General features: G+C 69.9%; 47 protein-coding genes, 1 tRNA gene and 1 riboswitch (1 of these 49 running past the window's edge). Of the genes, 19 read left to right on the top strand and 29 right to left on the bottom strand.

Going from position 1 to position 57,671, the window contains the following annotated elements; translation table 11 throughout:
• Both ADL12_RS28215 and ADL12_RS28210 read left to right on the top strand, forming a co-directional pair.
• Positions 1-456, top strand: the final stretch of a protein-coding gene (locus ADL12_RS28215; RefSeq protein WP_062706653.1) for an ABC transporter substrate-binding protein. The gene continues 477 nt to the left of window position 1, outside the view; the window shows 456 of its 933 coding nt (coding positions 478-933); its start codon lies beyond the left edge, outside the window; its stop codon occupies positions 454-456.
• A gap of 91 nt (positions 457-547) precedes the next feature.
• Positions 548-979 carry a hypothetical protein gene (locus ADL12_RS28210; RefSeq protein WP_062706651.1) on the top strand — a complete coding sequence of 144 codons (432 nt, stop codon included), beginning with the start codon at positions 548-550 and terminating at the stop codon, positions 977-979.
• 346 nt (positions 980-1,325) lie between these two features.
• Here the strand turns inward: ADL12_RS28210 and ADL12_RS28205 are convergent, their stop codons facing one another.
• A complete protein-coding gene (locus tag ADL12_RS28205; protein ID WP_062706649.1) occupies positions 1,326-2,714 on the bottom strand; it encodes a cystathionine beta-synthase in 1,389 nt (462 codons plus the stop codon).
• A gap of 159 nt (positions 2,715-2,873) precedes the next feature.
• Here ADL12_RS28205 and ADL12_RS28200 point away from each other — a divergent pair, with 159 nt between their 5' ends.
• From ADL12_RS28200 to ADL12_RS28190, 3 genes are all read left to right on the top strand, one after another.
• Positions 2,874-3,899: an SGNH/GDSL hydrolase family protein gene (locus ADL12_RS28200; protein ID WP_079052321.1), complete on the top strand. Its 1,026-nt coding sequence runs from the start codon at positions 2,874-2,876 to the stop codon at positions 3,897-3,899.
• 298 nt (positions 3,900-4,197) lie between these two features.
• Positions 4,198-5,418: an acetyl-CoA C-acetyltransferase gene (locus ADL12_RS28195; RefSeq protein ID WP_062706645.1), complete on the top strand. Its 1,221-nt coding sequence runs from the start codon at positions 4,198-4,200 to the stop codon at positions 5,416-5,418.
• A 315-nt stretch (positions 5,419-5,733) separates the two neighbouring features.
• Complete coding sequence (locus ADL12_RS28190) at positions 5,734-6,546, top strand: hypothetical protein (protein WP_208614634.1); 813 nt, start codon at positions 5,734-5,736, stop codon at positions 6,544-6,546.
• 42 nt (positions 6,547-6,588) lie between these two features.
• Here ADL12_RS28190 and ADL12_RS28185 read toward each other — a convergent pair whose 3' ends face one another.
• A complete protein-coding gene (locus tag ADL12_RS28185; RefSeq protein WP_062706641.1) occupies positions 6,589-6,900 on the bottom strand; it encodes a hypothetical protein in 312 nt (103 codons plus the stop codon).
• Positions 6,901-7,004: 104 nt separating this feature from the next.
• Here ADL12_RS28185 and ADL12_RS28180 point away from each other — a divergent pair, with 104 nt between their 5' ends.
• Positions 7,005-7,199, top strand: a complete 195-nt coding sequence (locus ADL12_RS28180; protein WP_062706639.1) for a DUF4287 domain-containing protein — start codon at positions 7,005-7,007, stop codon at positions 7,197-7,199.
• Between the two features lie 242 nt (positions 7,200-7,441).
• Here the strand turns inward: ADL12_RS28180 and ADL12_RS28175 are convergent, their stop codons facing one another.
• From ADL12_RS28175 to ADL12_RS28165, 3 genes are all read right to left on the bottom strand, one after another.
• Positions 7,442-8,353: a Bax inhibitor-1/YccA family protein gene (locus ADL12_RS28175; RefSeq protein ID WP_062706637.1), complete on the bottom strand. Its 912-nt coding sequence runs from the start codon at positions 8,351-8,353 to the stop codon at positions 7,442-7,444.
• Between the two features lie 214 nt (positions 8,354-8,567).
• Positions 8,568-9,743, bottom strand: coding sequence for a 4-hydroxybenzoate 3-monooxygenase (locus ADL12_RS28170; protein WP_062706635.1), 1,176 nt, complete (start codon positions 9,741-9,743; stop codon positions 8,568-8,570).
• A gap of 158 nt (positions 9,744-9,901) precedes the next feature.
• Positions 9,902-9,985, bottom strand: a tRNA-Leu gene (locus ADL12_RS28165).
• A 393-nt stretch (positions 9,986-10,378) separates the two neighbouring features.
• On the opposite strand from ADL12_RS28165, the gene ADL12_RS28160 reads away from it, so the two are divergent.
• Positions 10,379-11,149 carry an ABC transporter ATP-binding protein gene (locus tag ADL12_RS28160; protein WP_062706633.1) on the top strand — a complete coding sequence of 257 codons (771 nt, stop codon included), beginning with the start codon at positions 10,379-10,381 and terminating at the stop codon, positions 11,147-11,149.
• Positions 11,149-13,683 (top strand): ABC transporter permease, encoded by a 2,535-nt coding sequence (locus ADL12_RS28155; RefSeq protein WP_062706631.1) that lies wholly within the window; start codon positions 11,149-11,151, stop codon positions 13,681-13,683. Before ADL12_RS28160 ends, ADL12_RS28155 begins: the two co-directional genes overlap by 1 nt.
• A gap of 214 nt (positions 13,684-13,897) precedes the next feature.
• Here the strand turns inward: ADL12_RS28155 and ADL12_RS28150 are convergent, their stop codons facing one another.
• Together ADL12_RS28150 and ADL12_RS28145 are read right to left on the bottom strand one after the other, a co-directional pair.
• On the bottom strand, positions 13,898-15,196 hold the full coding sequence (locus ADL12_RS28150) for a class I SAM-dependent methyltransferase (RefSeq protein WP_062706629.1): 1,299 nt from the start codon (positions 15,194-15,196) through the stop codon (positions 13,898-13,900).
• 188 nt (positions 15,197-15,384) lie between these two features.
• The gene (locus tag ADL12_RS28145; RefSeq protein WP_062706627.1) at positions 15,385-16,767 is read right to left on the bottom strand and encodes an NAD(P)/FAD-dependent oxidoreductase; all 1,383 of its coding nucleotides are present in this window, start codon (positions 16,765-16,767) and stop codon (positions 15,385-15,387) included.
• Positions 16,768-17,316: 549 nt separating this feature from the next.
• Between ADL12_RS28145 and ADL12_RS54290 the strand changes: the two genes are divergently transcribed.
• Positions 17,317-17,571: a hypothetical protein gene (locus tag ADL12_RS54290; protein WP_159053324.1), complete on the top strand. Its 255-nt coding sequence runs from the start codon at positions 17,317-17,319 to the stop codon at positions 17,569-17,571.
• A gap of 81 nt (positions 17,572-17,652) precedes the next feature.
• On the opposite strand, the gene ADL12_RS28140 is transcribed toward ADL12_RS54290, so the two are convergent.
• The 14 genes from ADL12_RS28140 to ADL12_RS28075 all read right to left on the bottom strand — a co-directional run bounded on the left by ADL12_RS28140 (position 17,653) and on the right by ADL12_RS28075 (position 33,483).
• Positions 17,653-18,624: a Ppx/GppA phosphatase family protein gene (locus ADL12_RS28140; RefSeq protein WP_062706625.1), complete on the bottom strand. Its 972-nt coding sequence runs from the start codon at positions 18,622-18,624 to the stop codon at positions 17,653-17,655.
• A 166-nt stretch (positions 18,625-18,790) separates the two neighbouring features.
• The gene (locus tag ADL12_RS28135) at positions 18,791-19,312 is read right to left on the bottom strand and encodes a DUF501 domain-containing protein (RefSeq protein ID WP_062706623.1); all 522 of its coding nucleotides are present in this window, start codon (positions 19,310-19,312) and stop codon (positions 18,791-18,793) included.
• A 49-nt stretch (positions 19,313-19,361) separates the two neighbouring features.
• The gene (locus ADL12_RS28130) at positions 19,362-19,838 is read right to left on the bottom strand and encodes an FtsB family cell division protein (RefSeq protein ID WP_062706621.1); all 477 of its coding nucleotides are present in this window, start codon (positions 19,836-19,838) and stop codon (positions 19,362-19,364) included.
• A 120-nt stretch (positions 19,839-19,958) separates the two neighbouring features.
• Positions 19,959-21,248, bottom strand: a complete 1,290-nt coding sequence (gene eno / locus ADL12_RS28125) for a phosphopyruvate hydratase (RefSeq protein WP_107120047.1) — start codon at positions 21,246-21,248, stop codon at positions 19,959-19,961.
• Between the two features lie 319 nt (positions 21,249-21,567).
• Positions 21,568-22,263 carry a LysM peptidoglycan-binding domain-containing protein gene (locus tag ADL12_RS28120; protein WP_062706617.1) on the bottom strand — a complete coding sequence of 232 codons (696 nt, stop codon included), beginning with the start codon at positions 22,261-22,263 and terminating at the stop codon, positions 21,568-21,570.
• Positions 22,264-22,267: 4 nt separating this feature from the next.
• A riboswitch (cyclic di-AMP (ydaO/yuaA leader) is annotated at positions 22,268-22,437 on the bottom strand.
• Between the two features lie 205 nt (positions 22,438-22,642).
• Positions 22,643-23,650: a LysM peptidoglycan-binding domain-containing protein gene (locus ADL12_RS28115; protein ID WP_062706615.1), complete on the bottom strand. Its 1,008-nt coding sequence runs from the start codon at positions 23,648-23,650 to the stop codon at positions 22,643-22,645.
• Between the two features lie 208 nt (positions 23,651-23,858).
• Positions 23,859-25,169, bottom strand: a complete 1,311-nt coding sequence (locus tag ADL12_RS28110; RefSeq protein WP_062706613.1) for a cytochrome P450 family protein — start codon at positions 25,167-25,169, stop codon at positions 23,859-23,861.
• On the bottom strand, positions 25,166-27,484 hold the full coding sequence (locus ADL12_RS28105) for a tetratricopeptide repeat protein (protein ID WP_159053323.1): 2,319 nt from the start codon (positions 27,482-27,484) through the stop codon (positions 25,166-25,168). The genes ADL12_RS28110 and ADL12_RS28105 overlap by 4 nt, the downstream gene beginning before the upstream one ends.
• Positions 27,485-27,526: 42 nt before the next feature.
• Complete coding sequence (locus ADL12_RS28100; protein ID WP_062706739.1) at positions 27,527-28,504, bottom strand: nucleoside triphosphate pyrophosphohydrolase; 978 nt, start codon at positions 28,502-28,504, stop codon at positions 27,527-27,529.
• Positions 28,505-28,622: 118 nt separating this feature from the next.
• Positions 28,623-29,267, bottom strand: coding sequence for a SurA N-terminal domain-containing protein (locus tag ADL12_RS28095; protein WP_062706609.1), 645 nt, complete (start codon positions 29,265-29,267; stop codon positions 28,623-28,625).
• Positions 29,268-29,521: 254 nt separating this feature from the next.
• Complete coding sequence (locus ADL12_RS28090) at positions 29,522-31,015, bottom strand: serine/threonine-protein kinase (RefSeq protein WP_279617174.1); 1,494 nt, start codon at positions 31,013-31,015, stop codon at positions 29,522-29,524.
• 38 nt (positions 31,016-31,053) lie between these two features.
• Positions 31,054-31,698 (bottom strand): hypothetical protein, encoded by a 645-nt coding sequence (locus ADL12_RS28085; RefSeq protein ID WP_062706605.1) that lies wholly within the window; start codon positions 31,696-31,698, stop codon positions 31,054-31,056.
• A gap of 190 nt (positions 31,699-31,888) precedes the next feature.
• Complete coding sequence (locus tag ADL12_RS28080) at positions 31,889-32,632, bottom strand: GNAT family N-acetyltransferase (RefSeq protein ID WP_062706603.1); 744 nt, start codon at positions 32,630-32,632, stop codon at positions 31,889-31,891.
• A gap of 83 nt (positions 32,633-32,715) precedes the next feature.
• Positions 32,716-33,483 carry an HNH endonuclease family protein gene (locus ADL12_RS28075; RefSeq protein ID WP_062706601.1) on the bottom strand — a complete coding sequence of 256 codons (768 nt, stop codon included), beginning with the start codon at positions 33,481-33,483 and terminating at the stop codon, positions 32,716-32,718.
• A 192-nt stretch (positions 33,484-33,675) separates the two neighbouring features.
• Between ADL12_RS28075 and ADL12_RS28070 the strand changes: the two genes are divergently transcribed.
• Positions 33,676-33,858 (top strand): Rv0909 family putative TA system antitoxin, encoded by a 183-nt coding sequence (locus ADL12_RS28070; RefSeq protein ID WP_062706600.1) that lies wholly within the window; start codon positions 33,676-33,678, stop codon positions 33,856-33,858.
• A 319-nt stretch (positions 33,859-34,177) separates the two neighbouring features.
• On the opposite strand, the gene ADL12_RS28065 is transcribed toward ADL12_RS28070, so the two are convergent.
• A complete protein-coding gene (locus tag ADL12_RS28065) occupies positions 34,178-35,062 on the bottom strand; it encodes an SCO6745 family protein (protein ID WP_062706598.1) in 885 nt (294 codons plus the stop codon).
• A gap of 143 nt (positions 35,063-35,205) precedes the next feature.
• Between ADL12_RS28065 and ADL12_RS28060 the strand changes: the two genes are divergently transcribed.
• Together ADL12_RS28060 and ADL12_RS28055 are read left to right on the top strand one after the other, a co-directional pair.
• Positions 35,206-35,808, top strand: a complete 603-nt coding sequence (locus tag ADL12_RS28060; protein ID WP_062706596.1) for a TetR/AcrR family transcriptional regulator — start codon at positions 35,206-35,208, stop codon at positions 35,806-35,808.
• 47 nt (positions 35,809-35,855) lie between these two features.
• Positions 35,856-36,320, top strand: coding sequence for an SgcJ/EcaC family oxidoreductase (locus ADL12_RS28055; RefSeq protein ID WP_079052329.1), 465 nt, complete (start codon positions 35,856-35,858; stop codon positions 36,318-36,320).
• Between the two features lie 27 nt (positions 36,321-36,347).
• On the opposite strand, the gene mfd is transcribed toward ADL12_RS28055, so the two are convergent.
• Positions 36,348-39,902, bottom strand: a complete 3,555-nt coding sequence (gene mfd, locus ADL12_RS28050; RefSeq protein WP_062706594.1) for a transcription-repair coupling factor — start codon at positions 39,900-39,902, stop codon at positions 36,348-36,350.
• Between the two features lie 393 nt (positions 39,903-40,295).
• Between mfd and ADL12_RS28045 the strand changes: the two genes are divergently transcribed.
• Positions 40,296-41,774 (top strand): DUF2079 domain-containing protein, encoded by a 1,479-nt coding sequence (locus ADL12_RS28045; RefSeq protein ID WP_062706593.1) that lies wholly within the window; start codon positions 40,296-40,298, stop codon positions 41,772-41,774.
• Positions 41,775-41,861: 87 nt separating this feature from the next.
• Here the strand turns inward: ADL12_RS28045 and ADL12_RS28040 are convergent, their stop codons facing one another.
• A complete protein-coding gene (locus ADL12_RS28040) occupies positions 41,862-44,441 on the bottom strand; it encodes an ABC transporter permease (protein WP_062706591.1) in 2,580 nt (859 codons plus the stop codon).
• Positions 44,438-45,226 carry an ABC transporter ATP-binding protein gene (locus ADL12_RS28035; RefSeq protein ID WP_062706589.1) on the bottom strand — a complete coding sequence of 263 codons (789 nt, stop codon included), beginning with the start codon at positions 45,224-45,226 and terminating at the stop codon, positions 44,438-44,440. Before ADL12_RS28035 ends, ADL12_RS28040 begins: the two co-directional genes overlap by 4 nt.
• A 442-nt stretch (positions 45,227-45,668) precedes the next feature.
• On the opposite strand from ADL12_RS28035, the gene ADL12_RS28030 reads away from it, so the two are divergent.
• Complete coding sequence (locus tag ADL12_RS28030) at positions 45,669-47,228, top strand: MFS transporter (protein WP_062706587.1); 1,560 nt, start codon at positions 45,669-45,671, stop codon at positions 47,226-47,228.
• 37 nt (positions 47,229-47,265) lie between these two features.
• Here ADL12_RS28030 and ADL12_RS28025 read toward each other — a convergent pair whose 3' ends face one another.
• Entirely contained in the window at positions 47,266-48,069 is an 804-nt protein-coding gene (locus ADL12_RS28025; protein ID WP_244188081.1) for an alpha/beta hydrolase family protein, read from the bottom strand.
• A 50-nt stretch (positions 48,070-48,119) separates the two neighbouring features.
• Between ADL12_RS28025 and ADL12_RS28020 the strand changes: the two genes are divergently transcribed.
• The 5 genes from ADL12_RS28020 to ADL12_RS28000 all read left to right on the top strand — a co-directional run bounded on the left by ADL12_RS28020 (position 48,120) and on the right by ADL12_RS28000 (position 53,537).
• The gene (locus ADL12_RS28020) at positions 48,120-48,623 is read left to right on the top strand and encodes a transposase (protein WP_244188080.1); all 504 of its coding nucleotides are present in this window, start codon (positions 48,120-48,122) and stop codon (positions 48,621-48,623) included.
• Positions 48,624-48,933: 310 nt separating this feature from the next.
• Complete coding sequence (locus tag ADL12_RS28015) at positions 48,934-49,422, top strand: GNAT family N-acetyltransferase (RefSeq protein ID WP_062706585.1); 489 nt, start codon at positions 48,934-48,936, stop codon at positions 49,420-49,422.
• Positions 49,423-49,703: 281 nt separating this feature from the next.
• Positions 49,704-49,961: a Scr1 family TA system antitoxin-like transcriptional regulator gene (locus ADL12_RS57820; RefSeq protein WP_159053322.1), complete on the top strand. Its 258-nt coding sequence runs from the start codon at positions 49,704-49,706 to the stop codon at positions 49,959-49,961.
• A gap of 25 nt (positions 49,962-49,986) precedes the next feature.
• On the top strand, positions 49,987-50,610 hold the full coding sequence (locus ADL12_RS57815) for a DUF397 domain-containing protein (protein ID WP_279617173.1): 624 nt from the start codon (positions 49,987-49,989) through the stop codon (positions 50,608-50,610).
• A gap of 101 nt (positions 50,611-50,711) precedes the next feature.
• Entirely contained in the window at positions 50,712-53,537 is a 2,826-nt protein-coding gene (locus tag ADL12_RS28000) for a SpoIIE family protein phosphatase (protein ID WP_244188079.1), read from the top strand.
• 1 nt (position 53,538) lies between these two features.
• On the opposite strand, the gene ADL12_RS27995 is transcribed toward ADL12_RS28000, so the two are convergent.
• From ADL12_RS27995 to ADL12_RS27985, 3 genes are read right to left on the bottom strand one after another with little or no spacing between them, the layout of a single operon-like run.
• Positions 53,539-55,935: a xanthine dehydrogenase family protein molybdopterin-binding subunit gene (locus ADL12_RS27995; RefSeq protein ID WP_062706577.1), complete on the bottom strand. Its 2,397-nt coding sequence runs from the start codon at positions 55,933-55,935 to the stop codon at positions 53,539-53,541.
• A 5-nt stretch (positions 55,936-55,940) separates the two neighbouring features.
• Positions 55,941-56,456 carry a (2Fe-2S)-binding protein gene (locus ADL12_RS27990; protein WP_079052319.1) on the bottom strand — a complete coding sequence of 172 codons (516 nt, stop codon included), beginning with the start codon at positions 56,454-56,456 and terminating at the stop codon, positions 55,941-55,943.
• Positions 56,453-57,337: an FAD binding domain-containing protein gene (locus tag ADL12_RS27985; protein WP_062706575.1), complete on the bottom strand. Its 885-nt coding sequence runs from the start codon at positions 57,335-57,337 to the stop codon at positions 56,453-56,455. Before ADL12_RS27985 ends, ADL12_RS27990 begins: the two co-directional genes overlap by 4 nt.
• Positions 57,338-57,671: the final 334 nt, after the last annotated feature.

The raw sequence follows: 57,671 nt of genomic DNA, 5'->3' as shown, positions 1-57,671 counted from the left end.
ACCTCCCTCGCCGACCTGAAGAAGCAGAACGGCAAGCTGGTCATCGGCGCAGCGCCCGAGGTGAAGAAGCGGGAGGTGGGGGCGGTCGGCCTGAAGGACGTGTACGGGGTGGAGTTCAAGGAGTTCAAGTCCCTCGACTCCTCGGGTCCGCTGGTCAAGGGCGCCCTGAAGAAGGGCGACGTGGACGTGGCGAACCTGTTCACCACGGACACCGACATCCAGGCCAACAACTGGGTGGTGCTGTCGGACCCCAAGAACCTCATCCCCGGCCAGCACGTCGTCCCCCTCATCGCCGACCGCAAGGCCGACTCCACGGTCCGCAAGGCCCTCGCCCGCCTCGGCAACACCCTGACCACCGCCCAGCTCACCGAGCTGAACCGGCAGGTGGACAAGGACAAGAAGGACCCGGAGGACGTGGCGAACGCCTACGCCGAGGAGCACGGGTTGGTGAAGTGACGGCGCCCTGCCGTGTACCCCCAGTCCAACAGGGGGGCTAACCCCAGTGCGGCGCTCGCCCGCGCTGCCTACCGTGAGTCGTATGACCGGAATGGACGCGCGGGACACCGAGCTCAAGAAGGAACTCAACGCCACCCTGCAAGCGCGCAGGGAGTTGGGCGAGGAGTACGAGTCCGCGCTGGTCGACTCGTTCATGGAGAAGGTCGACCAGCGCATCGACGGGGCGGTCGAGCGCCGTCTGCGGCGGCAGCTGGCGGAGCAGCAGATGGTGACGGCCCGGGGCACCAGGTCACCGAAGTCCACGGACTCCTTCGGCGAGCGCTTCGGCTTCGGCATCGTCTCGCTGGTCCTGGCGATCCCGCTGTCGGGGATCGGCGCCGGCACAGCCCACCTCCCCGGCCTGCTGGTCACGTGGATCGGCATCGTCGGCGTGAACGTCGTGCAGGCGGTGCGGACGAATCCCGGGCTCTTCCGGGGCCTGCGCCGCAAGCCGGCCGGGGACGAGGACCGCTGGGAGGACTGAGCCGAGAGGCGGCCCAAAAAAATATCCGCGGGGACCGCCGCACCCCCGTTACCGGGGGGCGGGACGACGGCGGTCCCCGCGAGGGACGCGGGCCGGGTCAGGCCGGGCTTACGCGTCCTAGGCGTCCATGGAGGTCCGGGAGCCGCTCCGGAGGTCCTTGGCGCCGTTCGGCGTCGGCCGGGGCGGGGAGCCGCTCCCGCCCTGCCGACACCCACTAATGTGCCGGACCCGTGTTAAGCCGGTGCTGCGCGGACGTGACGCGCTCGTACCAGTTCCGCGACGGCCCGGGCGGCCCCGGTCACCGCAAGTTCGCCGCGGACAGGGTCCGTTCACCGCAGGTTTGCCGCTACTTCCCGCCCTTGGCGAGGAAGGCCAGCAGGTCCTGCCGGCTGATCACACCGGTCGGCTTGCCCTCGACGAGGACGATCGCCGCGTCGGCCGCGCCCAGTACGGACATCAGGTCGCCGACCGGTTCACCGGAGCCGACCTGCGGCAGCGGGGACGACATGTGCTTCTCCAGCGGGTCGTCGAGCGAGGCCCGCTTGGTGAACAGCGCGTCGAGCAGCTCCCGTTCGACCACGGACCCGACGACCTCCGCCGCCATGACGTCCGGGTGGCCGGCGCCCGGCTTCACGATCGGCATCTGCGAGACGCCGTACTCGCGCAGCACCTCGATGGCCTGACCGACCGTCTCGTCCGGGTGCATGTGGACGAGGGAGGGGATGGCGCCGTGCTCCTTGTCGTTGAGGACGTCGCTGACGCGCGCGCTCGGGCCCTCGTCCTCGAGGAAGCCGTAGTCGGCCATCCACTCGTCGTTGAAGATCTTGCTGAGGTAGCCGCGCCCGCTGTCGGGCAGCAGCACCACCACCACATCGTCCGGCCCGAGCCGCTCGGCGACCCGCAGCGCCGCCACGACCGCCATGCCGCAGGAGCCGCCGACGAGCAGGCCCTCCTCACGGGCCAGGCGCCGGGTCATCTGGAAGGAGTCCTTGTCGGACACGGCGACGATCTCGTCGGCGACGGTCCGGTCGTAGGCGGTCGGCCAGAAGTCCTCACCGACGCCCTCGACGAGATACGGCCGCCCGGATCCGCCGGAGTACACGGAGCCCTCGGGGTCGGCGCCGACGACCTGCACCTTGCCGTCGCTGACGTCCTTCAGATAGCGGCCGGTACCGGAGATCGTCCCGCCGGTCCCCACGCCCGCCACGAAGTGGGTGATCTTCCCCTCGGTCTGCTCCCACAGCTCGGGGCCGGTGGAGTGGTAGTGGGAGAGCGGGTTGTTGGGGTTGGAGTACTGGTCGGGCTTCCAGGCGCCCGGCGTCTCCCGCACCAGCCGGTCCGACACGTTGTAGTAGGAGTCCGGGTGCTCGGGATCGACGGCGGTCGGGCACACGACCACCTCGGCGCCGTACGCCCGCAGCACATTGATCTTGTCGGTGCTGACCTTGTCGGGGCACACGAAGATGCACTTGTACCCCTTCTGCTGGGCCACGATGGCAAGCCCGACACCGGTGTTGCCGCTGGTCGGCTCCACAATGGTCCCGCCGGGCTTGAGCGCACCGCTCTCCTCCGCGGCCTCGATCATGCGCAGGGCGATGCGGTCCTTCACGGAGCCGCCCGGGTTGAAGTACTCCACCTTGGCCAGGACGGTCGCCCGGATGCCCTTGGTCACGTTGTTGAGCCTCACCAGCGGGGTGTTGCCGACGAGGCTGATCATCGAGTCGTGGAAATGCACCGTTGTCTCCGGATGCTGAAAAAGAGGTGGTCGTCGTGGTTCCGCCAGCCTATGGCCTGCGGAGGGCTCGTAGAGGTCGTTCACTCGCCGTTGGGATTGGGCCACGGTCCGTGCGGGGCAAGCAGTGGGTGTACGGCTATGAGGAGGTGGCGGCGACGCATGACGAGCATGTCGAGGGCGAGGGTGGCCCGGCGGATCGCGGCAGGCGCTGCGTACGGCGGAGGCGGGATCGGTCTGGCCGGCGCGGCGGCCGTCGGTCTCCTCCTCGCCGAGGTGCGGCTGGCAAGGCGCCATGTGGGCAACGGCACCGACAACCACGTACCGAACGCCGACGGCCGCTACGGCCACCTGTACGACAACCCCGGTGAAGCGCCGCTGCGCCTGACGATCCTGGGCGACTCGACGGCCGCGGGCCAGGGCGTTCACCGGGCAGGTCAAACCCCGGGCGCGCTGCTGGCCTCCGGCCTGTCGGCGGTGGCGGAACGCCCGGTGCTGCTGCGCAACGTGGCCCTGCCGGGCGCCCGCTCGGACGACCTGGACCGCCAGGTGGCCCTGGTCCTCGCCGACCCCGCCCTGCTGCCCGACATCTGCGTGATCATGATCGGCGCCAACGACGTCACGAACCGCATGCCGGCGACGCGCTCGGTCCGCCACCTGTCCTCGGCGGTACGGCGGCTGCGCACGGCCGGCGCGGAAGTGGTGGTCGGCACCTGCCCCGACCTCGGCACGATCGAACCCGTCCAGCAGCCCTTGCGCTGGCTTGCCCGACGGGCCTCCCGCCAGCTGGCGGCCGCCCAGACGATCGGCGTCGTCGAACAGGGCGGCCGCACGGTGTCGCTGGGCGACCTGCTGGGCCCCGAGTTCGCGGCGAACCCGCGGGAACTCTTCGGCCCCGACAACTACCACCCCTCGGCGGAGGGCTACGCCACGGCGGCGATGGCGGTCCTGCCGACGGTCTGCGCGGCCCTCGGCCTGTGGCCGGCGGAAGAGGAACGCCCCGACGTCACCCGCCGCGAAGGCTTCCTCCCGGTGGCCCGCGCGGCGGCCGAGGCCGCGTCGGAGGCGGGCACGGAGGTCACGGCAGCGATGCCGACGGGCCCGAAGGGACCGTGGGTGCTACTGAAGCGCCGCCGTCGCCGCCGCGTCCCCGAACCGGACCGAGCCCCGGTGACGCCGTCCCCGTGAAGGCCTCCGGGCATCGCTTTCTCAGCGCCGGTCGGCATCATCCAGCCCGTCCGGCGTTTGAGGACGAGGCCCGTTCAGGGCCGAAGCGGGGGTCTGAGGGCCGCAGGCCCCCAGGAGCCGGGGTCGAAGGGGCAGCGCCCCTTCAGGATGGGACGCGTAGGGGCGGCGGGGGCGAGAAAAGCAAGCGCTTAGAAAACTGCGGCCAGGGTCACACCGCACTACCCGTGACCCTGGACGTACGTACGGGTAACTTCCCAAGCAGCCCTGCCCATCCCCACGTACCGCCCATGGAGCCGTGATGCCCGAAGCCGTGATCGTCTCGACTGCCCGCTCCCCCATCGGCCGCGCCTTCAAGGGCTCCCTGAAAGACCTGCGCCCCGACGACCTCACCGCCACGATCATCCAGGCGGCCCTCGCCAAGGTCCCCGAGCTGGACCCGCGCGACATCGACGACCTGATGCTGGGCTGCGGCCTCCCCGGCGGCGAACAGGGCAACAACCTCGGCCGCATCGTCGCCGTACAGATGGGGATGGACCACCTCCCGGGCTGCACCATCACCCGGTACTGCTCCTCGTCCCTCCAGACGAGCCGCATGGCCCTGCACGCCATCAAGGCCGGCGAGGGCGACGTCTTCATCTCGGCCGGCGTCGAGATGGTCTCCCGCTTCGCCAAGGGCAACTCCGACAGCCTCCCGGACACGCACAACCCGCTGTTCGCCGAGGCCGAGGCCCGCACGGCCGCCGTGGCCCAGCAGGAGGGCACGACCTGGCACGACCCGCGCGAGGACGGCCTCGTGCCGGACGCCTACATCGCGATGGGCCAGACCGCCGAGAACCTGGCCCGCGTCAAGGGCGTCACCCGCCAGGACATGGACGAGTTCGGCGTCCGCTCGCAGAACCTCGCCGAGGAAGCCATCAAGAACGGCTTCTGGGAGCGCGAGATCACCCCGGTCACCACCCCGGACGGCACGGTCGTCTCCAAGGACGACGGCCCCCGCCCCGGCGTCACCCTGGAGGGCGTCACGGGCCTGAAGCCGGTCTTCCGCCCCGACGGCCTGGTCACCGCCGCCAACTGCTGCCCGCTCAACGACGGCGCCGCAGCGGTCGTCATCATGAGCGACACCAAGGCCCGCGAGCTCGGCCTCACCCCGCTCGCCCGCATCGTCTCCACCGGCGTCTCCGGCCTCTCCCCGGAGATCATGGGCCTCGGCCCGGTGGAGGCGAGCAACCAGGCCCTGCGCCGCGCCGGCCTGACCATCGACGACATCGACCTGGTCGAGATCAACGAGGCGTTCGCCGCCCAGGTGATCCCCTCCTACCGCGACCTGGGTATCGACCTCGACAAGCTGAACGTCAACGGCGGCGCCATCGCCGTCGGCCACCCCTTCGGCATGACGGGCGCCCGCATCACCGGCACGCTCATCAACTCCCTCCAGTTCCACGACAAGCAGTTCGGCCTGGAGACGATGTGCGTCGGCGGCGGCCAGGGCATGGCGATGGTCATCGAGCGCCTGAGCTGAACCAAGCTGAACCAATCCGAACCACCACCCACGAGCCCCTAGGTAGTCAACTCACCACCCAGCGTGAGCCTTCGGCCCAGAACCCGGGAAACTCCAAGGTTCTGGGCCGTTTTGTGATCCAATCTCCCCCAGGATGTGACCTATCTCCCTTCGCAGAGGGATTTACGCAGGTCAGAGCCGCTTCACCATGAAACACAGGACCCAAAAGCCTGCCCGTTTCGTGACGTTACGCACTGACAGCTGGATAGTCCGCCCTTCAAGCTGATGTAGGAAGTCGGGGGTCGACTTTGAACCGGGAGTACGTCAGTGAGCGCCATGCCGATCGCTTTGCTGCTCACCACGGCCGCCACCGGCGCCGTGGGCGTCGCCGTCCTGCGCACCCTCATGGTGTTGCGCCGACAGGTCGCGGCCCTGCACACCGAGCTCGCACAGACCAACGCGGCTGCAGCCCGCGGTCTCGTTCCGCCCGCCCGCATCTCCGCCGACACCGATGAGATACGCGCCGCGGTGGCCGATGCGCTCGCCGAGGAACGCGAGCGGGAGCTGGCCGAGGCGCGCGCCTTCTGGGCCGCCCAGGAGGCCCGTGACGCCTCCGACGCGCCCACGCTGCTCGGCCTGTCCGACAGCGAGCTGTTCCTGCCCCGTCAGGCCGATTTCTCGGGCCTGGAGCACTTGGAGCCGGTGAGCGAGACGACCGCGGACGCCGACGAGTTCTCCCCCAAGGACTTCATGCAGGGGGGCACCGCCGGTGACTCCCCGGAGCTGGCCGCGGCCCGCCGCCGCCACCCCTCCCACCCGGACTTCGTCCCGGTCTCCTCACCTGCGGTGAACGACCATGAGCGTACGGTGTCCACCCTTGAGGAACTGGCCGCCTGCGCCACCGAACTGACCGACGTCCGCCCCGGCCCGCTCGGCACTCTCGACGTCTACGTCTTCGCCGACGGCACCACGCTCTGCATGACCCCGGGCCACCGCGAGACCGCGGAACGCCTGGCGGCGGCCCTGCGCGCAGGCGAGACGCCGGTGCTGCTGGGCGGTTCGGGAGTGTCGGGGGCGTACACCCTGACCTTCGCCTGCGGCGAGGAGAACGTCTACATCCTGGCGGACAGGGTCATAGCGTCCCTGTGAGCGCGCCCCTGTAAGGCGTCCCTGTAACGGTTGAAGCCCGGGTCACACCCCTGCCCGCTTCTGTGCCTCCTCCACCAGCCTCAGCGCGTCCTCGATCTCACCCTCGTTCGTGAGTACGAGGGCCAAGTCGTGCACGGCCACGGTGATCTGGTCGGCCGCGGCGAACATCCCGGCGTCCGGCATCTCCCGAGGCTCCACCCCGGGCACCTCCAGAACCTGTGCCCACCGAGCCAACTCCCTGGCCAGCCGCAACGCTTCGCCGGCGGCGCCTCTCTGCAGCCGGCTCTGGGGCGCGGCCCTCAAGCGGTCGGCGAAGTGATCAACGGCACGAGTCAGGGGCGTCGTATCAACCACCCCACAAACCTACGCGTCGCACCACGACTGTTGCCAACAGGCGAACGCTCAGGCACCGTGACCTGAAGGACCGGCTTACATCCCCTTTGCGTCCGGAGGCGCCGATGTCCCACGTCCTCTCCGAGGAGACCCACCGCAACATGCTCGCCCGCATCCCCCACTGCACCGGTCGTGAAGTCTCCGACTGGCTCCGCACCGTAGAAGACGGACCGGCTCTCTTCCGCTTCGAAGAGAAGGTCAGCTGGCTTCGCCACGAATACGACCTCGCGTACGGCCACGCGAAGGCGATCGTCCACTAGGGCCTGTCTGACAATTCCCGTCGTCCGCCCGGAGGGCGGGCCCCGCGGCGTCTGGTGCGTGCGATCGCAAGGCGCCGGAGCGCCCTCGTGGCGGAGCCACGTGGGCGGTTCGGCAACGCGGCGAGCGTGCGTGCCAGGCGCCGCGGGGCAGGCGGGAATTGTCAGACCGGCCCTAGGCGCGCACAGACGGCGAAGGGCCCCGGGTACGTACCCGGGGCCCTTCGCTGCGATGCCGGTCGGTGCTAGTCGCTGCTGTTGAGGATCGCGATGATCCGCAGGAACTCCATGTAGATCCACACCAGCGTCAGCGTGAGGCCGAAGGCCGCCAGCCAGGCCTCCTCGCGCGGCGCGCCGTAGGCGAGGCCGTCCTCGACCTGCTTGAAGTCCAGGGCGAGGAAGCAGGCGCCGAGCAGGATGCCGATGACACCGAAGACGATGCCGAGCGGGCCGCTGCGGAAGCCGAGGCCGTCACCGCCGCCGAAGACGGCGAACAGCAGGTTGACCGCCATCAGCAGGATGAAGCCGAGCGCGGCCGCCATCACGAAGCCGACGAAGCGGCGGTTGACGCGGATCCAGCCGGCCTTGTAGGCCACCAGCACCGCGGCGAAGACCGCCATCGTGCCGAGCACCGCCTGCATTGCCGCACCGCTGGCGATGCGGTTGTCGACGATGCTGGAGATCACGCCGAGGAACACGCCCTCGAACGCGGCGTACGTCAGGATCAGCGCCGGCGAGGCCTTGCGCTTGAAGGACTGGACGAACGCCAGCACCATGCCGATCAGCGCGGCGCCGATGCCGATGCCGTAGGACCGGCTGATGTTCGCGTCGTCGACGGGCAGCAGCGCCCAGGCGAGCGCGGCCGTGACGATCAGGACGCCGAGCGTGGTGCCGGTGCGCAGGATGACGTCGTCCAGCGTCATCCGGCCGGTGGTGGCCGGGGCCTGCGGCGGTGCGCCGTGCTGCAGGTCCTGCTGGGCGTACGGGTTCTGGGCGTAAGGGTTCTGCGCGTACGGGTTGCCGGCCTGCGGCTGGGCGTACGGGTTGGCCTGCGTGCCGACAGCGGCGCCCCCGGCCTGCGGCGCGGTGTTGAAGCCCGCGTAGCCGTTGTCGCGGCTGAACCCCCGTCGCGAGAAGACCGGGTTGCTGCTCCTCATTTCACTCCTCCATGGCCGCCAGGCGCGGCCTTGGCTCAAGAGTAATAGGTAGGCAAAGGATTGACCCTACTGCTTGGGGAGGATCTTTCCCTCGTCATGCTGCGCAACACGCTACGCGGCCGGGTGATTCCCAGCCACGGAGGGGCTCATTCATGACGAACCTGGTACGCGGCCGGAACCGGCCGGAGATCACTCCCCCGCCGTACAGGTGTGATCACCCGAACGGAAAGCCGGTGTACCCCTCGGCCAGATCCGTCTCGGCGGCCCTCGCCCCCGCGATCCGCTCCAGTCGCGCCAGCTGGAGCCGGTCCTCGAAGGGCGTGGCGTCGGGGGCGCGGTGCAGCAGTGTCGTCATGTCGTACGAGAACCGCTCGGCCTGCCAGACGCGGCGCAGACAGGTCGCGGAGTAGGCGTCGAGGAGCTCCGCCGAGCCCGTCTCCCTCTCGTGCGTCAGCGCCCTCGCGAAGGTGACGACGTCCCCGACGGCCAGGTTCAGGCCCTTGGCGCCCGTCGGCGGCACGATGTGCGCCGCGTCACCGGCGAGGAAGAGACGGCCGTGGCGCATGGGCTCGTGGACGTACGACCGCATGGGTGTGACCGACTTCTGGGTGACGGGGCCGCGCTCCAGGCGCCAGCCGTCGGCCGTCTCGAAGCGGCGCTCCAGCTCCGCCCAGATCGCCTCGTCGCTCCACGCCTCGGCGTCCGTGCCCTCGGGGACCTGGAGGTAGAGGCGGGAGACGGACGGGGAGCGCATGGAGAGGAGGGCGAAACCGCGGTCATGGCGGGCGTAGACCAGCTCGTCGTGCGAGGGGGCGACATCGGCGAGGATGCCGAGCCAGCCGAAGGGGTACGTCCGCTCGAAGACCCGGGTCAGCTCGGCGGGGATCGCCCCCCGGGACACGCCCCAGAAGCCGTCGCAGCCGACGACGTAGTCGCATTCGAGGACGTCCTCGCTCCCCTCGTACCGGAAGCGCACGCGCGGGCTGTCGGTGTCCGCGCCCTCGACCGCCAGGGCCTCCGCCTCGAACAGCAGCGGGCCTCCCTCCTTGAGCTGGAGGGCGATGAGGTCCTTGCAGACCTCGGTCTGGGCGTAGACCATCACGGACCGGCCGCCGGTGAGGGCGGGGAAGTCGACGCGGTGGCGCTTCTTGTCGAAGCGGAGCTCGATGCCGTCGTGCCGCAGGCCCTCGCGGTCCATGCGCTCCCCGGCGCCGGCCACGCGCAGCACGTCCACCGTGCCCTGCTCCAGGATTCCGGCGCGCTGGCGGTGCTCGACGTAGGCGCGGTCGCGGCTCTCCAGGACGACCGAGTCGATGCCGGCGTTGTGGAGCAGCCGGGCGAGGAGGAGGCCGGCGGGGCCCGCTCCGATGATGCCGACGGTGGTGCGCATCGGTCGCTTCCCTTCGCTGTTCATCTCTTCACTGGCTCTGTTCGTGCAGTGAATTTTTATTCACCATTTCCTGACCGAGTCTCCGGCCGCGCACGCCCGCTGTCAACGGGCGTGCGTGAAGTCTTGAAGGGAACTTGAAGGGAAGGAAGGACTCGAAGTGCCCAGAGCCGGACTTGAACCGGCACGCCCGCGAAGGGGCAGCGAGGTTTAAGCTCGCCGTGTCTGCATTCCACCATCTGGGCAGGCCATGGGCTCCGCATCGAGGTTCCGAGCCTATCGGGGTACGTCCCTCGAACAGCGGACGGGCGGACCGATGTTGTCTTATTTTATTGATGCCTGAGGGTGCATCAGCCCACGGAACGCGCCATCCGCACTTGCCAATAGCCTTACGTGCGGCGCTCGGCGGCGCATACGGAATGACGGAATTTCACCGTCCGAACGAGGACGCTCCACCTGTTCTCGACGCGACGGCCCGTCAGGGGTCCCCGTCATCCTCAGGTATGACGCGGCGGTGTCCGGTCCATCCGCAGTCTGCCTTCGGAACCGGAACTGCGACTGACTACACGGCGCTCTTCGGCCAGGACGATGGATGACGTCCCTTCGAACACACCGTCGTCCCTCAGGAGCGCCTTCTCGTGACCACCGCATCCATCGCCGGCCGGGCCACCACCGTGGCCGCGCGTGCCACGGATCTGTCGAAGATCTACGGACAGGGCGAGACCCAGGTGGTCGCCCTGGACCGGGTCTCTGTCGAGTTTCGGCAGGCCGAGTTCACCGCGATCATGGGCCCGTCGGGCTCCGGCAAGTCCACGCTGATGCACTGCGTGGCCGGCCTGGACACCTTCTCCTCCGGTTCGGTGCGCATCGGCGACACGGAGTTGGGCTCCCTGAAGGACAAGCAGCTGACCAAGTTGCGCCGGGACAAGATCGGCTTCATCTTCCAGGCGTTCAACCTGCTGCCGACGCTGACCGCCCTGGAGAACATCACCCTTCCGATGGACATCGCGGGCCGCAAGGCTGACAAGCAGTGGGTGGATTCGGTCATCCGGATGGTGGGCCTGGCCGATCGCCTCAGCCACCGTCCCGCCCAGCTCTCCGGCGGCCAGCAGCAGCGCGTCGCCGTGGCCCGCGCGCTGGCCTCCAAGCCCGAGATCATCTTCGGCGACGAGCCGACCGGAAACCTCGACTCGCGCTCCGGCGCCGAGGTGCTCGGCTTCCTGCGCAACTCCGTGCGGGAGTTGGGGCAGACCGTGGTGATGGTGACCCACGACCCGGTGGCGGCGGCGTACGCGGACCGCGTGGTGTTCCTCGCGGACGGACGGATCGTCGACGAGATGTACCGGCCGACCGCCGACAACGTCCTCGACTTCATGAAGCAGTTCGACGCGAAGGGCCGCACCAGCTGATGTTCCGCACCGCCCTGCGCAACGTACTCGCGCACAAGGCCCGGCTGTTGATGACCGTGCTCGCCGTGATGCTCGGCGTCGCGTTCGTCTCCGGCACCCTGGTCTTCGCCGACACCCTCTCCAACGCCTTCCGCAACCAGTCGGCGAAGAGCTACGACGACGTCGCCGTCGCCATCACTTCGTACGCCGACCAGGACGACGCCAAGCAAGAGCCCGGTCTCTCCCGGAAGACCCTCGACAAGATCTCCGCGGTGGACGGCGTCGACGCCGCGTACGGCCGCGTCGACGGCTTCGCCGGGGTCGCGGACCCCGACGGGAAGCTGATCGGCGTCGGCTGGTCCAACAAGGGCTCCAACTTCGCCCCCGGCAAGGACGGCAAGGACCCCGCCTACACCTTCACCGACGGCTCGGGCCCGGTGAAGGACGATCAGATCGCCCTGGACAAGGAGTCCGCGGCCAAGGGCGAGTACCAGGTCGGCAACCGGGTCCGGGTCGCCACGAACGGGCCGGTGAAGGAGTACACCCTCAGCGGCGTGTTCACCACCGAGGACGGCGCCGTGAACGCCGGCGGCAGCCTTGTCCTCTTCGACACCGCGGTCGCCCAGAAGCAGTACCTCAAGCCGGGCTACTTCGCGAGCGCCACCGTCACCGCCGCGCCCGGCGCGTCCGACGCGAAGATCCTGGACGCGGTCAAGCCGCTGCTGCCGGACACCGCCGAGGCGAAGACCGGCCAGGCGCTCGCGGACGAGCAGGCCGAGCAGATCGAACAGGGTCTGGGCTCGCTCAAGCAGGTCCTGCTCGGCTTCGCGGGCATCGCGCTCTTCGTCGGGATCTTCCTGATCTCCAACACCTTCACGATGCTGGTCGCCCAGCGCACGAAGGAGATCGCGCTGATGCGGGCCGTCGGCGCGTCGCGCAAGCAGATCACCCGCTCGGTGCTCGCCGAGGCCGCGGTGGTGGGCCTGGTCGCCTCGGTGGTCGGCTTCGTCCTCGGCATCGGCCTTGCGGTCGGTCTGCGGTCCGGCATGGCCGCGTTCGGCATGAAGATTCCGGACGGCCCGCTGATCCTGTCCGCCACGCCGGTGATCGCCTCGATCGGCGTCGGTGTGCTGATCACGATGTTCGCCGCCTGGCTGCCCGGCCGCCGGGCCGCGAAGATCCCGCCGGTGGCGGCCATGAGCAGCGTCCACGCGGTGGCGACCACCAAGTCGCTGGTGGTGCGCAACTCCATCGGTGCCGCCATCACCGCTCTCGGCGCGGTCGGCATCGTGCTGGGTGCCTCGTCCGGCGGTGACACCGGCCGGATGTACATCGCGGGGGGCGCGTTCTTCGCGCTGATCGGTGTGATCATCCTGATCCCGCTGCTGTCCCGGCCCGTGATCGCGCTCGTCCGTCCGCTGCTCGTCGGCCCCTTCGGGGTGTCCGGCAAGCTGGCCGGCCAGAACGCGGTCCGCAACCCGCGCCGCACCGGCGCCACCGCCTCGGCGCTGGCGATCGGACTGACGCTGGTGACCGGCCTGTCGGTGCTCGGTGCCACGGTCGGCACGGCCATCGACAAGATGACCACGGACACCATCAAGGCCGACTACATGGTCTCGATGGCGAACGGCGGGGACCTCGACCAGTCCGCACTGACGGCGCTGGAGAAGGCCAAGGGCGTCTCGGCGGTCTCGCCGCAGCAGAGCGTCTACTTCCAGGCCGGTGACGACGACTACGTCTCCGCTTCGGCGGTCACGCCGGGCGACATCGAGCAGGTCCTGAACGTCGACGTCGTCAGCGGCAACATCGACTCGCTCGCCGAGGGCCAGATCGCGGTCGCCGAGAAGACGGCCAAGAGCAAGGGCTGGAAGCCCGGCGACAGCGTCCGCGTCACCTTCAACGACGAGAAGAAGGACACGCTGACGGTCGGCGCCGTCTTCAAGGACAGCGAGTTCCTCTCCCCCGTCCTCGTCGACACGAAGGTCGTGAACCCGCACGAGGTGCAGCCCTCCATCCAGCAGATCTTCGTGAAGGTGGACGGCGGCCAGTCCGCGGCGAACGAGAAGGTCCTCGTCGACGCGCTGGGCGACAACCCCGCGATCACGGTCATGGACCAGCAGGACATCCGCAACCAGTTCGGCGGCGTCATCAACACGATGCTGAACATCATGTACGGCCTGCTGGCGATGGCCCTGATCATCGCCGTGCTGGGTGTCGTCAACACCCTCGCGATGTCGGTCTTCGAGCGGCAGCAGGAGATCGGCATGCTGCGCGCGATCGGTCTCGACCGGCGACGGGTGAAGCGGATGGTCCGACTGGAGGCCGTGGTCATCTCGGTGTTCGGCGCGACGGTCGGCATCGGTCTCGGCGCGTTCCTCGGCTGGGCGATCGGCGAGACGATCGCGGACGAGATCCCGGGCTACGCGCTGGTCCTGCCCTGGGACCGGATCGGGATCTTCCTGGTGCTGGCCGGTCTGGTGGGCGTCCTGGCCGCGCTGTGGCCGGCCCGCAACGCCGCGAGGCTGAACATGCTGAACGCGATCAAGGCGGAATAGCCGTAGGGGGTGTTTCGAGAGTCCCGTGCGGTGCCCGCGGTGTCCGGTGCGTGCCCTCGGCGTGCCGGACGAAGGCCCTCGTAGCGGAGCTACTTGGGCCTTTGGCCGGTGCGGCGAGGGTGCGTGCCGGGCGCGGCGGGTGCTGTGCGGGACTCTCGAAACACCCCCTGGCACAAGGGCCCCGTTCCCGGGAGGGAGCGGGGCCCTTGGCGTTTCAGCCCCAGGTACGGGCCCGCAACGGCATCCCGGAGTCACCGGAGTCGGGTGTTCTGATCGCCAGCACCTGGTTGACCCCGATGCGATTGCGTTCGAAGGCGAGCGCGCAGGCGGCCATGTACAGCCGCCAGACACGGGCGCGTCCCGGGCTGGTGAGCTTGACGGCCCGCGCCCAGTCGGCCTCCAGGTTGGCGACCCAGCGGCGCAGGGTCAGTGCGTAGTGCTCACGGATCGACTCCACGTCGCGCACCTCGAAGCCGGCCCGCTCCAGCTGGGCGACGGTGACGCCGATGGGCTGGAGCTCGCCGCCGGGGAAGACGTACGAGTCGATGAACTCGTCGACCTGGTACGAGGATTCGTCCCGCTGCGGCCGCCGCCCGATCTGGTGGTTGAGCAGCCGCCCACCGGGCTTCAGGAGCCGGTACAGCACATCGGCGTACTCCAGATACCGCTCGGCGCCGACGTGTTCGGCCATCCCGATGGAGGAGATCGCGTCGTACGGACCGTCCTCGACATCCCGGTAGTCCTGTACGCGGATCTCCACCTTGTCGGTGAGCCCCTCGTCGGCGACGCGCTTGCGGGCGTAGGCCGCCTGCTCCTGGGAGAGGGTGATGCCGACGACGCTCACGCCGTACTCGCGGGCCGCGTGCATGGCCATGGAGCCCCAGCCGCAGCCGACGTCGAGGAGTCGCTGACCGGGCCCGAGGGCGAGCTTGCGGCAGATGAGGTCGAGTTTGTCGTGCTGGGCGGCTTCGAGGGTGCCGTCCGGGGGCGGGGCCGGCCAGTAGGCGCAGGAGTACACCATGGACGGCCCGAGCACGATCTCGTAGAAGTCGTTGCCGACGTCGTAGTGGTGGCTGATGGCGCGTCTGTCGGTGCGCTTGGTGTGCAGATGGCCGCGGACCCGACGCACCTCCTCCGGCGGCGGTGCGGGCGGCAGCGGAAGTCCGCCGAGCTTGACGAGCCCGCGTACGGCGGCGCGTACTTCGGGATCCCGGAGCGCCTCGGACAGGCTCCGCGTGTCCTCTCCCCGCTCCCACACGAACCCGGCGAGCAGGTCGAGGGCGGCGTACAGATCCCCGTCGATGTCCAGGTCCCCGGCGACCCAGGCCCGGGCGAGCCCCAACTCACCGGGCTTGAACAACAGCCGCCGTACGGCACGGCGGTTGTGCACGACGAGTGTCGGCGCGCCCGGCGGACCCGCCTGCGAACCGTCCCAGGCGCGGATGCGCACCGAGAGCGGAGTTCCCAGCAACTGTTCGAGAAGGCCCTTCAGCCGCACCGCGGCGTCTGCCATGGCGCACACCTCCGTGATGTGTGACCCCGGAATGTCCAGTCACCACGTAAACACCTGAGGGGCTCCGACGCAGTCCCCCGTGCGCGTTACAGCCAGGTCAAAAGATGTGCGGCAACCGCAGACGCCGAAGGACCTCCCGCACCACGGATGGCGGGAGGTCCTTCGGTTCGTTCAGCGGGCGGAGCCGGTCAGGAGGCCTTGGCCTCGGTCTTCTTCTCCGGCTTGGGCGCCGCGGGCACGGGCTTGGCGGCCTCGTAGAACTCCTCGCGCGGGTGCTCCATCGCGCCGAGGGAGACGACCTCGCGCTTGAGGAACATGGCGAGGGTCCAGTCGGCGAAGACGCGGACCTTGCGGTTCCAGGTCGGCATCGCGAGGCCGTGGTAGCCACGGTGCATGTACCAGGCGAGACGGCCCTTGAGCTTGATCTTCATCTTGCCCATGACGATCATCGCCACGCCCTTGTGCAGGCCGAGGCCCGCCACCGCGCCCTTGTTGGCGTGCGAGTAGTCCTTCTGCGGGAAGCCCCGCATACCGGAGATCACGTTGTCGCCGAGGACACGCGCCTGACGCAGGGCGTGCTGTGCGTTCGGCGGGCACCAGGCGTTCTCGTTGCCCGCCTTGCGGCCGACGAGGTCCGGGACCTGGGCGTTGTCGCCCGCGGCCCAGATGTAGTCCGTGCCCTTGACCTGGAGCGTCGTCTCGCAGTCGACGTGACCGCGGGGGCCGAGCGGCAGGCCGAAGCGGGACAGGGCCGGGTTCGGCTTGACGCCGGCCGTCCAGACGATTGTGTTGGAGTCGACCTCGAGCCCGTTCTTCAGCACGACGTGGCCGTCGACGCAGGAGTCCATCGAGGTGGAGAGGTAGACCTCGACGCCGCGGGCCTCCAGGTGCTCCTTGCCGTACTGGCCGAGCTTCGGGCCGACCTCGGGGAGGATCTTGTCGGCGGCGTCGACGAGGATGAACCGCATGTCCTCACGGGACACGCTGGTGTAGTACTTGGCCGCGTCGCGGGCCATGTCCTCCACCTCGCCGATGGTCTCCGCACCCGCGAAGCCACCGCCGACGAAGACGAAGGTGAGCGCCTTGCGGCGGATCTCCTCGTCGGTCGTGGAGTCGGCCTTGTCGAGCTGCTCCAGCACGTGGTTGCGCAGGCCGATGGCCTCCTCGATGCCCTTCATGCCGATGCCCTGCTCGGCGAGGCCGGGGATCGGGAAGGTGCGGGAGACCGCGCCCATCGCGATGACCAGGTAGTCGAAGGGCAGCTCGTACGCCTCGCCGACCAGCGGGGCGATCGTGGCGACCTTGCGGTCCTGATCGATGGTGGTGACCCGGCCGGTGAGGACCTCCGCCTTGGGCAGCACGCGTCGCAGCGGGACGACGACGTGGCGCGGGGAGATGCTGCCGGCGGCGGTTTCGGGGAGGAAGGGCTGGTAGGTCATGTACGACCGGGGGTCGACGACCGTGACGGTCGCCTCGCCGTAGCGCATCTTCTTGAGAATGCGCCGAGCTGCGTACAGGCCTACGTACCCACCGCCTACTACGAGGATCCTGGGACGCTCCGTGGTGCTCATGCCATCGAGTATCCACCCGCCTCAGGGGGGTCGCTCGTGCGCCCCTTCACAAGCTCTTGCAGGCCCTGTGCTACACTCCCCGGCCCGCGTGACGCAGGTCATGGTCACGATCGGGAACCGGGATACGTCGCGCCCCGTTGTCAATGCCCCGTGAGCTGCCTCTCTGGCACTCCGGGCCCCCTGTGAGCGGGTCGGAACGCCTTGCGACGGCAGGCCCCGGGAGCACCCTTACACCGCCCATCTGAACATGTTCAAGGCCCTGTTCACCCCTCGGACGGGTCAACCGACACCGATCCGTGCTCCGACAGGGCAGAATTCCTTGTGAAGAACTTCACGAACTTTCTTCGGCGGGCGTCTTCGAAGGGTTCCCGGAGGGCCGGGAAGACCCCCTCGCGGGCGCTCATACGCTAGCCGACCTGCTCAGTCGAAGGCTACCGATCGGTAGCAAAGGAGACCCGGACCACCCCGCGGGTGCGACCGGCGCCACCCGTCACCCGGTCAGCCACGCTCCGCGCGCAAACTGGACACAACCGCGCATAACGTGCAGCCATGATCACCTCACAGAAGGCCCTCACGCGGGCCACCTCGCGAATAGTCTCGGTCGGCGCGGCTCTGGGCATTGCTCTCGCATTGGGGGCGGCGACCGCCGCATCCGCTGCGGCAGCCACGCCCGCCGCACCAAAGGTCGCCGCACAGGCTGCGGACGGCCACGGCCACCACCATCACCACCACCACGACCACCACGGCCACGGCGACCACGACGGCGGGTCGTGCAGCGGCCTCCTGGTCCTTCTCTGCAATTGACGGACAGCCCGCACGGGCCAAAACGACGGCCCCGGTTCCTCACCACGAGGTACCGGGGCCGTTCTGCGTCGCCGCCGCAGATCAGTCGACGTGTTCTTGCTCCTGCGCGGCTTCCGCCACCTTGAAGGCGATGCCGTCGAGGATGTCGTGCTCGCTGACGACGACCTCCTCCGCGCCGATCCGTTCCATGATCGCGAGCAGCACCAGCGCACCCGCCGCGATGACGTCAACTCGCCCCGGATGCATGGACGGTACGGCCGCGCGCTCGGCGTGGGTGGAGTGCAGGAGCCAGTCGGTGATCTCCCGGACCCGGCCGAGGGTGACCCGGGAGTGATGGATGCGGGTCGAGTCGTACTCGGGCAGTTCCTGGGCGATCGCCGACACCGTGGTGACCGAACCGGCCAGCCCCACCAGCGTGCGCGCCTCACGAAACGGCACCGTCTTCTCTGCGAGGTCGAGGGCCGCCTCGATGTCGGCGCGCATCGCCGCGATCTGCTCCGCGGTGGGCGGGTCGGAGACGACACCGTCGCGCACCAGGTGACGCTCGGTCATCCGCACGCAGCCGACGTCCACGGAGCGTGCCGCGCGCATGTGCTCCTCGCCGACGACGAACTCGGTCGACCCGCCACCGATGTCGACCACCAGATAGGGCTTGGGGAGGTGATCGTGCTCGGCCAGCTCCTTCGTCGCGCCCGTGAAGGAGAACTCGGCCTCCTGGTCCCCGGAGATGACCTCCGGCTCGACCCCCAGGATGTCCATCACCCCGCGCCCGAACTCGTCCCGGTTCTCGGCGTCCCGGGAGGCGGACGTGGCGACGAAGCGCAGCCGCTCGGCACGGTGCTCCTTGATGATCGCCGCGTAGTCACGGCAGGCGGCGAACGTGCGCTCCAGCGCCTCGGGGGCGAGCCGGCCGGTCCGGTCGACGCCCTGTCCGAGCCGCACGATGGTCATACGGCGGTCCAGCTCGACGAGTTCGCCCGTCTCCGGGTCGGCATCCGCGACCAGCAGACGGATGGAGTTCGTACCGCAGTCGATGGCGGCGACGCGGGTCATGGGGGTGCCCTTCCGAGTACGGGGTATTTCGGCTGTACATGACTTTTCAGCGCCGGTCAGCTGCATCCAGCCCGTCCGGCGTTTGAGGACGAGGCCCGTTCAGGGCCGAAGCGGGGGTCCGGGGGCGCGGCCCCTGGGATGGGACGGGTAGGGGCGGCGGGGGCGCTCACTCCCCGGCGGGAACCACGCACGGCCCCTTCGCCCACCACTCGGGCAGCATCGCGATCGCCTCGTCCCCCAGCGGATTGACACCGGGCCCGGCCGCCAGGGAGTGGGCGACCAGGACGTGCAGGCATTTCACCCGGTCCGGCATGCCGCCCGCGCTCGGGAAGCCCTTCAGCTCCTCGATCTCGTCACGGCGCCGGATGTAGTCCTCGTGCGCGGCGCGGTAGGCGGCGGCCAGCTCGGGGTCGCTCTCCAGCCGCGCCGTCATCTCCTTCATCACGCCGTTCGCCTCCAGTGTGCCGATCGCCGACGACGCCTTGGGGCACGTCAGGTAGTACAGCGTCGGGAAGGGCGTGCCGTCGGGCAGCCGGGGAGCCGTCTCGACCACGTCCGGCTGCCCGCACGGGCACCGGTGCGCGATCGCGCGCAGCCCGCGCGGCGGACGTCCGAGCTGCTGCTTGAAGGCCTCGACGTCCGCGTCGGTGGGCTCGGTGCGCGGGGTGGTCGGCGGGGGCGTTTCCATGCCTGTCTTTCTATCGGTTCTCGCTGGACTCAATCGGTTCTCGCTGAGCTCAGTGGTCGGAGGCGTCGGCCTTGTCGACCCCGTCCCAGATGTTCGTGTACCAGGGCCGGTCGGCCGCGCCCAGTTCGGTCCGCGACTGCTTGGCGGCGTCCGGGTCGATCACGATGAAACCGGTCTCCCCGGGCAGCACATAGTGCAGCCGCTGCCGGATCTGCTGGCGCGCGTACGCGTCGTCCTGCCAGCGCGCCTTGGTGTCGCGCAGCTTCTCGACCCGCTCGGCGGCCTCTTCCTTCTGCCGCTGCATGTCGGCGATGTCGGCGCGCTGGGAGACGTACTGCCTTATGGGGTAGGCGAGCGCCACGACCAGCGAGCAGAGGACCAGTGCGAGCAGCGCGGCGCGTCCGGTGAGCCTGGAGCGCCGGGCCTGCCGCTTGGTCTGGGAGCGGTAGACGCGGGCCGCCGTCTGCTCACCGAGCAACCGGATCCGCGTCGCGGTGGAGAACCGGTCCCGGTCCTTCACGGCCATGTCCCGCCTCCCGTTTCACACGCGTACGTCCCCGCACACGGTACGGGACCGAGTACGGGGACGTACGTACGACTGGCTAAGGCTTAACCCTGTACGGGTCAGCCTCAGCCCTTGCTGTGCTTAATGGTTCGCAGAGCGAAACCGCGGGAACGCGCTGCGCCCGGCGTACACCGCGGCGTCGTCGAGGATCTCCTCGATGCGCAGCAGCTGGTTGTACTTGGCGACGCGCTCGGAGCGGGCCGGGGCGCCGGTCTTGATCTGGCCGCAGTTGGTGGCGACGGCCAGATCGGCGATGGTGACGTCCTCGGTCTCGCCGGAGCGGTGGGACATCATGCACTTGAAGCCGTTGCGCTGGGCGAGCTCGACGGCGTCCAGGGTCTCGGTGAGCGAGCCGATCTGGTTGACCTTGACCAGCAGGGCGTTCGCGGAGTTCTCCTCGATGCCGCGGGCCAGGCGCTCCGGGTTGGTGACGAACAGGTCGTCGCCGACGAGCTGAACCTTGTCACCGAGCTTGTCGGTGATGGTCTTCCAGCCGTCCCAGTCGTCCTCGAACAGCGGGTCCTCGATGGAGACCAGCGGGTACGCCGCGACCAGCTCGGCGTAGTACTCGGTCATCTCGGCGGCGGAGCGCGCCTTGCCCTCGAAGAGGTAGGAGCCGTCCTTGTAGAACTCGGACGCGGCGACGTCGAGCGCAAGGGCGATCTGCTCGCCGGGGGTGTAGCCGGCCTCCTTGATCGCCTCGAGGATGAGGTCGAGGGCGGCGCGGTTGGACTCCAGGTTCGGGGCGAAGCCGCCCTCGTCGCCGAGTCCGGTGGACAGGCCGCGGCCCTTCAGCACCTTCTTGAGGGTGTGGTAGACCTCGGCGCCCCAGCGCAGCGCCTCGGAGAAGGACTCCGCGCCGATCGGGGCGATCATGAACTCCTGGATGTCCACGTTGGAGTCGGCGTGCGAGCCGCCGTTCAGGATGTTCATCATCGGCACCGGCAGCAGGTGCGCGTTCGGGCCGCCCAGGTAGCGGAAGAGGGGGAGGTCGCTGGCCTCGGAGGCGGCGTGGGCGACGGCGAGCGAGACGCCGAGGATGGCGTTGGCGCCGAGGGAGCCCTTGTTGTCGGTGGCGTCCAGGTCGAACATCGCCTGGTCGATCAGGCGCTGCTCGGTGGCGTCGTAGCCGACGAGCTCCGGGCCGATCTGCTCGATGACGGCGAGGACGGCCTTCTCGACACCCTTGCCGAGGTAGCGGTTGGGGTCGCCGTCGCGGAGCTCGATGGCCTCGAAGGCGCCGGTGGAGGCGCCGGACGGAACGGCGGCACGACCCGTGCTGCCGTCGTCGAGGCCGACCTCGACCTCGACCGTGGGATTGCCTCGGGAGTCCAGGATTTCCCGGGCTACGACGACGTCGATGGACGGCACGAGCATCTCCTTCGTGGATGTGACGCTGGTAGTGCGGGGCTGTGAGCCTTGCGACTAGAGCCTAACCGCCTCGGGGACATCGGCAGCCGACCGACCGTCCCGTGGACAGGACCGAACCGTACCCATTGTTTCCCGTCGGAACAAAGGGGAGGTGACGTCCCGGGAAAGAAAAAGCCCCGCCCCGGTGCGTACGGGGGAACACGCACCGGAGCGGGGAGCCCGTGGGGACGGGGGTGGCCCTCACGAGGCCTTCACCATGAGGTCCACGGATATGAGGGCGCTGTGGTTCAGCGGTCCGTACTACTTCAGGTGCAGCTGATTACTTCAGGTGCAGCTGCTGACCCGGGTAGATCAGGTCGGCGTCCTCGACGATGTCCTTGTTCAGCTGGAAGAGCTTCTCCCAGCCGCCCTTGACGTCGTGCTCGGCGGCGATCGAGCTGAGGGTGTCGCCCTTGACGACCTTGTACTCGCCGTCGCCCTTCTTGACCTTCTTGCCGGTCGGCGTGGTGACGGTCTTGGTGCTCTTCTTGGCGGCGGGACGCTCGCTGGAGCGGGAGGCCGACTGCTGCTCGGTGGAGCGGGTGGTGCTCTCGCTGCTCTGCGAGGAACCGCTCGATGAGGAGCCGGAACCGCTGTAGGCGGCGCTCGACAGGCCGGTGCCGCAGTGCGGCCAGGCACCCTTGCCCTGGCCCGCGAGGACCTTCTCGGCTATCTCGATCTGCTGGGCCTTGCTGGCCTGGTCGGCGGTGGAGGCGTACGCCGTGCCGCCGTACGCGGCCCAGGTGGAGGCGGAGAACTGCAGACCGCCGTAGTAGCCGTTGCCGGTGTTGATCGACCAGTTACCGCCGGACTCGCACTGGGCGACGGTGTCCCACTCGGAGGCGGTGGCGGCGGAGGCGCTGCCGGCCGCCATCAGCGGGGCGGCGACGGCGGCGGCGCCGGTGACGCCGACGACGGCGATGGCACGAGCGGCCTTGGACGGACGACGGTGCTTGCCCTTGCTGGAAAACAGCATGGAGAGATCCCCTCACCGACGCCTGCGAGGTGAGCTGTCGGGTTCGGGCCGGTTGAGTTGCCCGGCCGTGACTCGCTGCGTGCGAGACACGGCTTCACCCCAAGCCGCTCGGTCAACTGCCCCGTGCGGCGCCTACCTTGGGTCCCCCGCTCCTGCCTACGGCGCTTTACGCGACGACTGTTCCCGTACGACCGCTGGCAGGATTCGGCGTTGCGGCAGCCGGGGCTCGTGGTGACGAGCGATCACGACCGTAGACAAGCGATTCGCGGAATGACAAAGACGATCAGGGCTTCTGAGATCTATCTCTCACTGCATTCAAAACGGACATTAGGCGCGAAATGCGACGCGAACTGCCGCTGTTTTTAGCCCTGTTCGCCCTCTATTCGGCGGGGACTTCCAGGGTCTGACCGGGAGAGATGCGGTTGGCGTCAGCACCGATGGCCTTTTTGTTCGCGTCGTACAGCGCGGACCATCCGCCGTCGAGGTCAAGGGAGTCGGCGATGGAGGCGAGAGTGTCGCCGGCGCGGACGGTGTACGAGGCGTGGCGGCCGGAGGACTTGGCGGCACCTTCGGCCGCCTTGCTCTCGTCGGCACTGGGACCGCGATGACGCCCGGAGCCGGCCGTTCCGGAGTCGAGGGCCCCGGTGTCGACGAGGCCCCAGGAGCCCACTTCTTCCTCGGAGTTGTCCTGATTGTCGCTCTTGGGCGTCTCTGTGGGTGAGCTGTCGGGCGACTGTGAGGCGCCTGCGTCGGCGGACTTGTCGGACTTTGAGGAGTTGTTCGTCGTAGAGGATGAAGAGGGCGAGGAGGGTGAGGAGTGTGAATCCTTGGACGATTCGGATGAAACGTCGGGCGAGCCGCTCGACGGGTTCGAGGAATCCGAGGAATCCGAGGAGTCCGAGGAGTCGTCGGACGAGCCCTTGGACTTCGATGAATCGAGCAAACCGGAAGATCCGGACACCTCGGACGGTGAGTCCTCCTCCACGCCGGTGTCGAGGTCGACCGAACCGGACTGCTTGGTGAGCCCGTTGAGGACTGCGCAGGTGCCCCAGGGGCTGGTGCCCAGGTCCTCGAGGATCTTCTGAGCGACGGCGATCTGCTGGGAGCGGCTGGCGAGGTCGGGACTCGGGGCGTAGTCGAGGCCGCCGTACTCGTCCCAGTCGCCCTGGGTCAGCTGCAGCCCGCCGTACTGTCCGTTGCCGGTGTCGGCGCTCCAGGAGCCGCCGCTCTCACATTCGGCCACCTTGTCCCACACGGTGCCCTCGGCCGCGCTGGCGCCCGTGGCACCGAGGAGCGGGATGGCGATGGCGGACCCGGTCACTCCGGCCGCGACGAGGAGCGCCGGAGCCTGACGGGGGCGACGGTGACGACCGTTCCCGGAGAGCATGCAGGGGCCTTTCGCGAGACAACAAGGACCGACGCGACCGGTGAAGCCGGGTGGCGCAGGGGCCGCGCTGATCCGTGAACGTATAGGCAGACGATCACTTGTCACAAGTTAATGCCGCGTAGATCACGTGAAGATCACAGACTTGAGTGTCTCTCATCTTCAGGTGTGCGAAAGAGCTGCACGGGGTAGACAGAGCGCTTCGTTCCGGTCAGTAACCGGCCGGGTGTGAACTGCGATGACGCGCGCCCGGCGGGAACTCGACGGGCAGCGTGCGCAGTCCACGCATGATGAGCCCTCCCCGCCACCTCAACTCGGCCGGGTCCACCGCGAGTTCCAGGTCGGGGAGGCGGGTGAGGAGCGTGGCAAGGGCGGTCTGGCCCTCCAGGCGGGCGAGCGGGGCGCCGAGGCAGTAGTGGATGCCGTGGCCGTAGCCGAGGTGCTGGTTGTCGCGGCGGCCGAGGTCGAGCACGTCGGGGTCCGCGAACCGCTCCGGGTCACGGTCGGCGGCGGCCAGTACGACGAGGACGGGATCGCCGGGTGCGATGTGCTGCCCGCCGATGGTGAGCGGTTCGGTGGCGAAGCGCCAGGTCGCGAGTTCGACGGGGCCGTCGTAGCGCAGGAGTTCCTCGATGCCGGTGGCGAGGAGGGCGGTTTCGCCGCGTTCGAGGGAGGTCTGCAGGCGGGCACGCTGCTCGGGGTGGGTGAGCAGGGCGTAGGTGCCGTTGCCGATGAGGTTGACCGTCGTCTCGAAGCCGGCGAACAGCAGGATGAACGCCATTGCCGCGGCCTCGTTCTCGGTGAGGTGCTCGCCGTGGTCGGAGGCGCGGATGAGGCCGGAGATGAGGTCCTCGCCGGGGGTGGGCGTGTCGGGGAGTGCCTCGCGCTTGCGGTGGATGAGGTCGGCGAGATAGCCGCGCATCTTCTTCACCGACCGTGCGACGCCTCCCCTGGGGCCGCCTTGGTGCCGGATCATCATGCCCGCCCAGTCCCGGAAGTCGTCCTGGTCCTCGCGGGGGACGCCGAGCAGGTCGCAGATGGCGTAGATGGGGAGCGGGAAGGCGAACTCGTGGATCAGGTCGGCGCTGCCGTTGCCGGCGAACCCGTCGATGAGGTGGTCCGTGAGCTCCTGCACCCGGGGGGCGAACTCGGCGACGCGGCGAGGGGTGAAGGCCTTGGAGACAAGCCTGCGCAGGCGGGTGTGATCGGGCGGGTCGATGTTCAGCAGGTGCGTCATCAACTCGGCCTTGCGCTCACCCGGGATGCCGGTCTTGCCCTTGGCGTGGGCGGGTTCGTCGTGGTGGGCCGGGTTCTTGGACAGGCGGGCGTCGGCGAGGGCCTGCTTGGCGTCGGTGTAGCGGGTGACCAGCCAGGCCTCCACGCCGCTGGGCAGGCGGGTCTTGTGCACGGGGGCGTGCTCGCGGAGCCAGGCGTAGGCGGGGTAGGGGTCGGTGGCGAACTCCCAGGTGAAGAGTTCGGGGGACTGGGGGGTGGTGCCGGTGGGGGTGGGCTGGTTGGTCACTCCTTGACGGTAGCTGGCGAGTCGGGGGTCTCACCGAGGGCCACCCTCGCAGCGGGGTGGCCCATGGCGGCGGCCCTGCGGTACCAGCGCTGGGCTCCCTCGGACGCGCCTTCTCTTTCTCTGAGGCCTGCCAGGCAGTAGGCGGCATAGGCATCGCCGCCGGCGTGACCCTTGAGATACCAGGAACCGGCCTCAGCCACGCGCCCGTGCTCCTCCAGGAAGACGCCGAGATTGGTCGCCTGCATGGCGACACCGTTTTCGGCCTCCGCCTCAAGGAAGCGCACCGTTTCGTCGACGGAGTGGCTTGCCGGGTTGAACAAGAGCTGTTGGACCGCGCGTGGGTCCCCCGCGTCGGTTGCCCGCCGGAACCAGACCTCGACGAGGTGCGGCTCGTCCGCCAACCGGAGCAGTGCGGCGTAGCTCGTCGCGACCTCCGCGTACCCGGCCCCGACCGCGATGTCGTACCAATGGGCGGCCCCATCGATGTCGATGTCTGCCATCAGAAGCTGCCCCAGCCGGTGCGCAGCCTCCGGATCCCCCAGCTCGGCTCCCGCCCTCAGCCATCCCATCGCTCGGTCTCGAAGCAGCTTCCCCAGCAAAGTCGCCGCCCCGGCATCCCCGGCCGAGGCGGCCTTCTCCAAGAAGGGCTCCGCTTCCCCGGCGTCACCGCGCTCGGCGAGCAGCCTCCCGAGCCATCCGGCGGACTCGGCGTCCCCCGCCTGCGCCGCCCGCCGCAGCCACCCCTCCCGCTCATCGCCCTCGGTGTGCCGGGCGAACCCGAGCGCCACCGCCGCGTCCCCCGCCTCCACGCGGTCGTGCAACGCGGTGCGGGCCGCGTCGAGGACGGCCGTGAAGTCCAGCGGGGCGTCCGGCTCCCGGGCGGCGTCGAGCAGCGTCCACCACACCTCGTCCGGCACCGGCTCCAGATCACCGCCCGACCTCAGCGCCTCCGAGACAAGCGCCCCGTACGCCCGCCAGGTGCCGTCCTCCTCGCCCGCGACGAGCAGTCCCGAGACCCCGAACATCGGCGCCGTCGCCCAGGCGAGGGCGTCCTCGAACGACTCCCTGTCCTCCGCCCGGTACAGCTCCTGGACCCTCCTGAGCAGCTCGGCCGATACCGCTCCCGTGACTCCGCACCGGGCGAAGTCGACCGCGGCCCGGACCAGTAACTGCCCACGCGGGTGCTCCAGTTGGGTGCCCACCCGACGCCACTCGTCGAACAGGTGGTGTCCCACGGCGAAGTACGAGGCCACGCCCTCCCGGCCGCTCCACATGTACGCCGGATACGCACGCCGGTCGTCGAGCGCCGCCAGCCGCGCCAGCTCCGCCTCACTCCACTCGCGCCCGAGCTCCACCGTGCGGGCCGCGGCGACGACCCGGTCGCCCGGGGCGGTCCCGGCCCGGCGCCGGTAGTACTCGTCGGGGCTCATCGTCGCGAGCACGACGGCGCCAAGATCGTTGAGCCGCCCCAGCAGCCGCAGATCCAGGCCGCCCGGGCCGAGATGGCCGGTCAGCTCGTCCAGCCAGACGACGTATGTGCCGGGGTTGCCCTGCAGTGCGGCCGCCAGGGGCCGTAGGTCCTCGCCCGGGTCCGGGGCATACAGGCGGTGCCCCTCCAAGGAGCGCACGCCCTGCCATGCGGTGTACGACTTGCCCACGCACGGTTCGCCCAGGACCAGCACGAGGCTGTTGCCGGCGAGCTGGGTGCGCAGGTCCTCGTCGCGGTCGCGGGGCACGTACGGCGGCACGTCGGGGAGCCCGGGCACGGGCCGGGTCGGGCGTACGCCGAACTCCCGCGGCCCCACCTCGCCCACCGGCCGCCACTGCGCCGGAGCGGGAACGGTGCCGTAGTGGTTGTGCTGCACGCCGACGACGCGGTCGTGGAAGGCGGAGTCGCGGAAGTCGATGTGGTCGCCGGTGAGGTGGTCGGTGAGGCCACCAGTCACCGCACGGGCGTTGTCGCCGGTCACGACGACACCCGTGTCACCGTCCGCCGCGAGGGAACGGGGCTCGCCGGGCGTGTCGCCGGAGGCGGTGCCGGTCGGGGGAGGCAAGGGGGCTGGGTACTCGGCCGCGATCGCCTTGAGGTCGGAGAACTCCTGGGGATGGTTTCTGCGCAGGAGCGCCAGCAACCCGACCCAGTCGCGGGCGTCCACCCTGTCCATGGACGCCGTTCCGGCTGTCCGGATCCAGAGATCAACCGCCCCTGGGACGCTCGACCGCATCAGCACATCCACGACCCGCTTCGATCTGTCCCGCGAGTCGACCATGGCACGCACCAGCGCGTCCCGCAGCTCCTCCAACTCCCTTGTCACAGCGGCCCCCACGCCTCGCGCCCACCCGTTGCACCAACGGTACTAAGAGGGCACCCCCTCAGCAGCCCGCACAGCATCCCGGTAAGCCCGCGCAGCAACCCGCAGGGCCGCCTCCGGATCCACCCCGGCCGCCTCCGCCCGCACCGCCATCGCGAGCAGCTCGTAGCCGATGCCCTCCCCCGACGGCAGCGGCACCTCCAGCCCGGCCGTGCGCACCCGCGACGCCAGCTTCGCCGCGAGGGCGAGGCCCGGCTGGCCCAGGGGTATGCCCTCGGTCACCGACTCCCGCTGCTTCTCGACGGCCTTCGTGCGCAGCCAGTGCTCCTTGACCTCCTCGGGCGTCGTCGCCGTCTCGTCGCCGAAGACGTGCGGGTGGCGGTGGATGAGCTTGGTGACGATGCCGCCGGCCACGTCGTCGATGGAGAAGGGGGACTCGGGGTCCTCCTCGGCGATGCGTGCGTGGAAGACGACCTGCAACAGGACGTCGCCCAGTTCCTCGCGGAGTTCGTCGCGGTCGCCGTCCTCGATCGCCTCGACGAGTTCGTACGCCTCCTCGATGCCGTACTTGGCCAGGCCCTTGTGGGTCTGCTGGGAGGACCACGGGCACTCGGCGCGGATGCGGTCCATGACCTGGACGAGGTCGAGGAGGCGGGCGCCCGGGAGGTCGTAGGAGGCGGGGAGCAGCTCCAGGTCCGGCATCTGGATGCGGCCACTGCCTGCCAGGCGGGCCAGGCCGTCCGTCAGGGCCGGCTCGCCCTCGCCGGTGGCCACGACGACGACCGTGCGGCCGCCGGCGCACGCGTCGATCAGTTCCTCGGCGGTCGGGGCGGCCTCGTCGACCGCTATCCGGGCTTCACGCAGATACGGCAGCTGCGGATGCGCGCCGTCCGCGCACAGTACGCGGTCGGCGCCGTGCAGCGCCTGCCATGCCGGCCAGGACAGCAGGCCGGGTGCGACGCGGTGGCTGGTGGTGAGCAGGACGATGCGGCCGGGGGCGGCTTCGGGACTGATTGCGTTCACGATCCGAACGTAACCCAAGCCACGCACAACCCCCCGAGTTATCCACAGGCCCGGGCAGCCCCACCGTGTCCACAGGAGCCACCGGAGCCACCGGAGGGCCGGCGGCCCCGCCGTCCCGTTACGCCGTCTGCGGCGTCCCCGCCGCCGTCACCTCGCGCACCCACGGCGTCTTCGCGTCGGCCCGGCTGCTCTTCTGGACGTCCCACGTGCCGTAGCGCGGGTTGAGGTCGATGTCGAGCTTCTTGGACGCCACGGCGAGGGCGTTCCAGAAGGCCGGCTTGCCGGTGTCGGTGCCGAGCGCGGCGGCGAGTTTCTGGGCCTCGAGCTGGAGGCGGAGGTTTTCGTCGAGGCGCTCGGGGGCGATGCCGTACTGCTGGAGCCACGCGGTTTGAAGCGCCTTGGCCCCGCCGACCTGCTCCTCCAGCTCGGAGCGCATCTTCTGGAGCTCCTTTCGGGTGACGGTCACGCCCGCGTCCTGCGCGGCGCGGTGCAGCACCTGGTCGAGAACGAGGTTGTGCAGGACGTCGCGCGGGAGGGTGCCCGACTTGGCGATGACCTGCGCGTACTGGGTGTCGTCCGGCACGGCCGCGCGCTGGGCCGCGCGCACCTCGCTCACCCTGTTCTCCAGCTGCGCGACGGTGATCCGCTGGCCGCCGACGACGGCCGCCGCGCCGGGATGCGCATCGTTTCCGCAGGCGGTGAGCAAAGGCGCCGCGGCGATCACGGCGGAGAGCAGGAGCGCGGTGCGACGGCGGCGGTGCAAGGAAACCTCCCGAGGAGATTGTGCGACGGTGCACAAAGTCTTGCGGTGATCGATGGTAGGCAGTCGGCAAGCTCTGGCCAACCCATTCGACCAACGATTCATCAGGACTTCGGGCACCGAAGCCTGCCCCGCACGACCCGCACGGCCCACTCGACCCGCACCGCCTGCTTCCGCCTGCTCCGCCTGGGCCAGTCCGCGTGCCGACTTCACCCAGGAGGCGCGGGCGCCGCGCCCTCCTCAACCCCCGGCAAGAACTAGCCGCGCACCTGCCCCAGCCACTGCAGCGTCCGCCGTACCTCCCCCGCGAGCGGGTGGCCGGGGCCGTGCAGTCGCTCCACGTCGAGCAGCAGTCGGGCCAGGGTGTCGTGGGCGGCGGGGCGGTCGCCGAGGGCGAGCAGGAGGTGGCCGATGCGGCGGCGGACGTCGTGGGCGAGCTGGGGGTCGCCGGAGACGTACTGGTTCTCGTAGTACGGCAGCAGCGCGCGGTACTCGGCGAGCGCGGCCGCCGGTTCGCCGAGCTGTTCCAGGCACTGGGCGGCGTCGTAGCGGAAGCGCAGGGACTGCGGGTCGGCCTGGCCGGCCTCGGCGGCGCGTTCGTCGGCGAGGCGGCGCAGTTCGGGCAGCGCGCGCCGGTACTGGCCGTCGTCCATGAGGGTGGCCGCGTACTGCTTGCGCAGGGTGCGTACGACCGGGGAGTGCTCGCCGTGCTGCTCGGCGGCGGCGGGCAGGATCGCGCCGAGGATGTCGACGGCCTGGGTGATGCGGCCCTCGCCGAGGAGGCGCTTGACCTCGTCGACGGCGCGCGCGACGTCCGGTTTCTCGGTGGCGGGCGCGACCGGTGTGACGGGGGCGGGCCGGGGAGCGGGGGTGCGGGCGCGGTCCGGCCAGGGCGCGTGCGGGCGCAGGAAGGGGCGCGTGGGGTCGAGGGGCGATCCGGTGGGCGTCCCGCGGGCGGGCAGGAGCGGCTCCAGGTCCTCGTACACCTCCTGCGCGGAGGCGGGGCGGTGCTGCGGGTCCTTGGCGAGCAGGCGCAGGACCAGGGCTTCGAGCGCCTCGGGCACCTCGGGGCGGATGCGGCGCACGGGCAGCGGCGGCTCGTACAGGTGGCGGTGCAGCACGCCGAGTGCCGTCGAGCCCGAGAACGGCACGTCGCCGCTGAGGAGTTCGTGCAGGAGCACGCCGAGCGCGTACAGGTCGGTGTACGGGCCGACGGCGCCGCCCATCGCCTGCTCGGGGGCCATGTAGGCGGGCGAGCCGATGGGCGTGCCGGTGTGGGTGAGGCGGGTGGTGTCGGCGTCCATGACGGAGGCGACGCCGAGGTCGAGGACGGTGACCGTGCCGTCCTGCTTCACCATCACGTTGCGCGGCTTGAGGTCGCGGTGGACGATCGGCACGGCGTGCACGGCGCTGAGCACGGCGCACAGTTGCGCGGCGACCGCGACCGACCATTGCCACGGGTACGGATCGCGCTCGGCGAGATGACCGGAGAGGTCGACGCCGTCGACGTACTGCATGACGAGGAACAGCTCCTCGTCCTCACTGCCCGCGTCGTGCACGGTGACGAGCCCGGGGTGGTCGACCTGTGCGGTCACCCGGCACTCGCGCAGGAACCGGCGGCGCAGCTCGTCCGCCTCCTGCCCGGCCACCTTGTCCGGGCGCAGCAGCTTCACCGCCACGCGCCGGTCCAGCCGCTGGTCGTACGCCGTCCAGACCTGTCCCATGCCGCCCTGTCCGATGAGCGTGGACAGTTCATAGCGGCCGGCGACGACACGTCCTGTCGCCACGGTCACCTTCCGCCCTCGCGGTTGCCGCCCTGCCGGCCGTCGTGCTGGCGCAGGTAGTCACTGAGCTCGTCGAGTTCGGCACGGACCTGGTCGATGCGTGCGGGCGCGGGGCGCTGCGGGGCGGGGGGCGGCGGTACGGGCGTCTGGGATACCGGCGTCTGCGGCACTGGCGTCTGCGGCACCGGCGTCCGGGGTATCGGGGGCGACTGCGGCATCGTCGTGGCGGTGTACGGCGACTGGGGCTGCGGGTAGCCGTATGCCGGGGCCGGCGCCGGGGGCCCCTGCGAGGCATAGCCAGGGAAGCGGAGCTGGTGGAAGTGGCGTATGTCGGCGGAGAGGTAGTACGCGATCGAGGCCACGAGGCCGCCCAGGACGAGGGCGAGGCCCGTCCAGCCGCCCGGGGTGTGGATCTCGTCGCCGGGCTCGGAACCGATCAGGTACAGACCGAGGAACTCCACCACGATCGACGCAACGAACAGGCACCAGTCGAGCGCCTTGCGGGTCACGATCGCCAGGCGCAGCATCATCGCCCACATCAGCAGGCCGAAGCTGCACACCGAGATCACGACGAACAACACGCGCAGGAAGACCAGCACCCCGGTGGGCGGCTGCTGCTTCACCGGCTGCGTGTAGCCGTGGCCTTGCATGACTGCTCCTGATGCCTGAGGTGGGCGTACGGCGTCGACCGCCCCTGCCCGGTGCGGGGCAACCTCGGTCGTGCGATTGTCGCTTCGAGCGTATAGGTCGACACCGACATACGGTCACCGGTTGTACCGAACCGTTGTCGTGCTGATCACTTCGTACGACGGCGCAGGTCGCGGAGGCTGGGCTTCCGGCTCAGAGCGGGTGCCGCATCCACACGTTGGGCTCGACATAGACCGCGTAGCCCCGCTCCGGCTCGCACCGCACCGGCACCAGCGCGCCGGGCACCTCGATGTCGCCCGCGGTGTCGAAGGGCAGGCCGGTCCAGCCGCGCCACTGCTCCAGCGAGCCGGCGACGGTCATGGAGGCCGGGGCGACGGAGTCGATGCTGGCGCCGGCGCGGGCGTGGACGCGCAGCCACGGGTCGTGGGGCAGGCCGTCGGGCCGTACGCGACGGGCGTACTCCTCGATGGGGGTGTGCGGTTCGAGGTGCTTGGCGTTGGGGCGGACCGGGGCGACGACCTCGCGGAAGCCGTGGGCGCGGGCGTTGTCGCGCATCGCGGAGAGCATCAGGGCGGACAGGCCGCCGCCCTGGGCGTGCGGGGCGATGACGACGGAGACGGCGCTGACCGTGTCGGGGCGGGTGCCGCGGCGCAGGTCGGCGAAGGCCCACGTCAGCACCTCGTCCCAGCCTCGGGCGGGCAGCCGGCCGCGCCCCTCGGCGGCGAGGGCGAAGGGAACGCTGTAGGCGTGGGCGACGACCTCACCCCGCTCGTCCTCGGCGAACAGCACGTACTCCGGGAGTTCGAGCGGGATCCGGCCGTAGTGGGCGTTGCCCACGAGGTCCTGGACCACGAACTCCGGCCAGGTGTCGGCCATTTCCAAGACCCGTTCGAGCATCTCCGGGCGTTCCGCGACGCTCGACACCTTCAGTTCCATGCCGGAAACCGTAGGCGCGGGGCGCCGTGCCGCAAAGCGTTTTTCGGGCCCACGGCTCGCTCCACTCCCGCTCGCGCGCCTGGTCACCCTCCGCACTGGCGCAGCATCATCTCCTTGTCGGCGGACGTCACAGGCAGTTCGTACTTCAGCGACACCTGGGCGAAGCGCACCGCGTACGAGCAGCGGATCTGCTTGTTCGGGGGCAGCCAGGAGGCGGGGCCGGAGTCGCCCTTGGAGCCGTTGGTGGGGCCGTCGACCGGTATGAGGTTGAGGGGGTCGTTGGCGATGTCCTGGCGTTTGCCCTTCGGCCAGCGGGAGGCGCCCATCTGCCAGTCGTACGACAGCGGCATGACGTGGTCGATCTGTACGGTCGTCGCGCGGGACTTGGCCCAGTCGATCGTGCGGCCCGTGTACGGGTCGTGCAGGGTCATGGAGGTCACGACGCAGTCCGAGCCGGAGCGGAAGCGGACGTCGTCGCCGTCGCGCTTCAGGAGGTCGTTGCGGGTGTCGCAGCCGTTGCGCGCGAACGGGATGCCGCCCGGGGCCGAGTCCATCCAGGCGTAGCCGAACTTGTCCCGGTCGTAACCCGTCCTGGGGCCGCGGCCCTTCGTCGTCACCTTCTCGATGAGGGTTCGTGCCTCGGCCCGGTCGGCGTCCGACGTGAGCGGCGCGAGCCCTGGCTTTGTGCCGTCGGGGTTGTCGAGTGGGCTCGCGGCGCGGCCGGAGCCAGTGGCCGGGACGGAGCCTGAGGGCTCGTCGTCACCGGGTAGATCGACGTTCTCGCACCCCGCCAGCACCAGCACCATGCCGAGCATCGCCGCGGCGCTCGCCGCCCCGCCCCTCAGACGCATCACGATGCGCCCCTCCCTTTGTCGCCCGCTCCGCCCCGCACAGGCGGCCTTCCCTGGTACACCGTCGGGCACACGGTAGCGACCCGGCGCACCGCGGCATTCAAGAGGTCCAGACCACAACGGACTCAAGCGCGCATACCTCACAACCCGGGCGTATCGTCGGTGATGAGTCACCTCCGGAAGGAGCTCTGGATGGGCATCTTCGACAGGTTCAAGAACCGCCACGCACAGGACAAGAGCGGGAACATGTCCGACGCCGCGGAACGGAAGGTCAACGAGAAGACGGGCAACAGGTACGAGAGCCAGGTCGACGACGCGCAGCGGCGGATGGAACGCGAACTCGGCATGGACCGCGACAGGCCCGAGCAGCCGTAAGGCCGGAGACCCCGCGGAGGACCACGAGCCCCGTCGGGCGCGACGGCTCCACGAGGGCACGCCCTCAACGCCCTTGCCGGCGCCCGCATCACGACCAGGCTGCCGCTGAACCACTTCGAGACCAGAGGCCGTCCGCAGAGACCCACCTCCCGCGGGCGGGCGCTGCCCGGGCGCTGTCCCCGGACCCAGGAGTCGAGGAGCCCAAGACCCCAGCAGCCCAGGACCTCAGGGGGCCAAGAGCCCGGGAACCCAAGAGCTTGGGAGCCCAGGAGCCCAAGAGCCCGGGAGCCGAGGACCTCACCCTGCCGACGAGCCCGTCTCAGACCTTCCCGATCCCCAACGTCGTCTCCGAGGGCAGCAGGCCGGAGGCCAGCGCCGCCACCCAGAACTCGCCGAGCAATTCCACGAGACGGTCGACCTCGTCCACCGTGAGCGACTGCCAAGGCGCGGAGGCGAGTTGATCGGTGTGCTCCTCGACGACGCGGCGCAGTTCGCGGCCCGCCTCCGTGGCCGTACCGTCGGCGTCGACCAGGCCGCGCGCGATCAGGCTGTCGCGGGCGGCCGCCCATTCCTCGGCGCTCCAGCCGCGGCTTTCGAAGCGCTCGACGGATGCGGCACCTATCGCAGCGAAGGACACGAGTGACTCGACGGGGTCGAGGCCGGCCACCAGCAGGGCCGCTATGTGGCCGTCCCCGCGGTGTTCGCGCAGGAGGGTCGCGGCATGCCAGAGCTGGAGGTGCGGGGCCTCCGGCCAGTCCAGGGCGGCGTTGGCCGCGGCGAGCGGGCGGCCCGCGGTGTTGGCCGCCTCGGCCACGCGACGGGCCAGGGCTGCGGCTTCCGCCAGCTCGGGGCTGTGGGTCCGGTCGCCGAATATCGCGCGGTAGGCCCGGTCGACCCCGCGTACCCGCGCCTGCAACAGGGCCTCGGGGCTCGCGATCTTCCACGCGAGATCGATGTGTTCGGCGACCATACGGGGACTGAAGCTGTAGAAGGCGGATGTGACCTGTTCCGCGCCGACCGCCCCCAACGGCGCGGCCCGGTACGGGAAATAACTCGGCCAGCGCTCCTTGGCGGCGTAACCGAGCGCCGCGGCCTCCTCGAAGACCTCCGGCGCGTAGTACAGCACCGCATGCAGCGGCTCCAGCAGATGCCAGAGCTGACGTACGCGACCCGGCTCCAGACCGCCGTTCTCACGCTTGACCATGGCGCAACTCCCCCAGTTCGAAGTCTCGGGATCCCCACCCCGCAAAACTTGACACTGACAAGATTGCCCTGCCGCACTCGAACTTGTCAACGCCTAGATAGCAGAAACTTGGCGACGCCTAGATTGCGCGTACGCTGCTGTCCATGCCCCCCGCACAACAGCCGTCCACCCGCCAGCCGTCCACCCGCCGCCCCTACCACCACGGCGACCTGCGCCGAGCCATCCTCACCGCGGCGCTGGACGTCATCGCCGCCGACGGCCCGTCCGCCCTGAGTCTGCGCGATCTCGCCCGGCGTGCCGGTGTCTCGCACGCGGCTCCGGCCCACCACTTCAAGGACCGCACCGGACTGCTCACGGCGATCGCCGCCGAGGGGTTCGGGCTGCTGGCGCACACGCTCAACGAGGCAGCGGATCTGAAGGACGCGGGCGTTCGCTACGTCCGCTTCGCACGCGAGCACCCGGCCCACTTCCAGGTGATGTTCACACCCGAGCTGCTGCGCGCCGACGACCTCGAACTGACCACGGCCCGCGCCCTCGCCGGCGACGCACTGCGCGGCGCCGTCTCCGCCGTACGACCCGAGAGCCTCGGCATCGACACCCGCCTGGCCGGCGTCGCCGCCTGGTCTCTGGCCCACGGCTTCGCCACGCTGCTCCTCAGCCACAACCTGGACGGCCCGGTCGGCGACAAGGACCCCGAGGAGGTGTTCCGGACGCTGGCGGCGATGCTGTTCCGGACCGAGTCCTGAGGCATTTGCTTGACCTCAAGTCCACTTGAGGTCACAGAGTGATCCGCATGACCACCGAGCCCGCGGGCACCACGCCCGCCGAATCCGCAGACATCACGCCCGCCAAGACCGCAGGCACCACACCCACCGAAGAGGCTGACCTCAAGGCCATCGCACAGGTCGTGGCCACCGTCGAACGCACCCAGCGCGCCAAGGACCCCGACGGCTTCCTCGCCCTCTTCCATCCCGACGCCCTGTGGACCACCGGCCATGGCAAGGTCCTCATCGGCCTCGACGCGATCGGCGAGTTCACCCGCGCCGTACTGCCGGCCGCGACCTGGGACGGCGAGGTCACCTACGAGGTCGCGCACACGCAGTTCCTGGGGCCCGACGTGGCGGCCGTCAAGGTCCGGCAGGTGTACCACTCGCCGAAGGGCGACCTGGAGGGTGCGCCGCTCTACGTCATGACCCGGCAGGACGACGGGAGGTGGCTGCTGCACGCCTGCCAGAACACCGAGGTGCGGGTCGACTAGCGGCCGCGTCCCGCACCCCGGGCTGGATCACGATCCCAGGATCGACGCCAGGAACTCCCCGACCCACCCGAGCAACTCCCGTCCGACGAGCGGCTTCCCGCCCACCTTCGCGGTCTTCGGACGCGGCACCAGCAGCTGATGCACCGCCGGTTTGATGACGGTGCCCGGGTACAGGCGCTTGACCCTGAGCTCCTGGGACTCCCGCAACTCCACCGGCGCGAAGCGGATGTTGTTGCCCTGCAGGACGATCTCGCCGACGCCGCACGCGCGTGCCAGCATGCGCAGGCCCGCCACCAGGAGGAGGTTCTCGACCGGCTCCGGCAACTTGCCGTAGCGGTCGACGAGTTCCTCGCGTACGGCCTTGATGTCCTCCTCCGTGTTGGCGGAGGCGATGGAACGGTAGGCCTGGAGGCGGAGGCGCTCGCCGGGGGCGTAGTCGTGCGGGACGTGCGCGTCGACCGGCAGCTCGATCTTCACCTCGAGCGGCGGCTCCTCCTCGACGCCGCCCTCCAAGGACGCCCGGTAGTCCGCGACGGCCTCGCCGACCATACGGACGTACAGGTCGAAGCCGACGCCCGCGATGTGGCCGGACTGTTCGCCGCCCAGCAGATTGCCGGCGCCTCGGATCTCCAGGTCCTTCATGGCGACGTACATGCCCGCGCCCATCTCCGTGTGCTGGGCGATGGTCGCCAGGCGCTCGTGGGCCGTCTCCGTCAGGGGCTTCTCCGGCGGGTAGAGGAAGTAGGCGTAGCCGCGCTCCCTGCCTCGGCCCACCCGGCCGCGCAGCTGGTGCAGCTGGGACAGACCGAAGTTGTCGCCGCGCTCCACGATCAGGGTGTTGGCGTTGGAGATGTCGATGCCGGACTCGACGATCGTCGTCGAGACCAGCACGTCGAACTTCTTCTCCCAGAAGTCGACGACGACCTGCTCCAGCGACTGCTCCGACATCTGGCCGTGGGCTGTGGCGATGCGCGCCTCGGGGACGATCTCGCGCAGCCGCGCGGCCGCCCTGTCGATCGACTCGACCCGGTTGTGGATGTAGAAGACCTGGCCCTCGCGCAGCAGTTCGCGGCGGATCGCGGCGCCGATCTGCTTCTCCTCGTACGGGCCGACGAAGGTGAGGACCGGGTGGCGCTCCTCGGGTGGAGTGGTGATCGTGGACATCTCGCGGATGCCCGTGACCGCCATCTCCAAGGTCCTCGGGATCGGGGTCGCGGACATCGTCAGGACGTCGACGTTCGCGCGCAGCTTCTTCAGCTGCTCCTTGTGCTCGACGCCGAAGCGCTGTTCCTCGTCGACGATGACCAGGCCCAGGTCCTTGAACTTGGTCTCCGACGAGAACAGGCGGTGGGTGCCGATGACGATGTCCACCGAGCCGTCCTTCAACCCCTCCAGGGTCGCCTTCGCCTCCGTGTCGGTCTGGAAGCGGGACAGGGCCCGGGTGTTCACCGGGAACTGCGAGTAGCGCTCGCTGAAGGTGCCGAAGTGCTGCTGCACCAGGAGAGTCGTGGGGACCAGGACGGCCACCTGCTTGCCGTCCTGGACCGCCTTGAAGGCGGCGCGGACCGCGATCTCCGTCTTGCCGTAGCCGACGTCGCCGCAGATCAGGCGGTCCATCGGGACCGACTTCTCCATGTCCTCCTTGACCTCGGCGATGGTCGTCAGCTGGTCGGGGGTCTCCGCGTACGGGAAGGCGTCCTCCAGCTCGCGCTGCCAGGGCGTGTCCGGGCCGAAGGTGTGCCCCGGCGCCGCCATCCGCGCGCTGTACAGCTTGATCAGGTCGGCCGCGATCTCCTTGACCGCCTTCTTGGCGCGCGCCTTGGTCTTCGTCCAGTCGGCGCCGCCCAGACGGTGCAGGGTGGGGGCCTCGCCACCGACGTACTTGGTGATCTGCTCCAGCTGGTCGGTGGGGATGTACAGGCGGTCGCCGGGCTGGCCGCGCTTGGCGGGGGCGTACTCGACGACGAGGTACTCGCGCGTGGCGCCCTGGACGGTGCGCTGCACCATCTCGATGTAGCGGCCGACGCCGTGCTGCTCGTGGACGATGTAGTCGCCCGCCTCCAGGGTGAGCGGGTCGATGGTCTTGCGGCGGCGGGCCGGCATGCGGGCGCCGTCCTTGCCGGCCGCCTTCTGCCCGGACAGGTCGGTCTCGGTCAGGACGGCCAGCTTGAGCACGGGGTCCACGAAGCCGTAGTCGATCGAGCCGCAGGCGACATGGACGACCGACGGGGCGATCTCCCCCAGGTCCGCCTCCAGGCGCGCCGCGACGCCCTCGCCGCCGAGCACCTCGACCGTGCGGGCCGCCGGGCCGTGGGCCTCGGTCACGAAGACCGTGCGCCAGCCGTCGGCGAGCCAGCCCTTGGTGTCGGCGAGGGCCTTCGCGGTGTCGCCGCGGTACGACTCGGGGGCGTGCATGCCGAGCTTGAGGGTGTCGGCGTCGCCCGCCGCGTCAGCGGCAAATGTAAACGTGTCGTCGGCCGCGAAGGGCGAGACCGACCACCACATCATGTCCAGCTCGCGGGCGCGGTCGCGGACGTCCGCGATGGACCACAGGGAGGCCGCGCCGACGTCGATGGGCGCCTCGCCGCCGCCGGCCGTGGCGGCCCAGGACGCGTGGAGGAACTCCTGCGAGGTGGCCACGAGATCGGCGGCACGCGTGCGTACCCGTTCCGGGTCGCATACGACGGCCATGGCGCCCTTGGGCAGGACGTCGAGCAGCAGCTCCATGTCGTCGACGAGGACGGGGGCCAGGGACTCCATGCCCTCGACCGCGATCCCCTCGGCGATCTTGCCGAGCAGCTCGCCGAGCTCGGGGTGCTGTTCGGCGAGGGCACGCGCGCGTGCGCGGACGTCGTCGGTGAGGAGGAGTTCGCGGCAGGGCGGGGCCCACAGGCCGTGCTCGGCGACTTCGAGGGAGCGCTGGTCGGCGACCTTGAAGTAGCGGATCTCCTCGACGTCGTCGCCCCAGAACTCGATGCGCAGGGGGTGCTCTTCGGTGGGCGGGAAGACGTCCAGGATGCCGCCTCGTACGGCGAACTCGCCGCGCTTCTCGACGAGCTCCACGCGCGCGTACGCGGCTGCGGCGAGGGCTTCCACGATGGCGTTGAGGTCGGCGGTCTGGCCGGTGCGCAGGGCCACCGGTTCGAGGTCGCCGAGGCCCTTGACCTGCGGCTGCAGGACCGAGCGGACAGGGGCCACGACGACGGAGAGCGGGCCGGTCTCGGGGTCGTCGGGGCGGGGGTGGGCGAGGCGGCGCAGGACCGCGAGCCGACGTCCCACGGTGTCGCTGCGCGGGCTGAGGCGCTCGTGCGGAAGGGTCTCCCAGGAGGGGTACTCCACGACGCCCTCCGAGGGGAGGAGGGAGCGCAGGGCCGCGGCCAGGTCCTCGGCCTCGCGGCCCGTCGCCGTCACGGCGAGGACCGGGCGGTCGGTCTCGCGGGCGAGTGCGGCGATCGTGAACGGGCGGGCCGCCGGGGGGCCGACCAGGTCGACGTGCATGCGGTTGCCGTCTGCGGCCGCGGTGATCGCTTCCGCGAGGGCGGGGTCCTTGACTACGGCGTCGAGCAGACCGTGCAGGCTCATGGAGGGGGCGCTTCCGTCCGGGGGTGGGCAACACGAAGGGCCCGACGCGGGTGGCAGGCCGGGGGCTTCCAGCGTACGTCGCTGCGCGGGCGGGTGCCGGGCCTGTGGATAACGTCCGTTCTCTGTCACCCGGCGCGGTGGCGGGGCTCTGCCTTTCTCGCCCCCGCCGCCCCTGCCCGTCCCATCCCCAGGGGCTGCCGCCCCTTCGACCCCGCTTCCTGGGGGCCTGCGGCCCCCAGACCCCCGCTTCGGCCCTGAACGGGCCTCGTCCTCAAACGCCGGACAGGCTGAGATGCACGGACCGGCGTCGGAAAGTGACCGTCAGCGTCGTGAGGGAAGCCCTGCGGGTGGGTGGGCAAAGGGCCCCAACCCCGTACCGCGTAAGGTCCCCTCATGCCCACCCCCGCCACCTCCGCGACGCCGAACACGTCCTCGGCCCCCCACATACCGGCGCCCGCACAGCGCCCCGAAGGGCCCGCGCAGCCCGAGCCGGCGCGGCGGGATCACTGGCTGCTTGCCGCTGCTCTCTTCGTCGGTTACGCGATCGTCTCCGTGGGCCGTTACCGGCACCTGGGGCAGCGTTCGTGGGATCTGGGGATCTTCGAGCAGGTCATCCGGTCGTACGCGCATCTTCAGGCGCCGATCGCCGACCTCAAGGGGCCCGGCTTCAACATCCTGGGCGATCACTTCAGCCCGGTGACCGTCCTCCTCGCCCCGCTGTACCGCGTCTTCCCGTCGCCGGTCACCCTGCTCGTCGCCCAGGCCGCACTGTTCGCCCTGTCCGCCGTGCCCGTCACCCGCGCCGCGGCCCGGCTGCTCGGGCGGCGGCGCGGGCTTGCGATCGGGGTCGCGTACGGGCTGTCGTGGGGGCTTCAGCAGGCCGTCGACTTCGATTTTCACGAGATCTGCTTCGCCGTTCCGCTCATCGCCTTCAGCCTCGAAGCGCTGCTCGCGCGGCGTTGGCGGGCCGCTCTGCTGTGGGCGATTCCGCTCGTCCTGGTGAAGGAGGATCTGGGGTTCACCCTCACGGCCATCGCCCTGGTCGTCGCCTGGCGGGCCCGCCAAGGCGGCGCGCCGCGCGCGTCCCGGTACGCGCTCGGCGTCGCGGTCTTCGGCGTGGTGGCCGTCGCGGCCACCCTTCTGCTGGTCATACCGAGCTTCAACTCCGCCGGCACCTACGACTACTGGAACAAGGTGAGCGAGTCGTCGGGCGGCGGCGGTGGGCCCTTCGACGGTCTCGACACCAAATTCCGTACGCTCTGCTGGCTCCTCGTCCCCACCACGGGACTGCTCGCCCTGCGGTCCCCGATCCTGCTCGTCGCCCTGCCCACCATCGGCTGGCGTTTCGTCTCCTCCTATCCGCAGTACTGGGGGACGGACTGGCACTACAGCGCCGTCCTGATGCCGATCGTCGTCCTCGCCCTCGTCGACGGCCTCGACACCGCCCAAAACAGCACGCGCGCGTGGCTGCGGTCGTACGTCCATCACCTGCCCGCCGCCGTCGCGGCCGCCTCGCTCGCGCTGACCACCTCGCTGCCGCTCGCCGCGCTGACCGAGAGCGAGATCTATCGCAAGCCCGCGCGCGTGACGGCCATCGAGCGGCTCCTCACCGAAGTGCCCGACAACGCCTCCGTCGAGGCGAACATCGCTCCGATCAGCAGGCTCACCTCGCGCTGCCGGGTCTTCTGGGTCAGCAACACGCGCGGCATCAACCCCGACTTCATCGCCCTCGACAACTCCCGCAAGCGCTACCGGGACGTCGAGGAGTACGCCAGGGCCCTTCACCCCGACGCCCGGTACAACATCAAGGGCACCGCCTACGGGGTCGTACTGCTCGAGCGGCAGAGCGGACCGGCGCAGAGCGGGCCATGACCGTGGGCCCGGTCCGGAGGGTGAAACCAACCTCCGGACCGGGCCCGTCTCCCCCGCAACCCCCGTATGCGGTGGCTTTTCGGTCGGCTACTCGGTCGCGATCGCGTTCAGTACGTTCATCCGGCCCGCCCTGAACGCCGGCACCAGCGCCGCGAACAGGCCCACGAAGGCCGAGCCGATGAAGACCCCGATGATCGTCGGCCACGGGATGTCCAGGACGTTCAGGCCCTCCAGCGCCAGGAGCTTCTGGGCCGTCGCGCCCCAGCCCATCCCGAGCCCGATGCCCAGCAGGGCGCCGAACAGGGCGATCACCACCGACTCCATGCGGATCATGCGGCGCAGCTGGCGGCGGGAGAGGCCGATGGCGCGCATCAGGCCGATCTCTCGGGTGCGTTCCACGACCGACAGGGCCAGGGTGTTCACCACGCCCAGGACCGCGACGATGATCGCCAGGGCCAGCAGGCCGTAGACCATGTTCAGGAGCTGGCCCATCTGGTCCTTGAGCTCCTGCTTGTAGTCGGTCTGGTCGCGGACCGGGTACTGCGGGTACGCGTGCAGCGCCTTCTTCAGGGCCGCGTACGCCGCCTCCTCCTGGCCGTCCTTCGCCTTGCCGAGCATCATCTGGCTCTGCGGGATCCGGTCGGCGGGCAGGTACTTCTGCAGCGTCTCGATGCTGATGTAGCGCGCGCCCTGGTCGAAGGAGGTGTCGTCGTCCGTGATGGCCGCGACCTTCAGCTTCGCCGTCTCGCCGCCCTTGAAGGCGACGGTGACGGTGTCGCCGACATGCACGCCGTGCTCGGTCGCGTACTCGGAGCCGACCGACATGGCGTCCTTGCCGTAGGCGGCGGACAGGGTGCCCTCCGTGGTCGTACGGCGAAGGTCCTCGGCGTACGTCGGGTCGGCGGCGGTGAGCCCGGTGTCGTCGGTCTTGCCGTCCGGCGAGGTCAGCGTGGCGTGGACCTCCTTGGAGCGGGTGACGTGCTCCAGGCCCGGCGTCTGCCGCATCGCCTTCTCGGCGTCCTCGACGATCAGCTGCTGGCCGCGCATGACGATGAAGTCCGCACCGACCGACTTGTCGAGCTCGCTCGTCGCCGAGGCGACCATCGAGGAGCCGACCACCGACAAGCAGGCCACCAGGGCGAGGCCGATCATCAGGGCGGCGCCCGTGGCGCCGGTACGGCGCGGGTTGCGCAGGGCGTTGCGCTCGGCCATGCGGCCCACGGGGCCGAAGGCGCGCAGCAGGACCGCGCTGATCACCCGGACCACCCCGCCGGCGAGCAGCGGGCCGATGACCACGAAGCCGATCAGGGTCAGCACCACGCCGCCGCCCAGCATCAGCGCACCGTCGCTCGCCTTGTCGGCGGTGGCGGCCGTGTAGAGGGCGTAGGCGCCCGCGCCCGTCAGGACCAGCCCGGTCAGGCCGCGTATCCAGCCGGCCTTGCCGTCGGCCGGCGTACCGGCGTCGCGCAGGGCGGCCATCGGGGAGACCTTGCCGGCGCGGCGGGCCGGGAGGTAGGCGGCGAGCACCGTCACCACGACGCCCAGGAGCAGGCCGGCCACGGGGGTCGTCACCTTCACCGTCAGGTCGTCGGTGGAGAGGTTCATGCCCGCCATCGACATGAGCTTCATCAGGCCGACGGCGATGCCGACACCGGCTCCGACGCCGAGCACCGAGCCCACGAAGCCCAGCAGCAGGGCCTCCACGAGCACGGAGCGGTTGACCTGCCTGCGGGACGAACCGATCGCCCGCATCAGGCCGATCTCCCTCGTCCGCTGGGCGACCAGCATCGAGAAGGTGTTGATGATCAGGAAGATGCCGACCAGGAAGGCGATCCCGGCGAAGCCGAGCATGGCGTACTTGATGACGTCCATGAACGCGCCGACGTCCTTGCGGTTCTCGTCGGCGGTCTCCTTGGCCGTCTGGATCTTGTACGTGCCGGGCGTGCCGTTCAGGGCCTCGGCGACGTTCCGCTTGAGCTGCGCGTCGCTCACGCCGTCCGCCGCGGTGACGGAGACCTGCGTGAACCGGCCGGTGGTACCGAGCAGGGTGCGCTGGGCGGTGGCGGTGTCGAAGTAGACGACGGCCGCGCCCGGGTTGGTCACCTTCCAGGAGGCGATGCCGGCGATGCGCGCGCGGATGTCGCCGGTGGCGGCGATGGTGCGCAGCTCGTCGCCGAGCTTCAGGTCGTGCTTGTCGGCGGTGTCCGCGTCGACCATGACCTCGGTGGGCCCGCGCGGGGCGTGCCCGGAGGTGATCTCCATGGACTTCAGGTCGCTCTGGGTCCAGTTGCCGGCGAAGGTGGGCGCGCCGGTGGAGGAACCCATGTTCTTGTTCTCGGAGTTGACGACGGTCACGCTCGTCGAACCGACCGCGCCCTCCGCCTTCTTCACCCCGTCCACGGCCGCGACCTGCTCGACGGCCGAGGCGGGCAGCGAGCTCGGCCGGCCCGTACCTCCGCCGTCGTCCTCGTCCTTGGCGTCCTTGGGGCTGACGGTGACGTCGGAGGAGGTGACGGCGAAGAGCTTGTCGAAGGTGGTGTTCATCGTGTCGGTGAACACCAGCGTCCCGCACACGAACGCGACGGACAGCAGCACCGCCACGGCCGACAGGGCCATGCGTCCCTTGTGTGCGAAGAAGTTGCGCATCGAGGTCTTCAGGACGGTCATGACGTACGTCCCCGGGCGTCGAAGTCCTTCATTCGGTCCAGGACGGCGTCGGCGGTCGGCTTGTACATCTCGTCGACGATGCGCCCGTCGGCGAGGTACAGCACCCGGTCCGCGTAGGAGGCGGCGACGGGGTCGTGCGTGACCATCACGATGGTCTGCCCGAGTTCGTCGACGGACCTGCGCAGAAAGCCGAGGACTTCGGCGCCGGCCCGGGAGTCCAGGTTGCCGGTCGGCTCGTCACCGAAGATGATCTCCGGCCGCGCGGCCAGGGCACGGGCGACGGCGACGCGCTGCTGCTGACCGCCGGAGAGCTGGGTCGGCCGGTGCTTGAGCCGGTCCGACAGCCCCACGGTGTCGACGACGCGCCCCAGCCAGGCCTTGTCGGGCTTGCGCCCGGCGATGTCCATGGGCAACGTGATGTTCTCCAGGGCGTTGAGCGTCGGCAGCAGGTTGAACGCCTGGAAGATGAAGCCGATCCGGTCCCGGCGCAGCTGGGTGAGCTTCTTGTCCTTCAGCCCGGTGATCTCGGTGTCGTCGAGATAGATCTGGCCGCTGCTGACGGTGTCGAGCCCGGCGAGGCAGTGCATCAAGGTGGACTTGCCGGACCCCGAGGGGCCCATGATCGCGGTGAACTGCCCCCGCGCGATGTCCACATCGACATGGTCGAGAGCGACGACACGGGTCTCCCCCGACCCGTACGCCTTGACGACCTGCCGCGCCCGCGCGGCAACGGCCGTACGCCCTCCAGTGCCCCCGTGCCTGGGAATGGTTACAGCCGATGTCACGGTTTGACTCCTAAGTCGGTTATGGATGGACGCACGAGTCCGTGTGCCGGTACGTCAGGAACTGGTACATCGAGAACTGGTGCGCCGAGAACTGGTACGTCGTTGAGTCTGGCTCCGGAGAGGGGCCCGGCGCGCTGGTGCCGAGCCCCGTCTTGTACGGGGGAAAACCCCACCCCCGCCGGTTCGGTCAGCCGCCCCCCAGCGGCGTAAAGCCAGATTAAGGACGACCCCCGCCACCTCTCGTCCTCCGGCGGTACCAACCCTCCCCGAGACCTAGTACGGAGGTACCCCTAGGGGCAGTCCACCCTGCGGTGGAGCGCACGTCGGGGTTGTCTCCGCCCTGCGGCCCATCCAGCCTCCACCCTCCCGCGACGTCAGGGTCAAGTGGGAAGCTGTTCGGCGGCAGATAGTTGCAAGGGGAATGCATTAGGAGAGGAACCCGGTGGGCAGTACGAGACCCGCTATACGCGACACCGCACCGCACACCGGAACCGACAGGCGTGGGGCCGTGGTCGCGGCCCTGATGCTCGCGATGGCGCTGGCCGCGCTCGACGCCACCATCGTCTCCACGGCCGTACCGCAGATCGTCGGCGACCTCGGCGGCTTCTCGGTCTTCTCCTGGCTCTTCTCCGGATACCTGCTGGCCGTGACGGTGACCCTCCCGGTCTACGGCAAGCTCTCCGACACCTTCGGCCGCAAGCCGGTGCTGATCGCGGGCGCGGCGCTGTTCCTGCTGGGGTCGCTGCTGTGCGCGGTGGCCTGGAACATGGCGGCGCTGATCGCGTTCCGGATCGTGCAGGGGCTGGGCGGCGGGGCCCTGCAGGGGACGGTGCAGACGCTGGCCGCCGACCTGTACCCGCTGAAGGAACGCCCGAAGATCCAGTCCAAGTTGTCCACGGTGTGGGCGGTGTCGGCGGTGGCCGGGCCGGGGTTGGGCGGGGTCCTGGCGGCGTACGCGGACTGGCGCTGGATCTTCCTGATCAACCTGCCGATCGGGGCGGTGGCGTTGTGGCTGATCGTGCGGTACCTGCACGAGCCGGAGCGCGAGCGCGAGACGCCGGGCACACGCGCGCGTGTCGACTGGGCGGGCGCGCTGGCGGTGTTCGCGTGCGGGGGTGTGCTGCTGACGGCGCTGGTGCAGGGCGGGGTGGCGTGGCCGTGGCTGTCGGGGCCGTCGATCGCCTTGTTCGGTACGGGACTTGCGCTCGTGGCGGTGGTGGTGGTCGTGGAGCGCCGGGCGGCCGACCCGATCATCCCCGGGTGGGTGTGGCGGCGCCGGACGATCGCGGCGGTGAACCTGGCGCTGGGCGCGCTGGGGTTGCTGATGGTGGCGCCGACGGTCTTCCTCCCCACCTACGCCCAGTCGGTCCTCGGCCTGGCCCCGGTGGCGGCCGGATTCGTGCTGTCGGTCTGGACGTTGAGCTGGCCGGTGTCGGCGGCGTTCAGTCAGCACGTGTACCGCAGGATCGGCTTCCGGAACACGGCGATGCTGGGGATCGGTTCGGCGTCGCTGATCCTGCTGGCGTTCCTGTTCCTGCCGTATCCCGGGCAGGCGTGGCAGCCGACGCTGCTGATGCTGCTGCTCGGGGCTGCGCTGGGACTGTTCCAACTGCCGCTGATCGTGGGCGTGCAGTCGACGGTGGGGTGGTCGGAGCGGGGTACGACGACGGCGTCGGTGCTGTTCTGCCGCCAGACGGGCCAGACGGTGGGCGCGGCACTCTTCGGCGCGGTGGCGAACGGAGTGCTGGCGTCGCGGCTCGGCGGCGCGGGCGACCTGGACTCGGTGACGCGGGCGCTGGATTCCGGCGGCACGGCACCGGAGGCCACCAGGCGGGCCATCGCCGACGCGGTGCATGCCGTGTACCTGGGTGCGTCGTGCGCGGCGGCGCTGGCCTTCCTGGTGCTGTTGCTGCTGGCGCCGAGGCGGTTCCCGGTCCTCAAGGAGGACGCCCTCACAGAAGACGCCGTCAAGGAAGACGTCCTCAAGGAAGACGGACGCTGACCTCGGGGTTGGCCGGCGACGACCCGTCGAGCATCGGTTACGGGACGCCCTTCAGGTGCAGGTCGAAGAATGCGGCGACGTACGCGCGCGTGAGGGCCTGCGAACGCAGGTAGGGCATCGGCGCGGTGTCCGGGATCCCGATCAGCTCCGCGAGAAGCGGTACGTCGGTGAACGAGCCGTGGTCGGCTCCCGCGAAGGTCAGCCGGCGCTTCCAGCCGTCCAGCTCGGCCCAGGCCTGGTTCCAGTCGTCGTCGAGGGTCCTCTCCTGCTGCCCCAGCATCAGGAAGGGGCGGTCGTCGAGGCCGGAGGCGGGGGTCGCGGTCTGGAAGGACCCGTCCATGTTCACACCGGCTCGTACCCGCGGGTCGGCTGCCATCGTCGTGGCCGCGGAGGCGCCGCCGATGGAATGACCTGCCATACCGATGCGCTTGGCGTCGATCACGCGTGCGTACCGCCAGGCGGGATGGCGGCCGGTCAACCGGTCCTCCACGAAGGAGACGTCCTTGGCACGGCTCTCGACGACGGCCTGGCCGACCTCGGGGAACTCGTCGCAGACGGCGCAGGGCAGGGTCTGTCCGTCCGGGAGGGTCGTACCGGCGTTCTCGTACGGGAGGTCGACCGCCGCGACGACGTATCCACGGCTGGCGAGATCCTCGGCGAGACCTGTGAGCGTCGCGCGCGTGAAGGTGAACCCGGGCGAGAGAACGACGAGCGGGAACCTGCCGTGGGCAGGGCGGGCGTCACTGTGCGCCCAAGTACGGACACCGGCGATCGTCTCGGGCGGGACGGTGGCGTCCGGGACCCTCAGTTCCAGGAGGTGACGGGCCTCTTCGGTGGTCATGTACGGAGCCGTCGGCCCGCCCGTACCGGGGCGCGCGGGGCTGACGCACCGTGGTGGTCGAAGACCTCGACGTCGCCGGAATGCTCCGCAACAAACGACTCGCCCGCCACGTGGCCGATGCCGGATTCGGGGAGATCCGGCGCCAGCTCACCTACAAGGGCCAACGGAACGCCTGCCCCACCATCGTGGCCAACCGCTGGTACCCCTCCTCCAAGACCTGCTCGAACTGCGGCGCAACGAAAGCCAAGCTGCCGCTGCACGTGAGAGTCTTCGACTGCGACGAGTGCCCGCTTGTGATGGACCGGGACGAGAACGCAGCGCGCAACCTGGTCGCCCTCGCGGCGGCCTGCACCACTGGTACCGGAGTGGCCGGAGACCAGGGCGCCGACACCGCGCCGAAGCCCCGTGGAGCCGACCGTAAGACCCGCCGCCAACGCCCCGACCGGAACACCGGCCGAGGCGGGCGGGCAGGTGGCGCAGCGCTGCCGCACCAGCGGCAGAAGGAAACGGGAGACCGTCGTCAGGACACCGAAGCGCAACTCGCGCTCTGGTGACACCGCCACGGACCTTCCAGACACAAATGCCTGGATTGCTGAGAGTCCCTGAGACTCTGAGTAACGGCAGTTGGGCCGATCCGGCGGTGGAGGGGACCGCCGCTTCGGCGGCGTGGGCGGAGCCCGCACCGACGACCGGCAGGGTCACGGCCGGTCCGAGCGCGAGCACGAGGGACGCCGCGACGGCTGAGAAGCGTGGTCTGTTCATGCCGAGGACGGTAGGCCGCGGGCCGCTGACCTGGCGTCACGCCGCAGTCCCCGGTCCGGGACGCCCTCGTAGTACCGCAGACGTACACATACCCTGTCCCCCATGCTGATCCTGGAGCGCCTACGCACCGACCACACGGACGCCCTGCTGGCCTTCGAGCGGGAGAACCGGGAGTACTTCGCCCGTTCCATTCCGGATCGCGGAGACGCGTATTTCGCAGACTTCGACGCCCGCATCCAAGCGCTGCTGGCCGAACAGGACGCCGGGATCTGCCACTTCCACGTCGTGCTGGACGCCGACGGGCGCCTCGTCGGGCGGGTCAACCTCATCGACGTCGAGGACGGTTCCGCCGAACTCGGCTACCGCATCGGCGAACGCGCCGCGGGCAAAGGCGTCGCCACGGCGGCGGTCGCGGAGGTGTGCCGGGTGGCCGGCACGGCGTACGGGCTGACCTCCCTGGTCGCGGTCACCACCCTGGACAACCTGGCGTCCCGGGCCGTCCTTGAGCGGAACTCCTTCGCCGTCGTGGAGAACCTCGCCGTGGCCGGCCGGCCCGGGATCCGCTATCGGCGCCCGCATCTCGGGCACTGACAGGGCGGGAAGCGGCCCGCGAGGTCGAACGGGGTGTCTTTGCGGGAGGGCTGGTACGTCACTGTGGGTCCCCATGTGCGGCCGCTGTCGCGGGAGACGCGGAGGGTGAGGGAGGGGCCGGGGACGCTGTCCCACGGGTCCTGTGCCTGCTCTTTTGCCTGGTCGGCTTGTTCCACGCCAACGCCTTTCACTTTCCGTGCCGTTGCATGCACACAGTGGCGTCACCGCAGGTACGCTCGGAAGATGGCTCAGCGTGACAACGGGGTCCGCACGGAGGGGAGTTGCGCACGCACATCGCGCATATCGAGGCAGGGCGGCGGAGGCCTGATCCGGATGATGCGCGGCGGCTGGATCAGGTGCTGGGCGGTGACGGGTTCTTCGTGAACTTCCTGCCGACGCTGGATGGGAAGAAGGTCGCGGAACACTTCAAGGCGGCGTTGGAGTTCGAGGGCCAGGCGATCATCATCAAGGAATACGCCCCGACGCTCGTGCCGGGCATCTTGCAGACGCAGCCGTACACGCACGAGGTGTCCAGCTAGCTATCCGCGCAAGAGCAACGAGGAGATCGACGCACTCCTCGCCACTCGCCTCGAACGGGCCCGCATCCTGGACAACTTCCACCGCCCCGAGGTCTGCGTACTCCTGGACGAGGCAGTGCTTCGGCGACCCATCGGCGGCCCCTTCGTGATGTGCGAACAGCTCCGTCACATCGTGAAGTTGGGCGAGTCCCGCCGCATCTCCGTACACGTGCCCCCGTTCGCGGCAGGCGCGCACACTCTGCTGGAGGGCTTCCTCTCGCTCATGTGGTTCGAAGAGCTCCCGCCCATCGCGTATGCGGAAGGCGTGAACAGCGGTCGGGTCCTGGAGCTCCCGGCCGTGGTACGCGAATGCCAGGAGATCTACGATCACGCGCTGGGCGACGCCTTGTCGCACCGCAAATCCCTGGACCTGCTCAGGTCCGTCGCGATTACGAGCATGCAGCGCAGCGAGTACCTCATCCCTGACGCCTCGGTACTGACCGGCTGGCGTAAGTCCAGCTACAGCGGCGGCAGTGGCGGCTCGTGCCTCGAAGTCAACGACGCCGCCCGTCCCACCCACGTCCCCGTCCGCGACAGCAAGAACCCCACCGGCCCGGCGATCGTCTTCTCGGCCGCTGCCTGGGCCGCGTTTGTCACCTCTCCTCGTTGATCGCTCAACCGAACACCGACGTCCAGGCCCGCCAGGGATAAAGTGGTCAATACCGGTCATTGCGCGACCGGTGCTTGGCACGCGACCTTTCGGGAGACGAGGTGGCTGCTGGGAACGCTTGGCCCGGAAGCCGCATCGAGCAGCCGGAGGCGGTGCGACTGCGGTTCTTGACGGCCATCGATCACGGGCTGTCGGTGGGCGAGACACTGAACGTGGCGCTTCAGCAGGCGATCGCCGACCTGGGTGGCCTCGGTGGCTTGGTGCACTGGCGCGACGCCGGTTCTGATCGGCTACGCCTGGTGGCGGCCGACGGGCTTGCGCCGAAGGTCGCCGGGGCATGGGCGGAACTCCGCGAAGACGAGGACGAGGACATGGCGCCCGTACGCGCCGTGCGCCGCGGTGGTTTCGTGTGGGTGGCCGGGGACAGCATGGGGATCGGGGCATCCGGCACTGCGGCGGTGCCGCTGGTCGGTGCCGAGGGGCCGATCGGGGCGCTTTCCGTGCTCACGGCGACGTCCGGCGAGCCGGATCCGGTGCAGCGGTCCTTTCTGGGCTCCGTGGCGGCATGGGCGGCCGGACACCTGGAACGGCACCTGGAACAGCATCCCGATGTGTCCGGTGGGGAGTTGCCCCGCATGGTCGCCGTCAGGCACTGGGAATACAACGCCGCGGCCGGTTCCGTACGGCTCACCCCGCTCACCCCACCGGTCGTCGGCATGCCCGGCGCGTCGCAGCCGGATCTCGAGGATCTGGCGACCCTCACGGCCGACATCCGGGAGGCGTTCGACCGCGGGACGGCGTACGACACCGAATATCGAGTGGACCACGGCGACGGCACATTCGGCTGGATGCGAGCACGCGGCACCATCGTGCCGGGTGAGGACGGCACCTCTGCCCGTATGGTCGGCACGCTGTGGGGCCCGGCGCAGGCAGGGGCCGCGCGCGATCCGGTCGTCGCCGCCCTGCGCGACCTGGGCGACGGGTTCCTGACGGTCGACGAGGACTGGCGTATCACCTTCGCCAACAAGGAGGCCGAGCGCCTCCTCGGCGCCGGCCGGACGCTGCTGGGCAGCAGGCTCTGGGACATCCCCGCGGCACGCACCCCTGGTCTCGAATCCCACTGCCGGCGCGCGTCCGCCGAGCGGAAGCCGATCAGTTTCGATCTCCACTGGCCGGGCGATCAGCACGTCCACCGTGTCCGGCTGGTCCCCTTGCAGGGCGGCGGGCTGACGATCTACTTCGCCGACGTCACCGACGAGCAGCCGGGGGGTGCCGAGCGGACCGCACGGATGAGCGAGCTGACCGCGGCGCTGACCGAGGCCGTCACATCGAACGACGTGGTCAAGGCCGTCGCGGCGCATGTCCTGCCGCCCTTCGGCGCCGACGGGCTGGTGGTCAACGCGCTGACGGGTGGCTGGCTGCACGTGGTCGGATCCGTCGGGTACACCGAGGAGTTCCTGCGCCAGATCGACGGGATCCCGGTCACCTCCCACATGGCGATCGCCGAGACGTTCCGCACCCGCACTCCCGGATTCATCGAATCGCCCGCCGAGTACGTCCGGCGCTTTCCGCAGTTCAAGGGCTTTGTGAACGCCTCGGCCAAGAAGGCATGGGTTTTTCTTCCGCTCATCGCCTCCGGGCACACGATCGGCTGCTGCGTCATCTCCTTCACCCGGCCGCGCTCCTTCAGCGAGGAGGAACGCACCCTGCTGATAGCCCTGAGCGGGCTGATCGGACAGGCACTGGAGCGGGCCCGGCTGTACGACGTGGAGCACACCCGCGCCCAGGAACTCCAGCGCGGGCTGCTCCCCAGGACGCTGCCCTCCCTGCCGGCCGTCCGCGCCACCGCCCGCTACATGCCCGCGGGGAAGGGCGAGGAGGTGGGCGGTGACTGGTACGACCTGATCCCGCTCTCGGCCGATCGGGTCGCCCTCGTGATCGGCGACGTCATGGGGCACGGCATCGCCGAAGCCGCCATCATGGGGCAGCTGCGCACGGCGGCCCGCGCCCTTGCCGACCTCGAACTGAGTCCGGACGAACTGCTGACCCACCTCAGCGAACTCGTCTCCGACCTGGGCCACGACAGGTACGCCACCTGCTCGTATGCCGTGTTCGACCCTGTCACCCGTACCTGCTCGCTCTCGTTGGCCGGTCATCTCCCGCCTGTCGTCGTCCATCCCGACGGGACGGTCCACTGCCCGGAGCTGGTCAGCGACCCACCGCTGGGCGCCGCGGAGCCTCCCTTCGAGACGTACGAGCTGCGCCTGCCGGAGGAGAGCCTGCTCGTGTTCTACACGGACGGCCTCGTCGAGTCCGCCACCCGGGACATCGACCAGGGACTGGCTCAGCTCAGGCAGACGCTGGCCTGGGCCGTGTCCCGGACCTCGTACTTCCCCAGCGGCGACACCCAGCAGGGTGACACCCCGCAGGATGACACCAGGCGTCTCGACGACCTGTGCGACGTCATCGTCTCGGCTCTGCTGCCCGACCGTGAGCAGACGAACGACGACGCGGTCCTGCTCCTGGTCCACACCCGGGGTACACCTGTCGACAGCGTCGCCTCGTGCAGCCTTCCGGACGACCCGCGGGCAGCCGGCCAGGCCCGGGAATACGTCCGCAACCAGCTTGCCGTCTGGGATCTGGACGATCTCGCCATGACCACCGAGCTCCTGGTGAGCGAGTTGGTCGGCAATGTGATCCGGCATGCCAGCGGCCCCATGCGCCTGCGTCTGATGCGCAGCCGGTCGCTGATCTGTGAGGTCTATGACGGCAGCCTCACCAGCCCGCGCATCCGGCGCGCCGCGTACACCGACGAGGGTGGCCGGGGTCTGCACCTGGTGGCCGCTCTCTCGCAGCGCTGGGGCACTCGCCATCTCGACGAGGGCAAATGCATCTGGACCGAGCAGGACCTTCCGCTCGCCCCCTGATTCAGCTGTTGCTCCGCCCCGCCTGCACCGTCGCCACGATCTCCGAGGGCTTGACCGGCAGCCGCCGGACCCGCATCCCGTACTCCCGCAGGGCGTCGTCGACGGCCCCCGACACGGCTGCCGGGGCCACCATGCGGCCGCCCTCGCCGCCGCCCTTGATGCCGTACTCGGTGAACGGCGAGGGCGTCTGGACGTGTCCGATGCGGAACGCCGGGGCCTCGCCCGCGGTGGGGATGAGGTAGTCCCTGAAGGTCGGGGACTGGAACTGCCCGTTCTCGTCGTAGGCCAGCTCCTCGTAGAGCGTGGTCCCGATGCCCTGCACGGCGCCGCCCGTGACGTGGCCGCCCAGGCTCCTGGGGTTCACGATCGTCCCGGCGTCGTGCACGGCCACGTAGTCGAGGAAGGAGACGATCCCGGTGTCGGGGTCGACTTCCACGACCGCGATGTGACAGGCATGGCCCATGATCGGGTAGAAGACGCCGAGGTCGGAGCCGTCCGGTGCGGGAAGCGTCGTGTACGGGTGGTCGTAGGTGTACGACTCCTCCAGTCCGCTCGTCATGCCCTCGGGCAGGTTGAGCGCGAAGAAGTAGGCGGTGCCCGCCAGTTCGGCGATGGTCAGTCCCGTCTCCGGTTCGCCTCTGACCTGCACGCGCGCGTCGACGAGTTCGAGGTCGTCCGGGGGTACTTCGAGGGTGTGCGCGGCGATGCGCAGGAGCTTGTCCCGCAGCTTGCGCGACGCGCCGCGGATCGCGCCGGCCACCATGGCCGTGTAGCGGCTGCCGCCCGGTCCGGTGCCGGGAAGGGCGTGGGCGGAGTCGGCGTACCGGACGTTGACGCTCTCCGGCGGGATCCCGAACTCCTCGGCGAGCACGGTGGCGCCCACTGTCTCGGGGCTGTTGCCCCACATCGACTGGCAGTGCAGCAGGAGCTGGAAGGAACCAGTCGGGTCGATGGTCACCGTCGCGCTCTCGGGGCTGGAGGTGAGGGGGAAGGTGGGCTTCTCCAGCAGGAACCAGAACTCGGTGGCGCTGAAGACGCTGCGCTCCTGGGTCGTGGCCAGCCCGATGCCGATGCAGCGGCCCTCCTCCTCCCGCAGCCGCTTCTGTTCGCGGCGCCACCTGTCGAGGTCGATCATCGACAGTGCCTTGTCCAGTACGGCGGGGTAGTCACCGCTGTCGTAGAGGTTGCCGCCGGGGATCCTGTACGGGAACTGGTCGGGCTGGATGAAGTTGCGGCGGCGGATCTCCTCCGGGGCGAGCCCGAGCCGGGCCGCGCCCTGGTCGACCAGCCGTTCCAGCACCCAGTTGTGCACCTCGGAGCCGAAGCCGCGGTAGGCGCCCTGCTGGCACTTGTCGGTGACCACGGCCCGCAGCCGGTACCGCACGTCCCTGAACCGGTACGGGCCGACGACCTGGGAGAAGGCGTTGCCGTGGTGGCCGACGCCGAACTGCATGTAGGCGCCGTAGTCGTCGACGACGTCGATGTCGAGGCCGACGATCGTGCCGTCGGCGCGAAAGCCCATGCGGGCTTCGTAGAAGCGGTCGCAGCCGTGGTGGTCGGAGTTCGTCAGGTGGTCGAGACGGTCCTCGATGTACGACACCGGACGGCCCGTCTGCAGGGCCAGGAAGCCGGCGAGGGTGGGCACCTTGTGTGCGGCGAGCTTGCTGCCGAAGCTGCCGCCCGCCGGGACCGGCCTCAGCGTCAGCTTGTTCGACGGAATCCTCAGTGTGGCCGCGATCAGGAAGCAGAAGTAGCTGAAGTTGAGCGAGTTGCAGGAGATCTCCAGCACGCCGTTGAAGCCGGGCCGGGCCACCGCGCCCGTGGTCTCCATCGGCATTCCGGCGCAGCGGCCCCAGTGCAGGGTGTCCTCGACGACGAGGTCGGCGTCGGCGAACGCGGCGTTCACATCGCCGAACTCGAAGGTCCGCTCGTAGCCGATGTTGCTGCCGTGCTCCTCGTGCAGCAGGGCGGATCCCGGCTGCATGGCCGCCATCGGGTCGGTGACCGGCGGGAGTTCCTGGTAGTCGACCTTCAGCAGGTCCACGCCGTCCTCGGCGAGATACCTGCTCTCCGCGACGACGGCCGCCACGGCCTCGCCGACGTAGCGGACCTTGTCCACGGCCAGCGGGTACTGCGTGATGGTGGCCGGGCCGAAGCTCATGCAGGGATTCAGCTTCGCCTTGCAGTCCTCGCCGGTGAGCACGGCGACGACCCCGGGCAGCTTCAGTGCCTCGGTGGCGTCGACGGACCTGATCCACGCGTGCGGCAGGGGGCTGCGCAGGATCGCGGCGTGCAGCATGCCCGGCACCTTGAGGTCGGCGATGTAGCCGCCTCGGCCGACCAGCAGCCGGGGGTCCTCGATGCGCCTGCGGTCCTTGCCGATGTACGTGTAGGTCATGAGTCTCACGACCTCCCGCGGGCCCGTCGGCCGGCGGCGGACTGAACCGCGTTGACGATGTTCTGGTAGCCGGTGCAGCGGCACAGGATCCCGGAGATCTCGTGGCGCACCTCGGCATCGGTCAGCTCACGGCCGGTCTCGATGATCTCCTTGGTGCGCAGCACCATCGCGGGCGTGCAGAAGCCGCACTGCAGCCCCTGCTCCTCGGCGAACGCCTCCTGGATGGGATGCAGCTCCGCCGGGTTGGCGGACAGGCTCTCGACGGTCTCGACCGCGTGCCCGTCCGCCTGGACGGCCAGCATCAGGCAGGAGCGCACGGAGTGGCCGTCGAAGAGGACGGTGCAGCATCCGCACTCGCCGTGCTCGCATCCGAGATGCACGCTGACCAGGTCGAGTTCGTCGCGCAGGAAGTCGGCGAGCGTGGTGCGCGTCGACACCTCGCGGGTGACGCCCTGCCCATTGACACGCACGGTCATGGTCCGGCGGGTGGTGCCGTACTTGGCGGCGGCGGAGGCGGTCACTTCCCGTTCCCCCTCTCTCGGGCGCGCGCCACGGCCGCGGTGAGCGCACGCCGCACCACGACGAAGGCGAGGTGTTGGCGGTAGGCGCGCGTGGCGTGCAGGTCGTCCACCGAGATCACCCAGGGCACGATCTCCTCGGCGGCCCTGGTGATCCTCTCCTCGGTCGGGGCCTCACCGACCAGCGCGGCCTCCACCGCGAAGGCGCGGACCGGCGTGTCGGAGACACCCGAGACGCCGACGGAGACGGAGGTGACACGGCCGTCCCCGTCGAGGTTCACCACCGCGGCGGCGCCTGCGAGCGCGAAGTCGCCCACGCGCCGGGCCACCTCCACGAAGCCGTGGCCTGCGGCCCGCGACATCACCGGGTAACGGACGGCGACGAGGACCTCCGCGGGCTCCAGGGCCGTGATCATCCGGCCCTGGAAGAAGTCCCGGGCCTCGATGGTGCGGATGTCGGACGGCCCCCGCACGACCACCGTCGCGTCGAGCGCCACCGCCGTGCAGGGCAGTTCGGCGGCGGGGTCGGCAAGCGCCAGGCTGCCGCCGACCGTGCCGCGGTGGCGGTTCTCGATGTGGCCGATGTGGCCGGTGGCCTCCGGCAGCAGCGGGACCAGTTCACCGACCAGCGGGTGGTCCTCAAGCTCGTACTGGCGAACCCCGGCGCCGATCTCCAGGGTGTCGGCCCGGCGCTCGACCTTCTGCAGGTCACCGATCTTGTTGATGTCGATCAGCGCGTCCGGCCTGACAAGCCGCAGGGTGAGCATGGGCAGAAGGCTCTGCCCTCCCGCGAGGACGAGGGAAGCGATGCCGTACTCGCTCTTGAGCGCGACAGCCTCGTCGATGGATTCGGGATCGCAGTACGTGAAGGGAGGCGGCTTCATCGCCCCTCCTTGGTCGCGGCGCGTCTTCTTGGTTGCGGCGCGCAAACCCGGTTCTCCTCCAGTGCACCACACCCAGCGCAATGACGCCGAGGCCGTTGAAAGGTCCGAGTTAACGGGGGTAACACCCCAGGTCAGACACGGTTTGGCGTAGTAAGCGCATACCGACCGCCCAGTTTGGTGAAAACCGCACACACTCCCGGTACTCCGCAGTAACGTGCATGGCTCGCCGCCCCCCACCTCCCTGCGGTCCGCCGCACCGGACCCGAGCCACGCAAGGAGCACGGGATGTCCCCGTCCTACGACCCGTCACCGCCGTACCCGTACGGCCCTGGTG

It is taken from the genome of Streptomyces regalis, assembly GCF_001509475.1.
GTDB classification, from domain to species: domain Bacteria; phylum Actinomycetota; class Actinomycetes; order Streptomycetales; family Streptomycetaceae; genus Streptomyces; species Streptomyces regalis.
The sequence above is the reverse complement of the archived record's forward strand: the minus strand, read 5'-3'. Positions and strand labels throughout refer to the sequence as shown.

Bases quoted from the DNA above. Each gene is read 5' to 3' on its own strand.
- ADL12_RS28170 (WP_062706635.1), bottom strand. From the start codon at position 9,743: ATGCGCACCACCGTCGGCATCATCGGAGCGGGCCCCGCCGGCCTCCTC.
- ADL12_RS28025 (WP_244188081.1), bottom strand. From the start codon at position 48,069: ATGACCACCGAAGAGGCCCGTCACCTCCTGGAACTGAGGGTCCCGGAC.
- ADL12_RS28065 (WP_062706598.1), bottom strand. From the start codon at position 35,062: ATGGTCAAGCGTGAGAACGGCGGTCTGGAGCCGGGTCGCGTACGTCAG.
- ADL12_RS28200 (WP_079052321.1), top strand. From the start codon at position 2,874: ATGACGAGCATGTCGAGGGCGAGGGTGGCCCGGCGGATCGCGGCAGGC.
- ADL12_RS28140 (WP_062706625.1), bottom strand. From the start codon at position 18,624: ATGACCCGCGTCGCCGCCATCGACTGCGGTACGAACTCCATCCGTCTG.
- ADL12_RS28130 (WP_062706621.1), bottom strand. From the start codon at position 19,838: ATGGCCGTGAAGGACCGGGACCGGTTCTCCACCGCGACGCGGATCCGG.
- ADL12_RS28135 (WP_062706623.1), bottom strand. From the start codon at position 19,312: ATGGAAACGCCCCCGCCGACCACCCCGCGCACCGAGCCCACCGACGCG.
- ADL12_RS28075 (WP_062706601.1), bottom strand. From the start codon at position 33,483: ATGCGTCTGAGGGGCGGGGCGGCGAGCGCCGCGGCGATGCTCGGCATG.
- ADL12_RS28210 (WP_062706651.1), top strand. From the start codon at position 548: ATGGACGCGCGGGACACCGAGCTCAAGAAGGAACTCAACGCCACCCTG.
- ADL12_RS28080 (WP_062706603.1), bottom strand. From the start codon at position 32,632: ATGGAACTGAAGGTGTCGAGCGTCGCGGAACGCCCGGAGATGCTCGAA.
- ADL12_RS28190 (WP_208614634.1), top strand. From the start codon at position 5,734: ATGCCGATCGCTTTGCTGCTCACCACGGCCGCCACCGGCGCCGTGGGC.
- ADL12_RS28060 (WP_062706596.1), top strand. From the start codon at position 35,206: ATGCCCCCCGCACAACAGCCGTCCACCCGCCAGCCGTCCACCCGCCGC.
- ADL12_RS28145 (WP_062706627.1), bottom strand. From the start codon at position 16,767: ATGAGCACCACGGAGCGTCCCAGGATCCTCGTAGTAGGCGGTGGGTAC.
- ADL12_RS28015 (WP_062706585.1), top strand. From the start codon at position 48,934: ATGCTGATCCTGGAGCGCCTACGCACCGACCACACGGACGCCCTGCTG.
- ADL12_RS28055 (WP_079052329.1), top strand. From the start codon at position 35,856: ATGACCACCGAGCCCGCGGGCACCACGCCCGCCGAATCCGCAGACATC.
- ADL12_RS28045 (WP_062706593.1), top strand. From the start codon at position 40,296: ATGCCCACCCCCGCCACCTCCGCGACGCCGAACACGTCCTCGGCCCCC.
- ADL12_RS54290 (WP_159053324.1), top strand. From the start codon at position 17,317: ATGATCACCTCACAGAAGGCCCTCACGCGGGCCACCTCGCGAATAGTC.
- ADL12_RS28195 (WP_062706645.1), top strand. From the start codon at position 4,198: ATGCCCGAAGCCGTGATCGTCTCGACTGCCCGCTCCCCCATCGGCCGC.
- ADL12_RS27995 (WP_062706577.1), bottom strand. From the start codon at position 55,935: ATGACCTACACGTACATCGGCAAGGACCGCAGGCGCATCGAGGACCCC.
- ADL12_RS28120 (WP_062706617.1), bottom strand. From the start codon at position 22,263: ATGCTGTTTTCCAGCAAGGGCAAGCACCGTCGTCCGTCCAAGGCCGCT.
- ADL12_RS28070 (WP_062706600.1), top strand. From the start codon at position 33,676: ATGGGCATCTTCGACAGGTTCAAGAACCGCCACGCACAGGACAAGAGC.
- ADL12_RS28085 (WP_062706605.1), bottom strand. From the start codon at position 31,698: ATGCAAGGCCACGGCTACACGCAGCCGGTGAAGCAGCAGCCGCCCACC.
- ADL12_RS28040 (WP_062706591.1), bottom strand. From the start codon at position 44,441: ATGACCGTCCTGAAGACCTCGATGCGCAACTTCTTCGCACACAAGGGA.
- ADL12_RS28175 (WP_062706637.1), bottom strand. From the start codon at position 8,353: ATGAGGAGCAGCAACCCGGTCTTCTCGCGACGGGGGTTCAGCCGCGAC.
- mfd (WP_062706594.1), bottom strand. From the start codon at position 39,902: ATGAGCCTGCACGGTCTGCTCGACGCCGTAGTCAAGGACCCCGCCCTC.
- ADL12_RS28180 (WP_062706639.1), top strand. From the start codon at position 7,005: ATGTCCCACGTCCTCTCCGAGGAGACCCACCGCAACATGCTCGCCCGC.
- ADL12_RS28115 (WP_062706615.1), bottom strand. From the start codon at position 23,650: ATGCTCTCCGGGAACGGTCGTCACCGTCGCCCCCGTCAGGCTCCGGCG.
- ADL12_RS27985 (WP_062706575.1), bottom strand. From the start codon at position 57,337: ATGAAGCCGCCTCCCTTCACGTACTGCGATCCCGAATCCATCGACGAG.
- ADL12_RS28155 (WP_062706631.1), top strand. From the start codon at position 11,149: ATGTTCCGCACCGCCCTGCGCAACGTACTCGCGCACAAGGCCCGGCTG.
- ADL12_RS28150 (WP_062706629.1), bottom strand. From the start codon at position 15,196: ATGGCAGACGCCGCGGTGCGGCTGAAGGGCCTTCTCGAACAGTTGCTG.